The organism is Actinoplanes siamensis, from assembly GCF_016862395.1.
Classification (GTDB): domain Bacteria; phylum Actinomycetota; class Actinomycetes; order Mycobacteriales; family Micromonosporaceae; genus Actinoplanes; species Actinoplanes siamensis.
The window spans coordinates 1-48207 of sequence record NZ_BOMW01000070.1 but is presented as its reverse complement, the minus strand read 5'-3'; the positions used below and the strand labels follow the sequence as shown (position 1 = coordinate 48207).

The 48207-nt window shown below is 71.1% G+C and carries 35 protein-coding genes and 1 pseudogene; 17 read left to right on the top strand and 19 right to left on the bottom strand.

The window, feature by feature from the left end; all coding sequences use genetic code 11:
• From Asi03nite_RS32215 to Asi03nite_RS32200, 4 genes and pseudogenes are all read left to right on the top strand, one after another.
• A pseudogene (locus tag Asi03nite_RS32215) lies at positions 1 to 1369 on the top strand (hypothetical protein); the annotation flags it as partial.
• Positions 1370 to 1518: 149 nt separating this feature from the next.
• The gene (locus Asi03nite_RS32210) at positions 1519 to 2127 is read left to right on the top strand and encodes a hypothetical protein (protein ID WP_203684283.1); all 609 of its coding nucleotides are present in this window, start codon (positions 1519 to 1521) and stop codon (positions 2125 to 2127) included.
• 329 nt (positions 2128 to 2456) lie between these two features.
• Positions 2457 to 3503: a LacI family DNA-binding transcriptional regulator gene (locus tag Asi03nite_RS32205; RefSeq protein WP_203684282.1), complete on the top strand. Its 1047-nt coding sequence runs from the start codon at positions 2457 to 2459 to the stop codon at positions 3501 to 3503.
• 124 nt (positions 3504 to 3627) lie between these two features.
• On the top strand, positions 3628 to 4518 hold the full coding sequence (locus Asi03nite_RS32200; protein WP_203684281.1) for a hypothetical protein: 891 nt from the start codon (positions 3628 to 3630) through the stop codon (positions 4516 to 4518).
• Positions 4519 to 4732: 214 nt separating this feature from the next.
• On the opposite strand, the gene Asi03nite_RS32195 is transcribed toward Asi03nite_RS32200, so the two are convergent.
• Positions 4733 to 5341, bottom strand: coding sequence for an IclR family transcriptional regulator (locus Asi03nite_RS32195; protein ID WP_203684280.1), 609 nt, complete (start codon positions 5339 to 5341; stop codon positions 4733 to 4735).
• 358 nt (positions 5342 to 5699) lie between these two features.
• On the opposite strand from Asi03nite_RS32195, the gene Asi03nite_RS32190 reads away from it, so the two are divergent.
• The 3 genes from Asi03nite_RS32190 (at position 5700) to Asi03nite_RS32180 (ending at position 14376) form a co-directional block, all read left to right on the top strand.
• Entirely contained in the window at positions 5700 to 5888 is a 189-nt protein-coding gene (locus tag Asi03nite_RS32190; RefSeq protein WP_203684279.1) for a tautomerase family protein, read from the top strand.
• A 134-nt stretch (positions 5889 to 6022) separates the two neighbouring features.
• Positions 6023 to 8752, top strand: a complete 2730-nt coding sequence (locus tag Asi03nite_RS32185; RefSeq protein WP_203684278.1) for a transglycosylase domain-containing protein — start codon at positions 6023 to 6025, stop codon at positions 8750 to 8752.
• Between the two features lie 287 nt (positions 8753 to 9039).
• Positions 9040 to 14376, top strand: coding sequence for a GH92 family glycosyl hydrolase (locus tag Asi03nite_RS32180; RefSeq protein ID WP_203684277.1), 5337 nt, complete (start codon positions 9040 to 9042; stop codon positions 14374 to 14376).
• Positions 14377 to 14528: 152 nt separating this feature from the next.
• Here the strand turns inward: Asi03nite_RS32180 and Asi03nite_RS32175 are convergent, their stop codons facing one another.
• Together Asi03nite_RS32175 and Asi03nite_RS32170 are read right to left on the bottom strand one after the other, a co-directional pair.
• Complete coding sequence (locus tag Asi03nite_RS32175) at positions 14529 to 15737, bottom strand: exonuclease domain-containing protein (RefSeq protein ID WP_203684276.1); 1209 nt, start codon at positions 15735 to 15737, stop codon at positions 14529 to 14531.
• 2 nt (positions 15738 to 15739) lie between these two features.
• Positions 15740 to 16420 (bottom strand): DUF6218 family protein, encoded by a 681-nt coding sequence (locus tag Asi03nite_RS32170; protein WP_203684275.1) that lies wholly within the window; start codon positions 16418 to 16420, stop codon positions 15740 to 15742.
• Positions 16421 to 16658: 238 nt separating this feature from the next.
• Here Asi03nite_RS32170 and Asi03nite_RS32165 point away from each other — a divergent pair, with 238 nt between their 5' ends.
• The 3 genes from Asi03nite_RS32165 to Asi03nite_RS32155 all read left to right on the top strand — a co-directional run bounded on the left by Asi03nite_RS32165 (position 16659) and on the right by Asi03nite_RS32155 (position 22188).
• On the top strand, positions 16659 to 18722 hold the full coding sequence (locus Asi03nite_RS32165; protein WP_239103077.1) for a DUF4153 domain-containing protein: 2064 nt from the start codon (positions 16659 to 16661) through the stop codon (positions 18720 to 18722).
• A gap of 151 nt (positions 18723 to 18873) precedes the next feature.
• On the top strand, positions 18874 to 19068 hold the full coding sequence (locus Asi03nite_RS32160) for a hypothetical protein (protein WP_203684274.1): 195 nt from the start codon (positions 18874 to 18876) through the stop codon (positions 19066 to 19068).
• A gap of 105 nt (positions 19069 to 19173) precedes the next feature.
• Positions 19174 to 22188 (top strand): AfsR/SARP family transcriptional regulator, encoded by a 3015-nt coding sequence (locus Asi03nite_RS32155; protein ID WP_203684273.1) that lies wholly within the window; start codon positions 19174 to 19176, stop codon positions 22186 to 22188.
• Positions 22189 to 22452: 264 nt separating this feature from the next.
• Here Asi03nite_RS32155 and Asi03nite_RS32150 read toward each other — a convergent pair whose 3' ends face one another.
• A complete protein-coding gene (locus Asi03nite_RS32150) occupies positions 22453 to 23262 on the bottom strand; it encodes a hypothetical protein (RefSeq protein ID WP_203684272.1) in 810 nt (269 codons plus the stop codon).
• 1096 nt (positions 23263 to 24358) lie between these two features.
• Between Asi03nite_RS32150 and Asi03nite_RS32145 the strand changes: the two genes are divergently transcribed.
• Entirely contained in the window at positions 24359 to 25039 is a 681-nt protein-coding gene (locus tag Asi03nite_RS32145; RefSeq protein WP_239103076.1) for a response regulator transcription factor, read from the top strand.
• Here the strand turns inward: Asi03nite_RS32145 and Asi03nite_RS32140 are convergent.
• The 4 genes from Asi03nite_RS32140 to lanKC form a co-directional block, all read right to left on the bottom strand.
• Positions 24962 to 26737: an ATP-binding cassette domain-containing protein gene (locus Asi03nite_RS32140; RefSeq protein ID WP_203684271.1), complete on the bottom strand. Its 1776-nt coding sequence runs from the start codon at positions 26735 to 26737 to the stop codon at positions 24962 to 24964. The two genes, Asi03nite_RS32145 and Asi03nite_RS32140, sit on opposite strands and share 78 nt — an antisense overlap.
• Entirely contained in the window at positions 26734 to 28383 is a 1650-nt protein-coding gene (locus tag Asi03nite_RS32135) for an ABC transporter ATP-binding protein (protein WP_203684270.1), read from the bottom strand. The genes Asi03nite_RS32140 and Asi03nite_RS32135 overlap by 4 nt, the downstream gene beginning before the upstream one ends.
• Before the next feature lie 114 nt (positions 28384 to 28497).
• The gene (locus tag Asi03nite_RS32130; protein WP_203684269.1) at positions 28498 to 28647 is read right to left on the bottom strand and encodes a SapB/AmfS family lanthipeptide; all 150 of its coding nucleotides are present in this window, start codon (positions 28645 to 28647) and stop codon (positions 28498 to 28500) included.
• Between the two features lie 11 nt (positions 28648 to 28658).
• Positions 28659 to 31268, bottom strand: coding sequence for a class III lanthionine synthetase LanKC (lanKC, locus tag Asi03nite_RS32125; protein WP_203684268.1), 2610 nt, complete (start codon positions 31266 to 31268; stop codon positions 28659 to 28661).
• Between the two features lie 267 nt (positions 31269 to 31535).
• Between lanKC and Asi03nite_RS32120 the strand changes: the two genes are divergently transcribed.
• Complete coding sequence (locus Asi03nite_RS32120) at positions 31536 to 32096, top strand: pyridoxamine 5'-phosphate oxidase family protein (protein WP_203684267.1); 561 nt, start codon at positions 31536 to 31538, stop codon at positions 32094 to 32096.
• A gap of 207 nt (positions 32097 to 32303) precedes the next feature.
• Here Asi03nite_RS32120 and Asi03nite_RS32115 read toward each other — a convergent pair whose 3' ends face one another.
• Positions 32304 to 34436: a 2Fe-2S iron-sulfur cluster-binding protein gene (locus tag Asi03nite_RS32115; protein ID WP_239103075.1), complete on the bottom strand. Its 2133-nt coding sequence runs from the start codon at positions 34434 to 34436 to the stop codon at positions 32304 to 32306.
• A 67-nt stretch (positions 34437 to 34503) separates the two neighbouring features.
• On the opposite strand from Asi03nite_RS32115, the gene Asi03nite_RS32110 reads away from it, so the two are divergent.
• Complete coding sequence (locus tag Asi03nite_RS32110) at positions 34504 to 35124, top strand: TetR/AcrR family transcriptional regulator (protein ID WP_203684266.1); 621 nt, start codon at positions 34504 to 34506, stop codon at positions 35122 to 35124.
• 174 nt (positions 35125 to 35298) lie between these two features.
• On the opposite strand, the gene Asi03nite_RS32105 is transcribed toward Asi03nite_RS32110, so the two are convergent.
• Positions 35299 to 35859 carry a hypothetical protein gene (locus tag Asi03nite_RS32105; protein WP_203684265.1) on the bottom strand — a complete coding sequence of 187 codons (561 nt, stop codon included), beginning with the start codon at positions 35857 to 35859 and terminating at the stop codon, positions 35299 to 35301.
• Complete coding sequence (locus Asi03nite_RS32100; protein WP_203684264.1) at positions 35856 to 36098, bottom strand: hypothetical protein; 243 nt, start codon at positions 36096 to 36098, stop codon at positions 35856 to 35858. The genes Asi03nite_RS32105 and Asi03nite_RS32100 overlap by 4 nt, the downstream gene beginning before the upstream one ends.
• A gap of 304 nt (positions 36099 to 36402) precedes the next feature.
• Between Asi03nite_RS32100 and Asi03nite_RS32095 the strand changes: the two genes are divergently transcribed.
• A complete protein-coding gene (locus Asi03nite_RS32095; RefSeq protein ID WP_203684263.1) occupies positions 36403 to 36690 on the top strand; it encodes a radical SAM protein in 288 nt (95 codons plus the stop codon).
• A 255-nt stretch (positions 36691 to 36945) separates the two neighbouring features.
• On the opposite strand, the gene Asi03nite_RS32090 is transcribed toward Asi03nite_RS32095, so the two are convergent.
• Positions 36946 to 37137, bottom strand: a complete 192-nt coding sequence (locus tag Asi03nite_RS32090; RefSeq protein WP_203684262.1) for a hypothetical protein — start codon at positions 37135 to 37137, stop codon at positions 36946 to 36948.
• A gap of 122 nt (positions 37138 to 37259) precedes the next feature.
• Between Asi03nite_RS32090 and Asi03nite_RS32085 the strand changes: the two genes are divergently transcribed.
• Complete coding sequence (locus tag Asi03nite_RS32085) at positions 37260 to 38000, top strand: GntR family transcriptional regulator (protein WP_203684261.1); 741 nt, start codon at positions 37260 to 37262, stop codon at positions 37998 to 38000.
• 200 nt (positions 38001 to 38200) lie between these two features.
• On the opposite strand, the gene Asi03nite_RS32080 is transcribed toward Asi03nite_RS32085, so the two are convergent.
• From Asi03nite_RS32080 to Asi03nite_RS32055, 6 genes are all read right to left on the bottom strand, one after another.
• The gene (locus tag Asi03nite_RS32080; protein WP_239103078.1) at positions 38201 to 39343 is read right to left on the bottom strand and encodes a restriction system modified-DNA reader domain-containing protein; all 1143 of its coding nucleotides are present in this window, start codon (positions 39341 to 39343) and stop codon (positions 38201 to 38203) included.
• Between the two features lie 2 nt (positions 39344 to 39345).
• Positions 39346 to 40194 carry a nuclease-related domain-containing protein gene (locus tag Asi03nite_RS32075; RefSeq protein WP_203684259.1) on the bottom strand — a complete coding sequence of 283 codons (849 nt, stop codon included), beginning with the start codon at positions 40192 to 40194 and terminating at the stop codon, positions 39346 to 39348.
• Between the two features lie 114 nt (positions 40195 to 40308).
• Positions 40309 to 42348 carry a hypothetical protein gene (locus Asi03nite_RS32070; RefSeq protein ID WP_203684258.1) on the bottom strand — a complete coding sequence of 680 codons (2040 nt, stop codon included), beginning with the start codon at positions 42346 to 42348 and terminating at the stop codon, positions 40309 to 40311.
• Positions 42345 to 42716 carry a hypothetical protein gene (locus Asi03nite_RS32065; RefSeq protein ID WP_203684257.1) on the bottom strand — a complete coding sequence of 124 codons (372 nt, stop codon included), beginning with the start codon at positions 42714 to 42716 and terminating at the stop codon, positions 42345 to 42347. The genes Asi03nite_RS32070 and Asi03nite_RS32065 overlap by 4 nt, the downstream gene beginning before the upstream one ends.
• Positions 42713 to 45115 (bottom strand): AAA family ATPase, encoded by a 2403-nt coding sequence (locus Asi03nite_RS32060; protein ID WP_203684256.1) that lies wholly within the window; start codon positions 45113 to 45115, stop codon positions 42713 to 42715. The genes Asi03nite_RS32065 and Asi03nite_RS32060 overlap by 4 nt, the downstream gene beginning before the upstream one ends.
• Positions 45108 to 45536 (bottom strand): hypothetical protein, encoded by a 429-nt coding sequence (locus tag Asi03nite_RS32055; RefSeq protein WP_203684255.1) that lies wholly within the window; start codon positions 45534 to 45536, stop codon positions 45108 to 45110. Before Asi03nite_RS32055 ends, Asi03nite_RS32060 begins: the two co-directional genes overlap by 8 nt.
• Before the next feature lie 24 nt (positions 45537 to 45560).
• Here Asi03nite_RS32055 and Asi03nite_RS38190 point away from each other — a divergent pair, with 24 nt between their 5' ends.
• Positions 45561 to 46250, top strand: coding sequence for a type II toxin-antitoxin system prevent-host-death family antitoxin (locus Asi03nite_RS38190; RefSeq protein ID WP_239103074.1), 690 nt, complete (start codon positions 45561 to 45563; stop codon positions 46248 to 46250).
• The gene (locus tag Asi03nite_RS32040; RefSeq protein ID WP_203684254.1) at positions 46247 to 46516 is read left to right on the top strand and encodes a Txe/YoeB family addiction module toxin; all 270 of its coding nucleotides are present in this window, start codon (positions 46247 to 46249) and stop codon (positions 46514 to 46516) included. Before Asi03nite_RS38190 ends, Asi03nite_RS32040 begins: the two co-directional genes overlap by 4 nt.
• A gap of 297 nt (positions 46517 to 46813) precedes the next feature.
• Here the strand turns inward: Asi03nite_RS32040 and Asi03nite_RS32035 are convergent.
• A partial coding sequence (locus Asi03nite_RS32035) for a non-reducing end alpha-L-arabinofuranosidase family hydrolase (RefSeq protein ID WP_203684253.1) occupies positions 46814 to 48207 on the bottom strand: 1394 nt, incomplete at its 5' end.

Genomic DNA, 48207 nt, shown 5'->3' with positions numbered 1-48207 from the left:
CGTGCTCGACGGAGCGACGCCGAGTCAGGTGGTGAGGCTGTTCCGAAAGATCGTCGAGGCGGCCGAGGAGATCATCGGTCGAGACCGGCGCGATCCGGTGCCGGCCATCGCGGCGATGTCGGTGAGCGCGTTCATGAACTGGGACAGTGAACTGGCGGCTTGGTTCAGGAAGTACACCGATCCGCGTACCCGTTTGTTCCTGATCGCCCTGGCCTTTCTGGAGGGTGAACCGGCTGCGGATGTCCTGGACCGCTCCGAACGCCTCGGGGCGACGCTCGGCGAGGCTCGTGACTTCCGGGGCGGGATCGGGACCCCGGGTATTCGCCAGCTCGCCCAGGATGTCGTGGCCGAGGTGGACGAGCTGTGGCAGATCCGGTTCACCCGGGCCGCCTACGCGGCATCCGTGCTGGCCTTCGTGCACGGCGACCAGTCCCGGGAGTTCCGGCGACGGCTCTGGGAATGGGCCGCGGTGCTGCCGATGCGGAACGGACCGCCCAACCTGCGGATCGCCGGGCGGGTCGCCGCCGCGATGCTGGACATGCACCTCGCAATGCCCAGCCCGAACACACCGGAGCTGCGGTTCCTGGTCCAGTCCTGGTGGCCTCACCCGGCACTGCGCCCGGTGGTCACCAATCTGATCACCGCGCTGGCGCTGAGCCCGGAGGCGGGATCGATCATGCGGCGGCGGCTGCTCCAGTGGGCCGCCGAAGCGGCGGATTCCCGGGTGCTCGGTGCTGTCGCGGCGGTTTCCGCGGGGTCGTTCGCTGATGCCTATCCGCAGGCGGCGTTCACCCGGATGAACTGGCTAGCGGCTCGCGGGATCGTCAACGACGAGGTGATCGGCGCGGTCACAGCCCTGTGGCAACGCCCGGCACACCGCACGGCAGTCCTCCGGCAGGTCGTCAGCTGGACGGGTGAGGACGGTCCGAGGCGGATGGCCGGTCTCCGTGCGCTGGCAGCGATCAGCGAGGAACCGTCCGACGTCCGAGCGGTGTTCGGCGAGCTGGCCGGCGACGACGAGTTGCGCGCCGACCTGGCCCGAATGCTCGCTGATCTCTTCCGCCAGCGCGGAGAGCCGAGCGGAGAGTTCCGGCAGGCGCTCAAAGCCTGGTTGGAGATCGCGGGGGAGCGGCCGGAAGATCGCGATCTGATCGCGCATCTGCTGATCCACGGCCGCCCGGCGGGGCTGGACGACGGCATGAGCACCCACTGTGCGGCCGTGCACTCGTTGCTGTTCGAGTGGCGGCCGGTCCTCGGCCAGGACGAGAACTCACAGGCGCGGAAATTCCGGACCCAGCTTGTCAGGCAACTGACCCAGATCGATCCGTTGACCCGGCACCGAGCCGACCCGCTGGCGGTGGCCGGATGACCGTCCCGGAGAGCCGCTGGTATCAGCGGTGGTTCGCCGGCGGGGACGATTCCGGTGCCGGGAACCAGCCAGCGGTCGTGGTCCCGCCCCGGATTCGGCAGGACAGGTTCACGACAGAGTTGGGCAGCCGGAATCGGAATCTTCCGTTCTTGGCGACGTTCGACCTGCGCTGGCACGGCGCGGAGGCAGTGTTCCAGTCGGCTAAGCGCGACCTCCACAGGCGCGCGGCAGAGCTCTCCTCCCGGGTCTACGTCGCGCACGCCGCGTACCTCGAATCTGAACTGAACCTGCTGCTCGACCGGCAGTGGGTACGCCGGTTCGACGGCGATATGTCGATCGTCGGGGCGGACGTCGAGTTGGAGGTGAGTCCGGACGTCCTGGCCGCGTACAACGAGATGCAGGCGATTCGGCGGCAGGCCGCCGTCGAGAGACTGCGCTGGGAGACCGACCTCGTCGAGCTCGAGTTCCTCCGGGAGCAGGTTTTCTCCCGCCCCGAGGTGGCCCGCAGCTACTGGCTGAAACACCACCTCGACAAGCCGGGTGACTTCGCGGCGGTCCCGTTCGACCAGATCGCCGAGTCCTTCGCCGCGGACCGTGGTCCCGACACGCCCACGCGGATCGCCGAGATCATCGGGGACTTCCTCGGCCGGCTCGACGAGGGGCAGCGTGACTATCTCATCGGGCAACTCGGGAGAGTGTTCTCGTCCTACAGCCGGCCCGACCTCGCCGAGCGGCTCAACGAAGCGCGGCTGGACTGATCGGGAAAGGCATCGCCACGGGGTCCGGCGGGCGGCAACCCGCCGGACCCAGAGCTCAGGCCGGTCGCCTCAGCCAGCTCTAACCGCGGGCGGCTGGAGTCTGAGAGGTCTGTCGGGTGGTGAGGGCCTTCGGGTGCGCCGAGGCGTAGCCGAAGTCGCCGTAGAAGCCGCCGGCGTACTGCTGGATCAGCATGATCAGCGACTGGTCTTCGCCGCCGGTCAGGACATCATCGTGAGTAGCTAAATCGATATAGCCAACAATAGTGGCGCACTTTATTGAGCGGTGTGTTTCGCTGGCTAAACGCTATAGCGGGAGTAGGGTGCCCGCCGTGGGTAACAGGCCGACCATCGCGGACATCGCCAAACGCGTAGGGGTGTCGCCGGGCGCCGTGTCGTTCGCGCTCAACGGCCGTCCGGGCGTCAGCGAGCAGACCCGCGCGCGCATCCTCGAGGTGGCCCGCGAGATGAACTGGCGGCCGCACCGGGCCGCCCGCGCGCTCGGCGGCGCGCAGGCCGGCGCGGTCGGCCTGGTGCTCGCCCGCGATCCGCGCACGCTGGGCTCCGAGCAGTTCTACACCCAGATTCTGTACGGCATGCAGGACGTGCTCTCCGCGCGCTCGTCCGCGGTGCAGATCCAGCTCGTCCGCGACCTCGCCGCCGAGATCGACCTCTACCGCGACTGGGCCTCCGAGCACCGCGTCGACGGCCTGGTCCTGGTCGACCTGCGGCTCGACGACCCGCGCATCGACGTGGTCCGCGAGCTGGGCCTGCCCGCGGTGGCGCTGGGCCTGCCCGGCGAGCCCGGCCGGCTGCCCAGCGTCTGGGCCGACGACGCCGAGGCGATGACCACCATCGTGGACTATCTGGCCGCCCTCGACCACCGGCGGATCGCGCACATCGCCGGGCCGCCTGTCTACCAGCACACCGCCCGGCGGACTGCGGCGCTGCGCGAGCAGGCCGCGGCCCGCGGGCTGCGCGCCGCCGAGTCGGTGCCCACCGACTTCAGCGACGCCGAGGGGGCCACCGCCACCCGGGCGCTGCTGTCCCGCGCCGACCGGCCCACCGCGATCGTCTACGACAGCGACCTGATGGCCGCCGCGGGGCTCGGGGTCGCGCTGGAGATGGGCATCGAGGTGCCGCGGGCGCTCTCCATCGTCTCGTTCGACGACTCGGTACTGACCCGGATCGTGCACCCGGCGCTGACCTGCCTGTCCCGGGACACCTACGCGCTGGGCGCCCAGGTGGCGACCACGCTGTTGCAGGCGATCGCCGACCCGGGCTCCCGGGAGAGCGTCCGCACCGAGACGCCGCGCCTGGTGGTGCGGGGCAGCACGGCGCGGGCCGCGACGGCGACGGCGGGAACCGTCGCGGACTGAACGAGCGCGAGCGCGGGCTGCCCCCGACCTCGGCGGGCACTCGCCCCGGCCGCCGGAACGCGACGCCGGCAGGTTGATGATCTTTGATACCCTGCGTCCCCCTACCCCAAGGAGGGACCCTGAAGTGAAGAAATCATCAAGCGTCGCGTCCGTGCTCGCGATCTCGGTCGGGATCGCCCTCGCCACGACGGCACCCGCCGACGCCGCCACGGACCGCAGCGGGGCGGAACGGCTGAACATCCCGAACAGCAGCGCGTGCCGGGCCGGTCGCACGGTGCTGGAGGGGATGGTGGCGGGTCCGGGCGGCCAGCTCTACATCATCTTCTCGAAGGGCAGCGCCGGGGAGCCGGTCCTGTCCCGGTGGACGCGTGACGGCTCCACCTGGGACGGCGCGAGCTGGGTCTGCTCCGGGGCGCCGGTCTCCATGCCCGAGCTCGGCCACGGCAACGACCTCGCCTACAACGCGAACTACCTGGGCCAGGGCCCGGCCCTGATCGCCACCCAGGGAAGCCAGTCCGCGTTTCCCAGCGACGATGTGACGATCGTGCACCTGAGCTCCGGTGGAGCCATCGGCGCGACGGAGGTGGTCGATCTGCCGATCGGCAACATCAGCGGCCTCTGCTACAGCGCGACGGCGGCCGGCGGAGCCGGCAAATATGCGGCCCGGCGCCTGGGCAGCCTGTGGACCCACCCCGGCTCGGGTTCGCTGACCAGCGGATGGACGCTCGTGGAGAGCAGCCTGACGAGTCACGACAACCGTTCCGACCAGGGCATCGACTGCTCCGAGAACTACATCTGGAACACCAAGTCGATCAACGACTCGACGCCGGAGACCGGGTGGAACTGGATCTACCAGTACAACTGGTCCGGCGGCGATGTGGAGACCGACATCGGGATCCCGGGGAACAACCTGACCGACGAGATCGAGGACGTCACCCACATCGGCGGCGACTTCTTCGTCGCGATCAACCGCAACGGCGGCAGCCCCGACTCCGTGAAGGTGCTCACCGAGTAACGCTGTTGGTTCAGCGGCGAGGGCGCACCGACACCGGCGCGTGCTGACGGTGCCCGGTGGCGGCTTTCCAGCGGATCTCCGGCTGGAGCCGTCCGTCGCCGTCAGCGCGCGCCGCCCCACAACGCCTCGACGGTCACGCCCAGCACCGCGTCAGTCAAGACTGCTTGACGTCGAGTCCACCTGACATTGCCGAATGCCGCCGGGAACCCCCGCGCTACCGGCGGGCGGTGGACGCCGCGGCGCCGAGCGCCGCCGACACGTCGCGGGCCGCGGCGACGACCTGGGGCGCCCGCGCTTGCAAGCCGGGCAGGTCCAGGTCCATGGCCAGCGCGGAGACCGAGATGCCGCCGAGCACCCGCCCGGTGTGGTCGAAGACCGCGACCCCCAGGCAGCGGATGCCCGGCTCGTTCTCCTCGTCGTCGATCGCGTAGCCCAGGGCCCGGACCCGGGCCAGGTGGGCCAGCAGCTCCTCCTCGCTGGTCAGCGTGCGCGGGGTGCGCGGCGCCAGGCCGGTGCGGCGGCAGATCGCCAGCACCTGCTCGTCGCCGAGCTCCGCCAGGATCGCCTTGCCGATGGCCGTGGTGTGCAGGTTGACGCTCATGCCGATCCGGGACGGCATCTGGTACGGCCGGCGGCCCTCCTGCTTGTCCACGTACACCGCCTCGTCGGCGTTGCGGATCGCGAAGTGGGTGGTGAAGCCGGTGGCCTCGCAGAGCGCGCGCAGCGCCCCGGACGCCTGCCGGGCCGGGTCGAAACGGTGCATGACCCGGCCGGCCAGGGCGAGGATCCGCGGCCCCGGCTCGTAGCTGCCCAGCCCAGCCACCTTTCAAAAGAGGGGTCGGTCCCGATGCCGATCCCGATGGTCAGGGCCCACCAGACGCACATGGCCAGGCCGTAGTTGTAGGCGACGGCCGCGAAGGCCACGAACATGACGGCGTTGTGGACGCGGCTCTCGGCCCAGAGGCCGATGCCGACCATCACCAGGAGGTAGCCGCCGATGACGAACCAGTCGAGCGTGGTCACGTGCGCTCCCTCCGGTGTATGACGTGGAGTACCCGCGTGTTTCGTTACATGAAACGACTTGTCAATGCACGGAACACAGTGAGGGTGATCCATGTCAAGACCTTGACCATGTTCCGTGTGCCGGGGCAATGTTTCTGCCTACGGAAATAGGAGGGGTCATGCCCAACATCACTGTGGAACTGCTGTCCGGTCGCACCCTCGACCAGCGGCGGGAGTTCGCCGAGGCGGTCACCGCCGCGGCTGTCGACATCCTCAAGGCGCCGCGGGCCTCGGTGCGCATCCGCTTCGACGAGATCGAGCGCGAGGACGTCGCCAACGGCGGCACGCTGGAGTCCGACCAGATGTGAGATTGCGACATATCTCATGCAACCTGCCGGTGATCTCGCGAAACCGCAGGCCACCGTACCCGCGTGAGGGAGTGACGGCGCGGTCACGGAAGATCATGGTCCACGTACCGGCGTCCGGTCCCGTCTAGATCAATGTGCAGCGGGAATCCACCGAGAAACGAAGCCGGCGCCGGATCCTGGCCGTCGCCGCCGCAGTCCTGACGTTCTGGACCGGCGCCGGAGTGGGCGCGGCCGAGGCGTACGTCGAGTCCGTGCCGGTCCCCGGCGCCGCGCCGCAACCGCAGGCGTCGGTGCTGTACTACCGGGACGGCCGCTCCATCCTGGCCCGGGTGGGCGCCACCGACCACAACGACGTGCCACTGTCGGCGATCTCGCCGGAGCTGCGCCGGGCCGTGCTGATCGCCGAGGACCGGGACTTCTACGACCACGCCGGGGTGTCGCTGCGAGGCGTGGCGCGGGCGATGGTGGCCGACGCCGGCGGGCAGCGGCAGGGCGCCTCCACCATCACCCAGCAGTACGCTCGCAACGCCTTCCTCAGCCAGGCGGTAACCGTCGACCGGAAGATGCGGGAGCTGGCGCTCGCGGTGAACCTGGAACGCGAGCATTCCAAGGACGAGATCCTGGAGGCCTACCTCAACACGATCTACTACGGCCGCGGCGCGTACGGGATCGCCGCGGCGGCCGGCGCCTACTTCGGAGTCACGCCGGACCGGCTGGACTTCGGGCAGAGCGCCGTGCTGGCCGCGGTCATCAAGGACCCGTGGGGCTTCGACCCGGACCACGACCCCACCGCCGCCCGGCGGCGCTGGAACTGGATCGTGGCGACCGCCCGGGACAGCGGCTGGGTGGACCCGTCCACGTTCACCTACCCGACGACCAAGCCGGCGGTCTCGCCGATCGGCGGCCCCCTCGGCCTGGTCGTCGACCAGGTGGAGCGGGAGCTCGCCGGGCACGGCATCACCTCCCGGCAGCTGCACACCCAGGGCCTGAAGGTGGTCACCACGCTGGACAAGGCGGCCGAGCAGGCCGCGCTGAGCTCGGTGCAGGCCCAGCTGCGCGGCCAGCCGGCCGGACTGCAGGCGGCCCTGGTCGCCCTCGACCCGGCGACCGGCGGCGTGCGGGCGTACTACGGCGGCGAGCGCGGCAGCGGCTACTTCGACAACGCGGCAGCCCCGCACCCGGCCGCCTCGACGTTCAAGCCGATCGTGCTGGCCGCCGCGCTGGGTCGGGGCATCGCCTACCAGTCCCGCTGGGACGGCAGCTCACCGCGGCTGTTCCCGGACCGCGGCGTGCCGCTGCGCAACCACGACAACCTGCAGTGCCCCGAGTGCACGCTGCAGCACGCGATGGTGGACTCGCTGAACACCCCCTTCTACGCGGTGACCGCGCAGATCGGTCCGGACCGGGTGCGTGACACGGCGGTGCGGCTGGGCATCCCGGAGAAGTACGACGGCCGGAAGTCGATGGTGGACGTCAAGGGCGACCCGGCGCCCGGCCGCACCCGCGGTGACATCTCGATGGGCCGCTACCCGGTCGTCCCGGGCGACCTGGCCACCGTCTACGCCACCCTGGCCGGCGGCGGCGTCCGGCACCAGCGCCACTTCGTGCAGTCGGTGACCGGCTCGGACGGCGCCGGGTACACCACGCCGGACAGCGCGGCGACCGTGCTGGACCCGCGGATCGCCGCCGACGTCACCACCGTGCTGCAGAGCGTGGTGCGCGAGCACGACATCACCCCGGGCCGCCCGGCGGCCGGCAAGACCGGCACCCAGCAGTATCTCGACACGCCGGACAACCAGGACGCCTGGATGGCCGGGTACACGCCCGAACTGGCGAGCGTGGTCTGGGTGGGCAAGGCGAAGCCGGGGCCGCTGCGCGACGCGCGCAACAAGCCGATCGAGGGCGACACCATGCCGTCGTACATCTGGCGGGATTTCACGAAGTCGGCCCTGCAGGGGCGGCCGGTGACGCCGTTGCCGGCCCCGGCGCACGTCGGCAGCGCCGCCGCCGGCGACTTCGGAAAAACCGGCCACGACGTCAAGAGCCCGGACACGGTCGCCACCATCCACGCCGCCGCGGCCGGGTACGAGCCGGTGGTGCGCACCGAGCACGCCGGCAAGCGGCTCGCGCTGACCTTCGACGACGGCCCGTCCGACTTCACCCCGCAGATGCTGGACCTGCTGGACCAGTACCAGATCAAGGCGACCTTCTGTGTGGTCGGCGAGAACGCCGGATGGTACCCCCAACTGGTGCGCCGGATCATCGCCGACGGCCACCGGCTGTGCAACCACTCGATGCGCCACGACGATCTGGGCGTCATCCCGGAGGCGGCGAGCCGGGCGGACATCGACGCGGCCGACGCGGCCATCGCCGAGGCCGCCCCGGGCGCGACGGTGGCTTACTACCGCGCCCCGTACGGCGACTTCGGTCCCTCGGCGAAGGCCGGCGCGAAGGCCGGGCACACCCCGCTGGGCTGGGTGGTTGACCCGGACGACTGGCTGCTGCCCGGCGCCGCCACGATCGCCGCGCGGATCGAGCAGCAACTGACCCCGCGCGCGGTGGTCCTGGTGCACGACGGCGGCGGCGAGCGGCGGCAGACCGTGGAGGCGCTGCGCACGCTGATCCCGGACCTGCTCGCCGACGGCTGGACCTTCGACTTCCCGGAGACCACGATCGCCGCGAAACCGCTGCCCGGCCCGCAGGCGCAGCCGAAGCCCGGCGCGAGCGCCACCGCTGCGCCGCCGTCCCCGCCGGCCTCGGCGCCGCCGTCCTTGCCGGCGCCGTCGCAGTCCACCACCGCCGCGCCCGATCCGGCGGCCAGTGAGGCGCCGTCGCAGGTCCCGCCCGCGGCGGACGCGCCCTGAGGCGATCCGCCCGCAAAGTCCGATCCGCCGGTACGGCCCGAGCCCTCTCCCAAGACGTGGGAGAGGGCTCCTGCCGTGTCCCCGGCCGGGCTTTGGTGGAATCGGGCCGTACGCCGCAAAGGCCGCCTCCGGGCAGCCCGGGCGAGATCGGTAAGCAGTATTTCCAGCTTGTTTCTTGACAACGTTGTCAGACGGGGGCGAGGCTGACGATCTCTGACCGAGTCCACCTGATTCCGCTTCCTTTTGGGGTACGCGTGAGAGCTTCGTCCCTCCTTTCTCGACGGTGGATGGCCGTCGCCGGCGCCATGCTGCTGCCGGCCGGCCTGCTCGCCGTCCCGTCGATCGCGAACGCCGCGCCCGCGCCCGGCGACTTCAGCTCCTCGTTCGAGGCCACCGACCAGCAGCCCGCGCCCAGCACCGCCGAGCTCGGCCCGGACGGCAAGCCGCTGCAGGGCAACCTGACCGGCTCGATCCGCACCGGCCTGCCCGGCAGCGTGCTCGGCCAGGTCACGACGGTGACCGCGAGCGCCGAGAACCCGCCGAACGAGGTCGCCGCCAAGCTCAAGGACGGCGACTCGTCCACCAAGTGGCTGGCGTTCAGCCGGACCGGCTGGGCCGCCTACCAGCTCGCCCAGCCGGTGGCCGTGGTGAAGTACTCGCTGACCTCGGCGAACGACGCGCCCGGCCGGGACCCCAAGGACTTCGTCCTGCAGGGGTCGGCCGACGGGTCCACCTGGACCGACCTGGACAAGCGGACCGGCCAGACGTTCGGCGGCCGCTACGCCACCAACACCTACACGTTCAGCAACACCACCGCGTACGCCCGGTACCGGCTGAACATCACCGCCAACTCGGGCGACTCGCTGATCCAGCTGGCCGACTTCGACATCAGCGACGGTTCGGACGTCCGCCCGCCGTCCACCCCGATGGTCGGCGTCGTCGGCGCCGGCCCGGTGCGCGGCTCCAACCAGAAGTCCGGCGCCGGCTTCACCGGCGTGGCCTCGTTGCGGTATGCCGGCAGCGCCGAGGGCGACGGGCGGTCGTACGCGACCGACAAGCTCTTCGACGTCGCCATCCCGGTCGGGCCGAAGACGCGGCTGAGCTACCGGATCTTCCCCGAGCTCACCGGCGAGGACCTGCAGTACCCGTCCACCTTCGCGGCGATCGACCTGCACTTCACCGACGGCACCTACCTGAGCGGGCGGTCCCCGCTCGACCAGCACGGCAACCCGCTCACCGCGGTCGGCCAGGGCACCTCGAAGGTGCTCTTCGCCGACGAGTGGAACGCGGTGCAGTCGGACCTCGGCGCGGTCGCGAACGGCAAGACGATCGACCGCATCCTGCTCGCCTACGACAACCCCGGCGCGAAGGCGGCCACCCGCTTCCAGGGCTGGGTCGACGACGTGACGGTCACCGGCACGCCTGCCGCGATCGACGGCTCGGCGCTCACCGGCTACGTCGACACGCGGCGCGGGACCAACGCGTCCGGCGGGTTCTCCCGCGGCAACAACCTGCCGCTGACGGCGCTGCCGAACGGCTTCAACTTCCTCACGCCGGTCACCAACGCCACCTCCGACTCCTGGGAGTACGTCTACCACCGGGACAACAACGCGGCGAACCTCCCCACGTTGCAGGGCCTCGCGATCTCGCACGAGCCCAGCCCGTGGATGGGGGACCGCAACCGGATGTCGGTCATGCCGGTGCCGGCCGGTGGCAACCTCACCGGGCAGCCCAGCACCAGGGCGCTCGCCTTCAGCCACGACGACGAGATCGCCCGGCCCGACCTCTACCGGGTGAAGCTGCAGAACGGCCTGGTCGCGGAGATGACGCCGACCGACCACGGCGGCGTCGCGCGGTTCACCTTCCCGGCCGGGCCGGCCACCGGCAGCCTGGTCTTCCAGAACGGCACGTTCACCATCGGGACGGGCGGGACCGTGACCGGCTGGGTGGACAACGGCAGCGGGCTGTCCGCGGGCCGGAGCCGGATGTTCTACGCCGGCACGTTCGACCGGGCGCCGGCCGCCTCGGCGGCCGCCTCGGCCACCTTCGACATCGCCGGCGGCACGCCCGTCACCCTGCGGTTCGCGACCTCGTTCATCTCGCTGGACCAGGCCCGCAAGAACCTCGACCTGGAGGTCACCGGCAAGAGCTTCGACCAGGTCCACCAGGCCGCCACCGCGGCGTGGCAGGAGCGCCTGGCCCGGGTCGAGGTCCAGGGCGCGACCGAGACACAGCTGGTCACGCTCTACTCGAACCTGTACCGGCTGAACCTCTACCCGAACTCGCAGTCGGAGAACACCGGCACCGCGGAGAAGCCGCGCTGGCAGTACGCCAGCCCGGTGTCCGCGGCGACCGGCACGTCCACCGCGACCACCACCGGCGCGAAGATCGTCGACGGCCAGATCTACGTCAACAACGGGTTCTGGGACACCTACCGCACGGTGTGGCCGGCCTACTCGCTGCTCTACCCGGATGTCGCCGCCAGGATCGCCGACGGCTTCGTCCAGCAGTACCGTGACGGCGGCTGGGTCGCCCGCTGGTCCTCGCCGGGCTACGCCGACCTGATGACCGGCACCAGCTCGGACGCCGCGCTGGCCGAGGCGTACCTGAACGGGGTCGAGCTCCCCGACCCGCTCGCCGCCTACGACTCGGCGGTCAAGAACGCCACGGTCGCCTCCGGGCGCGGCGCGGTCGGCCGCAAGGGCATCGAGACCTCGCTGTTCCTGGGTTACACGCCGACCTCCACCGGCGAGTCGGTGTCCTGGGCCCTCGAGGGCTACATCAACGACTACGCCATCGGCAACATGGCCGCCGCGCTGGCCAAGGACGAGGCCACCCCGAAGGACCGGCGCGACCAGCTCGTGCAGGAGTCGGCGTACTTCCTCGACCGGGCCCGCAACTACGTCAACCTGTTCGACCCGAGGACGAAGTTCTTCCAGGGGCGCAAGGCCAACGGCGACTTCCTCAACGGCAACCCGCTGGACTGGGGCGGTGTCTACACCGAGACCAACGGCTGGAACTTCGCGTTCACCGCGCAGCAGGACGGCCAGGGCCTGGCCAACCTGTACGGCGGCCGCGAGGAGCTGGCGAAGAAGCTCGACGAGTTCTTCGCCACCCCGGAGAAGGCCGACCACCCGGGCGGGTACGGCGGCATCATCCACGAGATGACCGAGGCGCGCGCGGTACGCCTGGGCCAGCTCGGCATGAGCAACCAGCCCTCGCACCACATCCCGTACATGTACGAGTACGCCGGCGCCCCCGCCAAGACGCAGGCCATCGTGCGGGAGATCCTGCAGCGGCTCTACGTCGGCGGCGAGATCGGCCAGGGTTACCTCGGCGACGAGGACAACGGTGAGATGTCGTCCTGGTACATCCTCAGCTCGCTGGGCCTCTACCCGCTGCAGGTCGGCTCGTCCGGCTGGGTGATCGGCTCCCCGCAGTTCACCAGGATGACGGTGCACCGCGCGGCCGGCGACATCGTGGTCAACGCCCCGAAGAACAACACGAAGAACGTCTACGTGCAGAAGGTGTCGGTCAACGGGGACAAGCACCAGGAGACCTCGATCGACGCGTCCGAGCTGACGCACGGCGCGACCATCGACTTCGAGATGGGGCCGAACCCGTCGACCTGGGGGACCAGCAAGCACGACCTGCCGCCGTCGCTGACCAAGGAACGCGACATGCCGCAGCCGCTGCAGGACCTCACCGGCCCGGGCCTGGGCGCCGCCACCACGACCGGCGGCGTCGACGCGGCCAAGCTGTTCGACGACTCGTCGTCCACGCAGCTGACCCTCACCACCGCGACGCCGCAGATCACCTGGGTGGCCCGCGGCGGCAAGCAGAAGCCGGAGTACTACACGATCACCTCGGGCGCCGCCGCCGGCGACCCCACCGACTGGCAGCTGCAGGGTTCCCTGGACGGGATCAGCTGGACCACCCTCGACTCCCGCAAGGGCGAGGTGTTCCGGTGGCGGAACCAGACGCGTCCGTTCAGGATCGAGAAGCCGGGCCGGTTCACGCGGTTCCGCCTGGACGTCACGAGGATCACCGGGGCGGCGCAGCCGAACCTGGCCGAGATCGAGCTGCTCTCGGCCGACGAGGACGTCGTGATCGGCGGCGGTGACGTCACCGTCACCGCGGCGCCCACCGTGCAGGCCCGCTCCGGCGCCGCGGCGTCGGTCTCGCTGGCCACCGTCACCGGCGGCGACACGAGCAAGTACCAGGCCACCGTCAACTGGGGTGACGGCACGCCGGTCACCGCCGGGACGACGGCCCTGAGCTCGCGCGCCGTGTACGGCGTCACCGGCTCGCACACGTACGCCAAGCCCGGTTTCTACCAGGCGTCGGTCACCGTGAGCGACGGGACGAACCAGAGCTCCGCGACGGTCGGCGTCCAGGTGTCCTACGCGCCGGAGTCCGGGCTCACCTCGGCGTTCGACACCGTCTGTATCGGTGACGACGGCGCGCTCGCGGCCAACTGCGACGCCAAGAACTGGGCGTACTCCCGGACCGCGCTGGCCGCGGCCGGTGTCACCCAGGGCAAGCGGGTGAGCGTGCCCGGCACCGCGCTGGGCTTCACCCTGCCGGCCACCCCGGCCGGCCAGCCGGACAACGCGACGGGCAACGGCCGGACCATCGCGCTGGACCTGCCCTCCGACGCCACCGCCATCTCGTTCATCGGCGCCGGGACCCAGGGGAACCAGAGCACCACCGGCACCGCGCGGTTCAGCGACGGCAGCACCGCGAGCATCCCGATCCAGATGAGCGACTGGACGCTGGGCGGCAACCCGAACGGCACGCCGTCGTACGGCAACGTGGTGGTCGCCAAGTCCGCGTACCGGCTGCTCGGCACGGACCGGGACAGCGCGCAGCCGTTCCTGTTCGCCACCGCGCCGTACCGCATCCCGGAGGGCAAGACCCTGGTCTCGGTGACCCTGCCCACGCAGACCGGCGACCCCGGTTCCGCGGGCCGGATCCACCTGTTCGCGGTCGCCGACGACGGCACTCCCCCCGCGGAGCTGGCGTTCACCGCGGCCGCGAACCAGAAGGCGACCGCCGGGGAGGAGCTCTCCGCCCAGCTCGGCTCGGTGACCGGCGGCACCGGCGGCACCCACGCCAGCGTCCAGTGGGGCGACGGCACGGTTCCGCAGGACGCCCCGATCGGCGAGGCCGGCGCGATCACCGGAACGCACGCCTACGCCCAGCCGGGCACCTACACCGTGCACGTCACGGCGTGGGACTCGCGGTCCACCGGCACCGGCACGTTCACCGTGACGGTCGCCAAGAGCTCCGGCAAGGCGGCGACGGCCAGGACCGTCGACCTGACCGCTGAGGAGGCCGAGCCGGTCTACCAGCCGGAGGCGCACCTGTCGGCCACGTCGGGCCCGCGTGGCACGGCGATCACCGTCGACGGCTCCGGCTTCGCGCCGAACGAGACCGTCCGCGCCGAGTTCGGCGCCGGGCTCGCGGTCACCACACTGCACGCCAACGCGGACGGCGTCGTGTCCGGCGCGACCGTGAGCGTGCCGGACGCCGCCCGGCCGGGCGCGGCGAGCGTCACCCTGACCGGCGCGGACTCGGATTCCGGGATCGTACTGCCGTTCACCGTCACCACGGCCGACTGAGCTGGGGTGATCCGAGGCCCGCCGGTGGGCCGGCCGGAACATGGCCGGCTCACCGGCGGGCCTTTTTCGGGACCGCCGTCCGGCGACGCGGTCCCGGAGCCACCGGCCGGCGATCTCGTCGCGGGCCGGTACGGCTCGTCCCGGGCGCCCCGCTACGCCCGGCCGGCGTCCAGCATGGCCTGGTAGGCCTCCGGACGCACGATCGGAACGCCGTACCGCCGGGCCTTCTCCGCCTTGCCGGACATGGAGTCCGGGTCGGCCGCGACCACCAGGCGCGTGCGCCTGGTGACGTCGCGGTTGACCGTCAGGCCGTGCGCCACCGCGCCGGCCGCCCAGACCTCGCGGGCGGGCGTCATGCTGCCGGTGAAGACGACCTCGTCGCCGGCGTTGAGCCGGAACCGCGGGCGGGCCGTGGCCGGTGCGACGCGGGCGGCCTGCAGCGCGCGGTCCACGTCGGCCCCGGCCAGCCCCAGCAGCTCGGCGACCTCGTCGAGGTCGCGGCGCTCGGCGGGGGTGAGGATGCCGTCCTCCAGCGCCACCGTGACCATGCTGTCCAGGTAGCCGCGGTGCAGCTCCTCCACGTCGACGCGGGCGAGGCCGAACTGCTCGGCGGTCGCCACCAGCTGGTCCGCCTCGCTCGCCGAGATGTGCCGGTCCAGCAGCGCCCGGTCGAGCAGGTCGAGGTAGGCATCGCCCTTCGGGTCGTTGAGCCGGGGCAGGCGGTCCACCAGCCGGGTGAGGAAGTGCGGCTCGCGCTCCTCGGGCCGGCGGCGGGTCACCGGGGCCAGGTCGTTGTCGATCAGAGCCGGCCAGGCGATTCGCCGGGCCTCGTGCACGAGCGGGGCCCACCGCGGCGGGTCACCGGCCCGCCGGAGATAGAACGCGAGCAGCTCGGCCGCCGCGCGGGCGTCGTGCAGGGCGGAGTGCGCCTGGTGCGGCGGCAGCCCGGCCGCCTCCCGGCAGCTGCCCAGGCCGCGCCCGACACCGGGGAGGAACTGCCCGGCCAGCTGCATGGTGCACAGTCCGCGGCCGGCCGCGACCGGCACCTGGTGGCCCAGCCTGGCGAACTCCGCGGTGAGGAAGCCGGCGTCGAACATCAGATTGTGCGCGACCAGCGTGTGCCCGATCAGGCGGGCGACGATCTGCCCGGCGAGATCGGCGAAGCGCGGCGCCCGGCGGGCCTCCGCCGCGGTGATCCGGTGGATGTCCTGCGGCCCGAGATCCCGGTCCGGATTGACCAGGGTGCACCACTCGTCGACGGTCCGGCCGGACTCGTCGAGACGCACCACGGCGATCTCCACGACCCGGTCGTGCCAGCTGGTCTTGCGACCGGTCGTCTCCAGGTCCACGACGGCGTACACGCTCAGCCCTCCCGACCGGACTCGGCGGCCCGCAGATGGGCCAGCCACCGGGGCGGCAGATGCTGCTGCGGGGTCCCGCGCAGATAGTGACGCCGGTACCGGGTCTCCTCGGTCCCCTGCCACAGTTCGACGGCCTGGCCCAGCGCCTTGGCCAGGGTCAGCGCGGCGGCCGCCGCCGGGCTGGCCGCGTGGAACGGCCGCGGGGTGAGCGCGGCGGCCTCCGCGCCCGCCTCCGGCAGCTCGCGCGGCCAGGCCAGCGGCGCGACCTTGGAGGTGGCGGTGGCGCGGTACGCGGCCAGCGCCTCCACGTGGCGGGCCCGGTGTTCCCGGGTCTCGGCGACCAGCTCGGGGATCGCCAGGCTCCCGGCACGCAGCCTTGCGACGAGCTCGGCCGGCAGCACGCCCGGCACCGCGCCGAGGGCCTCGGTCGCCGACTCCCGCGTCCAGCCGACCGGGCACCGCCCGCGCACCATGCCCATGATCTCCAGCAGCCGGGCGCCGTCCAGGTCGGCCAGCGGCAGCACCCAGGCCCCGGTCGGAGTGCCGAACGGGTCGAGGATCCAGACGGCCAGGGACTCGGCGCCGTCCGGGTTCGCGCCGGTGACGATCACGGCGTGGCCGCGCACACCCGGCGGATAATCCAGCGCCGCGCCGGAGACGGCAGGCAGGCTGTCGATCGTCATCGCACACTCCAATGTCCGGTAAGGAGCAAAACGTTAACGGCGCGTGACGTCGCCGGGACCCGTGCTGACCGACAGGACTTCGTGGACGACACGCCGACTCCGCAGAGTTGCGGAACGCTTCCGTCGGGGAACGTTGTCCTGCTCATCGAGCGGTCGCGGCGATACGGAAGCGTCGCAACGTAGACGTATGTGCGCGTACGCCCTACAGTGTGCGCACCCATACGTCTAGGAGGGCGCCGTGGCCGAGTCGACACCAGAGCAGAGAAACCCGACGGACCCGGCGCCGCCCGCGCCGGTGCCGCAACTGTTGGTCATGCCGCCGGTCGACGGAATCCCGTCGATCGCCTGGCCCGGGGCGGACGGGGCGCCGGCCTGGGCGATCCCGGTGCAGGTGCCGCCCGGCACCCGTGGGTACGCGCTGTTCCTCCCGCTGGTGCCGGCGCCGGATGCCGCCGGCCCGGTGGCGACCGCGCCGGCCGCCCCCGCCGGTGCGGTGAGCGCGACCACCCCGGCCGCTCCTGCGGTCGCCCCGCCGGCCGCCACCGTGGCGGCGTCTCCTCCGCCGGCTGCCGCTCCCTCACCGGCTGTCACCGTGGCTGCCGCTCCCGCTCCGGCCGCTGCCGGTCGCAGCGCCGCCCCCGACAGCGCGGCGGGCACAGCGACGTCCGATCTGGATCGTCCCGCCGAGAGCGCCGCGCCACCCGCCACGGCGGTCCACCGCGAGCCGCCCGCCGGGTACGCCCCGCGGCCCCGGCCCGACGGGCCGGTCCCGTTCCGGGTGTACCAGCCGGAGCCGTCCGCCTGGCAGCGGTTCCGGGAGAAGCACTGGCCCGGCCCGGTCGGCGCCCGGGGCCGGGCGGTGCCGGCCGGCGTGCTGGCCGGCGCGCTCGGCGTCGCCTGCTTCGTGCCGCTGGACCGGGTCGGCGTCGGCTGGTTCATCGGCTGGCTGGTGCTGGCCGCGGGCGTCGTCCTCGGGGTACGCCGCTCCGCCGACCTGCCGCACTCCGAACGGTGGATCCGCTCCGGCTGGGCGGTGGCGGCGCTCGCCCTGCTCGCCGTCCCGGCCGTGCGCAACGCCTGGTGGCTGGTGACGTTCAGCGTGCTCGGCGCCCTGGGCTGCACGGCCCTGGCCATCGTGGGCGGGCGCCAGGTCCGGTCCATCCTGTTCAGCCTGGTGGCCACCCCGTACGCCGCGTTCCAGGGCATCCCCTGGGTCCGCCGGCACCTGTCGGCGAGCCGCAGCCCCGGGATGGCCCGGCGGATCGGCTTCTCGGCCGGTCTCACCATCGTGGTCCTGCTGCTCTTCGGCGCGCTCCTGTCCTCGGCCGACGTCGCGTTCTCGACGTTGCTCGACCAGGCCGTGCCCGACCTCGCCATCGGCCCGGTGTTCCGCTGGGTCTTCCTGGCGGCCGTCGGCGGCCTGATCGCGGTGGCCGGCATTTACACGCTGTCGGCGCCGCCCTCGACGTCCAGCCTGGACACCGAGGGGCGGGGCCGGTTCGGGCTGATCGAGTGGGCGCCCGCCTGCGCCGCGCTGGTGGTGCTCTTCGGCGGGTTCGTGGCGGTGCAGTTCGCCGTGCTCTTCGGCGGCAGCCGGCACGTGCTGAAGACGGCCGGCCTCAGCTACGCGGAGTACGCCCGGAGCGGCTTCTGGCAACTGGTCGCCGTCACGCTGCTGACCCTCGCGGTGCTCGCCGGGCTGGCCCGGTGGGCCAAGCGGGACCTGCCGGTCGAGCGGCTCCTGCTGCGGGTCCTGCTCGGGCTGCTCTGCGTGCTGAGCGTCGTCATCGTCGCCTCGGCGCTCTCCCGGATGCTGGCCTACCAGCGGGTCTACAGCTTCACCGGCGAGCGCATCTTCGTGATGTCGTTCGAGCTGCTGCTCGGCACGGTCTTCGTGATGATCGCGCTGGCCGGTGTCCGCTGGAAGGGCCGCTGGATCCCGCGGGCCACCGTCGCCCTCGCCGTGCTCATGCTGCTCGGCCTCGCGGCAGTCGACCCCGAGGGCTACGCGGCCAACCGCAACGCCAAGCGCTACGAGCAGTCCGGCAAGATCGACGCCTGGTACCTGCGGGCGCTGTCCGCGGACGCCACCCCGGCGCTGACCCGCCTGCCCGACCCGGTGCGCCGGTGCACGCTGAGCTGGATCGCCGAGGATCTCAAGGAGCCCGATCCCTGGTACGCCTGGAACCTCGGCCGGTCACGGGCCCGGAAGGCGCTCGCCCGGGTCGGCCCGGCCGCGATCGGTGACCCCGGCGACTGCCGCGACGCCGACCAGTACGACCTGCCGAAGACCCGCCGCTGAGTCCGCCCGGCGCCCGCCCGGCGGGCGCCGGGCGCCACGCATACCAAACATATGGCGTACGGATGCCTTGCGTGACAAAGCCGTGGCGCAGGATCGAGCCACCGCCGCCGCAGCGGCGGCTCGACCGACGCGGGGGCGGCGGACAGCGACGATGAAGCGCAATCACCGGGACGCACTGGCCGTGCTCGCCGCGACCTCGATCGAGCATGGCGGCCGGGTGCGGAGCGCGGACCGCGGGGCGCCGGTGGGGGAGCCGCTGATTCCCGGTGAGCCGGCCGCGCGGGACGTCGCCCGCCGGGAGCGGTCGCCCCCGGCGCGGGCCGGGGCGGGCGGCTCGTCGCGGTGAGGCACGGGGCTTATCCGCGGCCGGGAGGCGCGCCGGTGTGTCCGATGCGATCGGCGATCCAACAGAAGATCGACTTTGGGCGGCCTCGAAGATAGCCTGAACTCGATGCCATCCGAGAGTGTGCGATTCCGCATCCTGGGCAGTCTCGAGGTGTGGCTCGGCGACGTGCCGGTGGCCGTCGCCCGGCCCCGGCACCGGGCCGTCCTGGGTTATCTCCTGCTCAACGCCAACCGGGTGGTCACCGTCGAGGCGCTGGCCGAGGCGATGTGGGGCGGGGCCGAACCGGCCACCGCGCGTTCTCAGCTGCAGGCCGACGTCTCGGCCATCCGCCGGGCCGGCCACGGCCGGCTCCCGCTGCTCAGCCAGAGCGGTGGCTACCTGCTGCGGGCCGGGCCGGACGAGCTCGACCACCTGCGTTTCGGCGCGCTCACCGCGGGCGCGCGTGACCTTGCTCCGGCCGGGCGTGCCATCCGGCTGCGGGAGGCGCTGGCGTTGTGGCGGGGCCCGGCGCTCGCGAACGCCTCCGGGGCGTACGTGGCCGGGATGCGCCGGCGGCTGGACGAGGAGCGGCTGGCCGCCTGGGAGGACCTCTTCGACGCCGAGCTGCAGGCGGGCCGGCACCGCGAGATCGTGCCCGAGCTGGCCGGGATGGCCCGCGACGAGCCGACCCGGGAACGGCTGTGGATCGCGTTCATGCTGGCGCTGCACCGCTGCGGCCGGCAGGCCGACGCGCTGGCCGCCGGCCGCGAGCTGCGCCGGTTCCTCGCCGACGGGCACGGGCTGGAACCGGGCCAGGCGTTCGTGGCCGCGGAACGGGCGATCCTGCGCGCCGACGCGGCCCCCGGCGAGCGTGACGTCCCGCGAGTCGTCCCGGCGTTGCTGCCACCCGACATCGCCGACTTCACCGGCCGCGCGAGCGAGGTGGCCCGGCTGGACGAGGTGCTGGCCCGGGGCGGCCCGCCGGGCCCGGTCGTGACGATCACCGGAATGGGCGGGGTCGGCAAGAGCACGCTGGCGGTGCACGCGGCACACCGGGCCGCGCACGCCTACCCGGACGGCCGGCTCTACGCGCGCCTGCACGGGACCGAGGCGCACCCGGCCGAGCCGGGCGACGTGCTGGCCCGGTTCCTGCGCGCGCTGGGCGTGGACGAGCGGGCCATCCCGATCGACCTGACCGAACGTGCGGACGCGTACCGGTCCAGGACGGCCGGCCGCCGGGTGCTGGTGGTGCTGGACGACGCCGCGGACGAGGCGCAGATCCGGCCGTTGCTGCCCGGCGACGGCGCCTGCGCGGCGCTGGTCACCAGCCGGTCCGGCCTGGACGGTCTGGCGGGCGCCGAGCGCCTGCAGCTGGGCGTCTTCTCCGACGAGGAGGCCGTGACGCTGCTCGGCCGGGTCGCCGCCGCCCACCGGGTGAGCGGCGAGCCCACCGAGAGCGCCGCGATCCTGCGGCTGGTCGGGCGCCTGCCGCTGGCCGTCCGCATCGTCGGCGCCCGCCTGCGGTCCCGGCCGGCCTGGCCGATGTCCCGGCTCACCCGGGCGCTGCGCGACGAGCAGGGCCGCCTCGACCACCTGGTCGCGGGCGATCTGGCGGTACGCACGTCCATCGCGTCCAGCTACCACGCGATCGGCGAGCCGGGCCGCAGCCTCGCCCGCCGGCTCAGCCTGTTCGCGATGCCGGACTTCCCGTCCTGGCTGGCCGCGGCCGTGACCGGCACGCCGGTCGCCGAGGCCGAGGAGCTCCTCGAACGGCTGGTCGACGCGCACCTGCTGCTCGACGCGGGCACCGACGCCACCGGTGGCGGGCGATACCACTTCCACGATCTGGTCCTGCTCTATCTGCGCGAACGCGCACGCGAGGAAGAATCCGGCGGGGGTACGGAGGTGGTGCGGGCCGGACTCGGCGCGTACCTGTGGCTGGCCCGCCGGATGAGCGAGCGGATCCCGGGCCCGTGCTACGCCGCCGTCCGGGGCACCGCTCCGGAGACCGCCGTGGCGGATCTTCCCGGCCCGCCCGAGCCGCTCGCCTGGTTCGCGGCCGAACGTGTCTCGCTGGTGGCCGCGGTCCGGCAGGCCTGCGACACCGGCGCCGTCGAGCTCGCCTTCGACCTGGCCGGCTGCCTGGAGAAGTACTTCGACATCCGGGGCGTCTACATCGACTGGCGGTCCACCAACGACTACGTGCTGGCCGCGTGCCGCGCCGCCGGCCACCGCCTCGGCGAGGCGGTCATGCTCCGCGGCCTGATCGAGCTCGCCACCTGGCACGAGGCGGATCACCCGGGCGCCGCCATGGAGCGGATGCTGCGCGACGCCGACCGGCTCTTCGCGCTGTTCACCGAGGCCGGGCACGGCCCCGGCACCGCCGACGCGGCGGTCGACCAGGCGTGGGCGCTGGCCGCGGCCGGCGATTACCAGCGGGCCGCCGAGCGCGCCGAAACCGCCATCCGGCTCGCCGGCCAGCACGCGCACCTCGGCGGCCAGGCCCGCGCGCACGTGGCCCGCGCGGTCGTGCACGGCGAGTCACTGGAGCCGGCCGGGGCGGAGCACCACCTCACCGTGGCCCTGCGGCTCGCCCGCCAGCTGGGCAACCAGCGGTATGTGGCGACCACGCTGCAGTTCATCGGCATGCTGCACACGCGGGCGGGCCGCCGTGCCGAGGCGATCACCGCGCTCGACGAGTCGCTCCGGATCCTGCGCCGCTACCAGGACCGGTACGCCGAGGTCCTGACGCTGCTCACGCTGGCCCGGGCCCACCTGCCGGACCCGGCGGCGCGCGGTTTCGCCAGCCGGGCGCTGACCATCGCCCGCGAGTACAACCTGCCGCACCACACCGCGGACGCGCTCGGCGTGCTCGGCACGATCGAACTGGCCGACGGCAACCACGCGGGCGCGGTCGGCCACCTCGCGGCGTCGGTGCGGCTGTGGCGCGAGCGGGGCTGGCCGGCGTTCCTCGCCGAGGCGCTGCGCAAGCTCGGCGACGCCCACTCCCAGGCCGACCCGGACGCGGCCCGGCGTGCCTTCCGCGAGGCCCGCGACATCCACGAGCGGCTCGGCCACAGCACGGAGGTGGCGGAGCTGGACGCGCTGATCAGCGATCTCGACCGGATCGCCCGCCGCTGAGCCGGCCGGCGCGGGCGCGCCCCGACCGTCGCCCGGACACCCGGGCGGCTTCGCCCGCACCGACCGGGCTCGTCGCCACCATGAGTGTCGGCTTCGCTCGCCGGGCCGGTGCTCATGGTTGCCACCCAGCGGCTTTGGCCGCCATGAGCCCGGCGCGGCCTTGCGAGCTGGCTCTCATAGCGGTTGTCGCAGGCCCGTCACAACGATGAACCCTCTCCTCCTCGCTGCCGGCGGGAAGGCGCGCCGTGCTCACGCGACGGCCGTTCAGGAAAGTGCGTCCGCGGAGATCTTTCGGGCATCGCTGCTGTTCCAGAGCCGCTCGAAATATAGCCGGGTGACCGACTCGGCAAGTCTTTTGCTCCGCATGCAGATTCCGATCGCCTCGTTTTCCTGGCGATGCGTGAATATCACGGTGTCATCGAAGATCCCGACGTTGAACGCCTTGGCCAGGTGGATGTGGTCGGTAAGTACCTTCACGGCATAGTTCGGCTCCTCCCCGTTGGCGGCGAGTTCGGCTATGAACTTCAACTCCTGCTCGCAGAAATCCCGCAGATCGGCACTGTCGCCACGGATGATGATCCGGCGGAAGCTGCGGGTGCTGCCATCGTCGTTGGACCCGCGCGCCCAGTCCCGGCATGCCTGAAAATGTTGGGCCGCGGGAGCGCCCGGCAACGGGCCCTCGTTCCGGAGATAGGTGACCCAGACGCGATGACGTGCCGTGCGGATCGCGGACAGCGTCTCGGTGTAGACCTCGTTCCGTCCTTCGCGGAAGAAGACTTTGACCTCATCGGCCTCGGCGAGTGCGGACACCTCGCCTCTGAGCAACCCTATCTCGCTGGTTATGCGCTCCAGATTGTCGCGGCTGCGCGCCAGCCCCGCGGAATGGGCGATGGCCGAGACGACGAGAATCAGGAGCGATGAGCCGAGGAACGCCTTCTCGAGCTTCTCCAGGCCCAACTCCCTGTTCAGATAGGCGACGAAGAAGTATATCGGCACCAGCGCGATGGCGATATAGGCGAAGGAGCGGTCTGCTATCGCCGCGAGCTTCTTCGCGAGCCCGGCACCTGTCGACAACGCTTCACTCCCCAGACTCGAGAAAGGCGGTTTTTCCTGTCCGAGGATGTCCGACAGGGCGCAACCCCGCACTGTCCGACATCCGACCACCGGTGTGGAGGAACAAGATGGTCGGTCGATTGACGCGGGCTCCCCTGATACCGGACCGCTGACGGGCGACCCGGCCGCGCTCGCCGGATTGACGTGGATGCCGCCGCGATGACGTGCTCCCGGCCTTGACACGAGCCCACGGCGGACGGCTGGCCGCGAGTCCCGCCGGCGCCTATTCTCCCGGATCGGTTTTATCGGGATTTGCCGATTCAGCATTCTTTGGCCGGGCTTTTTATGGATGCCGATGTCGCGTGGCTGGTCCGGTTCGTCCCTTCCGGCGTGGTCCGGTCGGCGGTATGTCCGGTTCAGTCGGTGAAGAATCCACTTCCAAGATGCGGTGTTCCCGCTGGTCCGTGAGCGCGGTCGCCGAACCGCGGCACTGAGCGCGGCGGGAAATCAATGCGGATGGTAAATGACGGCGGACGCATTGGGCCGCCGAACGGCGCCACGCGGTGGGCGGTCGCATTCATTCGCCGTAGGCGGGACGTTGCCGCCGGTCGTGCGCCGGGTCCGGCCGGCAGGCGGGCCGGGTGCGCGGCGGCCCGACGGGCAGTGCCTGCGGTTCGCCGGTGGCCGGCCGCGGCCGGGGTTCGGCAAGCGTCTCGGTTCGCAGGTCGGCGGGGATGCGATGGTGGCGAGCCGGTACGCGGCGGGCCGGATCGCCCGCCGTGCTGTGGGGTCGGGTCCGTCCACGTGGAGCCGGGGGCGGGGCGCCCGGGGTCGCCGGCCGGGGAGTTCCGGCGGAAAACGCGAAACGCATTTCCGACAATTAGCCACCCGGGCCGGAGTGTTCCTTTATCTGATTATGTTCGCTGTCGCAAGACCGCATGCGGCCCGATGTGCGACTCGCTGAAAAACCGACAGTCGTACACGTGCGGTTATCGATAGATGGCGGTAAGTTGCAGACTTGTAAACACGTGCGGCCTGCCCGCGCCGTCGCATGACGGGCGCCGACTTGGCAACGGTCGACATCGACGGTGAAGCTCGGTTCCGGAGGTGTATGCGGTTGCCCGCGTCGAATGTGACGGTCACCGCCAGAGTTGTTCCCGATCCCGATCTCGGAGAGAGTCCAGTGATCCGCGTCATTGTTGCGCACAGAGGGGTGCTCATCCGCCGCCTCCTCGCTCACGTTCTGGAGGAGGAGAGCGACATACGCGTCGTCGCTGAACTGGGAAGCTGTGACGAGATCACCCCGGCGGCCCTGCGGGAGGATCCGCATGTCGCCATTCTTGATTATGCGATGCAAGAGAAGTCCGAAATATACGACACCTGGGAAAGGCTGAGCGAGGCCGTCCCCGAATGCCGGCTCCTGGTCGTCATGGACCGGGCGACGCCGAGCCTCGCGGGCGCGGCCCTGGCCCGCATGGTGCCCCGCGTCGGACTGCTCACCACCGACGCGTCCCCGGGCCAATTCATCGACAGCGTGCGCCGGCTGTCCCGGGGTCAGAGCGTGCTGGACACCGACATCGCCGTCGCCGCCCTGACCGCGCCCACTCACCCCCTGACCGACCGGGAGCGCGACGTGCTGCTCCTGGCCGCCGACGGTGTGCCGGCCAAGGACATCGCGGCCCGGCTCTTCCTCACCGACGGCACCGTGCGCAACTATCTGTCACGCATCACGGCGAAGACCGGCGGGCGGACGCTGGTCGAGGCGATCCGGCGGGCCGAAGAGGCCGGCTGGGTCTGACCGGCCGGCACGCCACCGCGCGCCCGACGGGGTGAGCAGGTCGCGGTAGAGCGCGGACGCCCGGACCACCTCCTCGTGCGTGCCGAGCACGGCCGACCTGCCGTCGAGAACCAGCACCCGGCGGGCCCGCAGAGCGGAGCTGGTGCGGTGCGCGATCACGACGAGTGTTCCGCCCCGCGCCGCGAACGCCTCCTCGGCCTGCCGCTCCGCGGCCGGGTCCAGGTGGCAGGTCGCCTCGTCGAGGACGGTCACCGGCGCCGCGGCCAGATACGCGCGGGCGAGCGCGAGCAGCTGCCGCTCACCGGCGGACAGCCGATCCGGGCTGACCGGCGCGTCCGGGCCGCCCAGCCGGGCCGTCAGCCGATCGGCGCCCACGGCCCGCAGCGCGGCCGCGACGTCGGCCGGCTCGGCGTCCGGGCGCAGGTAGGTGACGTTCTCCCGGACTGTGCCGGTGAAGATGTACGCCTCCTGCGGGATCAGCACCCGGGCGCGGGACAGGTCCCGGCGGGACGCCCGGCGCACCGGCACGCCACCGAGCGTGATCTCGCCCGAGTCCGGGTCCAGCAGGCCGCAGACGAGACTGGCGAGAGTCGACTTGCCGACCCCGCTGGGCCCGACCACGGCCAGGTGGTCGCCGGGCGGCACCCGCAGGTCGAGGCCGCGCAGGACCGGTTCGGCGTGCGGCCCGTAGGCGAACGTGACGCCGCGCAGGACGATGTCGTGTCCGGCGGGAGGCGGGGAGACGGCCGGCGCGGCGGAAGCCGGCGCGGCGCCGTCCAGGATCCGGCCGAGCGTGATGACCAGTCGCAGACCGCTGCCGCCGACCCCCTGCACCAGGGTGCCCAGCGCCGGTTGGAGTCCGCGCAGCACGTAGGTCAGGCCGCCGACCACGGTCCCCGCGGTGAGACCGTGCGCGACCAGCGTGGGAGCGGCGGCCAGCAGCGCCACGAGCGGCAGCCAGCCCCCGAGCGCGTACGCGACGGTGCGTACCGCGGCCACCCGGGCCAGGGCGCGTTCGGCCGCGGCCTGTTCCCGGACCGGCGTGTCCACCAGGGCGGCGCCGTGCGCCTCGCCGCCGAGCGAGCCGAGGTCGCGGACGCCGGCCAGCACCATGCCGGAGACGGTCGCCAGCCGTTCGTCGGCGGCCAGGTAGGCCCGCTGGCGGGACGCGGCCAGGCCCAGTGTGCCGGCGAAGGCCGCGACGCCGAGCAGGAACAGCGGCAGGATCAGGGCGACGATGACGGGCGCCAGGACGAGCACCCCCATGATCGCCGCCAGCGTGGTGACCAGGAACGTGCGGATCACCACGATCAGCCCGGCGTACGAGTCACGGACGATCTCCACTTGATGGGTGACCCGGGCCACCGCCCCGTCCTCCGTGCCGCCGGCCGTCCGGCGGCTCAGCGCCCCGCGCACGACCAGCCGGACCAGCCGGTCACGGAACGGCTCGACCAGGTCGCCGAGGTGCCGGTACACCTGGCGCGCGCCCACCGCGCCGATCCCGGCGGCCAGCATCAGCGTCGCCAGCCAGGCCAGGCCGGTCCCCGGTCGCCCGGCCAGGAACCCGTCGTCCAGGGCCCGGGCCACGGCCAGCCCGCTGAGCGCGGTCGGCAGGGCCTCCGGCACCGACCAGGCGGCCAGCGCGGCCAGCGGCCGGCGGGACAGGGACGACACGCACAGACGCAGCTCGCGTCTCATCCGAACACCTCCCGGTAGGCCGGGTCGGCCCAGAGCGACAGGTGCGGGCCCACGGCGCGTACCCGGCCGGCGTCGAGCCAGACCACGACGTCGGCCCGGGCCGCCACGGAGCCGCGGTGGGTGACGATCAGGCGGGTACGGCGGCCGTCGTCCCCGTCGAGCGCCTGCTGGATCCGCATCTCGGTGACGGCGTCCAGGCTGGACGTGGCGTCGTCGAGGACCAGCAGCCGCTGTGCGCCCCAGGCGCGGGCCAGGCCCAGCCGCTGCGCCTCGCCACCGGACATGGGCGCCTGTGACAGGGGCGTGGCGTACCCCTCGGGCAGGCGGCTGATGAAGTCGTGCGCCTGGGTCGCCCGGGCGGCCGACTCGGCGTACCGGGGACCGCGGCCCAGTCCGATCGTGTCGCCGAGGGTCGTCCCCACCAGTACCGGGCGCTCGAACGCGCAGCCGATGGCGTCGCGTTTGGCGGCGTGTTCCAGCGCCGGCAGCGGCACCCCGTCCAGCGACACCGTTCCGGCGTCGGGGTCGCGCAGGCGGCAGGCGAGCGCGGCGAGAACCGACTTGCCCGAGCCGGAGCGGCCCACCACCGCGACCGACGTGCCACCGGGGATGCTGAGGTCGACACCGTCCAGCACGGTGCGTTCCGCGTCCGCGACGGTGACCGCCTCGAACCGCAGCGTGCCCGGCCCGGGGGGCAGCTGGCCGGCGCCGTGCTCCAGCGGATCGACGGCGAAGACCTCGGCCAGCCGGCCGACCCCGGCGCGGGCCCGGGCCAACCGGCTCAGCACCCCGGTCAGGGTGCCCAGCCCCGCCCCGAGCATGGCGTACTGGCTGGCCGCGAAGAGCTCGCCCGCGCTGATCCGGCCGGCGTTCAGGGCCAGGCCGCCAGCGGTGAGCACGGCGACCAGCACCAGGGGCCCGACGATGCCCGCCTGTGCGCTGGCCCGGGCAAGGGCGCGCCAGGTGAGCAGGCCTTGGGCGTGCAGCTCGGGCAGCGGGTCGAGGATGCGCCGGCATTCCCGGTCCAGAGTGCCGGCGGCCGCGATGGTGCGGGCGCCGGTCAGTGACTCGGCCAGCCGGGCGGCGATGGTGCCCTGGACGCGTTGGTAGCCGGACAGCAACCGGGAGGTGCGCCGGGTGAAGAGCACCAGCACGACCGCCACCAGCGTCACCCCGCCGACGAAGGCGGCCGCCAGCCAGGGATCGATGACGAACAGCAGGACGAGGCTGCCCACCGGTGGCAGCAGGGCGGTGGCCACCAGCACGGCGCCCGGGCCGGCCTGCGCGGCGTCCGGCGCGTTCCCGGACACGCGGCTGACCAGGTCGCCGACCTCGAACCGGCCGGCGCCCCGCGCGTCCAGCCGGAGCATGTGGCCCACCAGGCGCCTGCGCAGCCACGCCGTGGTGTCCGCGACACAGGCGCCGGCGATGAACGCGTCGGCCACGTCGACGAGCACCCCCACCGCGATCAGCGCGCCCGCCCACAGCAGCCAGCGCTGGTCGTCGTCGCCGCCGATCACCGCGTCGACCGCGCGGCCGAGCACGGTGGGCAGCGCCAGCGTGCTGGCCGAGCCGGCCAGCGCGGTCAGCGCGATCAGCGGGAGCCAGAGCCGGCTCCGCCGGACCACGGCGCCGAACGTCAGCATGTCCGTTCCTTCCCCGGGGACGACGCGTGCACCGCGGAGGCCGGGTGCCCGCGGATACGGCGGGGCGGCCGCGAACGGGAAGGTCCCGTTCGCGGCCGCTGCCTGCCGGGAGCGTCAGTGGCAGGTGACCAGGCTCAGCGAGCTGGCGGCGCAGACGACGAGGCTCGCCGTGCTTTCGACGCCGCAGCCGGTGCTGCTGCTGCTTCCGCCGCCGGTCTCCGGGCCGCCGGTCATCTCCAGGCCCTGCAGGTCGAGAAGTGCCATGTGTTCCTCCTTCAGAGGATCGGGGATACCAACCCGTGCCGTCCGGACACGGGAACTCGGGGCCGCGCCGCCTTGGCGGGCGGGATCAGCGGCAGGTGGACCGGGGTGTCCGAGCGCGCCGCGCCGACGGCGAGCAACACCCCGGCGGTGCCGGTGGCGACGTCCATCGACAGGCGCAGCAGCTGGTCGCCCGGGAAGGCGAGACCACCGGCGTACGGCATCGCGTGCCAGCCCAGGCCGCGCACCTGGGCGGCCACCGCGGGGTCGGTACGCGGGTCCGCGGAACGGCCGGCCAGGTAGAGCACGATGCCCGCGCGCCCGGCGAACAGGCCGGACTGGACGTACATCCGCGCCTGTGCGGCCTGGTGGATGGACTCGCCGGCGGCGGCGAACTCGTCGTCGGACCGGCGGTCCAGGTACTGGTCCAGGGCGATGCCGATGCCGATGCTGCCGGCGGCCAGGTACGGCATGGTGCGCCAGCCCTCGTCGACCTCCATCGCACCGTTGTCGCGGGTGACGCAGCGCCGCAGGTCCTGCCGGAGGGCGACAGCGGCCCGGTCGAGATAGTCCGGCGAGCCGGTGAGGTCGTAGGCCCGCATCAGCAGCAGGGCCGGTCCGGACGAGCCGCGGAACAGCCCGGCGTAGGGGTTGGCCAGCCCGCTGGTGGTGGGAACCGACTCCACGTCACCGAGCCGCTCGCCGACCAGCTGCGCCGCCCGCAGGGCCAGCTCCCGCAGGCCGGCGTCGCCGGTGCGGTCGGCGAAGTGGGCCAGGTTCAGGCCGATGCCGGCGAGGCCGCCCAGCAGGTCCAGGCCGAGGCTCTGCCAGTCGTCGCTGAGGCACATGTCGAGCAGATCCAGGGCCTGCTGGCGGTGGCCGAGGTGGTCGAGGGTGAAGGCGACCCCGTGCAGGCCGTCGTAGAGCCCCAGCATGGTGCCGTGCGGTGGCTTCTTCACCCGGTTCAGCAGCCATTCCTCCAGCTCGGGCTGCCGGGGTGCGCCGGTCACCGACAGGGCGTGCAGCACACCGGCGGCGCCGTAGGCCAGGCCGAGGCCGTTCAGCCGGAACTGCTCGATGTCGCCCGGGAACAGCCGGTCCTCGCGTTCCGGGGAGGCGCTGGCCAGGATGCCGCGCACCATGCGGTCGCGCAGGCTCGGCCAGTCGCCGTCGAGGGTCATCGGCGGCAGCGGTTCCGGCTGCGGCGACGCCGCCGGCGGGGGAGCGATGACCCGCACCGCCTCGGCGAGGAACCCGTCGGGCACCGGGAAGTGCTCGGCGATGATCTCGGCGAAGTGGTGCACCTTGGCCCGGGAGAGCCACAACAGCTGTGTCATCGGCAGGAACAGCGCCAGCCGCAGGCACGCCAGGGCGTACCGGTCGACGTCGGCGCCGGTGGTCCCGGACGGCGCGGCGAATCCCTGGTTCCCCAGGCCCGGCCGGGCGTTGTCGGTGACCAGCGAGGTCACCTCGAAGTCCAGCAGGGTCACCGTGTCGTCATCGTCGATCATGATGTTGAACAGGTGCAGGTCGCCGTAGACGACGCCACGCTCGTGGATGCCGTGCAGGGTTTTCTCGATCTGCCCGTGGACCTTCGTCGCCCACTCGGCGTACGCCGCGAAGTCCTCCGGCACGGCGCCCACGTCGATCAGCGGGTAACGCCGCACCAGGGCGCGGTGCAGGGGCCGGCCCGCCACGTGCTGCATCGCCATGAACCGGTGGTCGCCGACGTCGAACAGGTCGTACACCTCCGGCACACCCGGCACCCCGGCGAGCCGCCGCAGCACCTCGTGCTCCCGGTCGATCCGGGCGACCGCGTCGGCGCCGGTGCTGTCCAGGCCGGCGTGCGGGCGACCCTCCTTGAGCACCACCTGCCGGCCGGTGCGGGTGTCGCGGCCCAGGTACACCCCGCCGCCGTTGGAGAAGTGCAGCACGCTCTCGACGGTGTAGGGCAGGTCGGCGACCGTGACGGCGTTGCGCGCGGCCAGGTGCGGAGCGAGGAAGTCGGGCAGACTCACCCAGGGCGGCACGTAGAAGACCGGATCGCGGCGGTCGGGCACCAGCTCACCCTTGTCGTCGGCGATCGCCAGCACCACCTGGCCGCCGTCGGCGACGCAGTACCGGGAGGCGAAGCCGCCGTACCGCACGTACAGGGGCCCCTCGCCCCAGCGCAGATCACTGAGGATGTACGGGCCGGGCTCGCCCCGCAGCAGTTCGCCCAGCTCGGTCAGGACGCGCTCACAGGCGTCCTCGTCCGGCGGGTAGATGGTGACCAGTTTGCCGCTGTAGCCGCGCGGGGCGTACTTGGAGCTGCGCAACCACAGCGCCGGGCTGGAGCGCAGGAACTTGAACTCCAGGCCGCGCGGCACGCAGTAGTCCCACACCTTGTCCAGCACGCGTTCCGCGTTGTCCAGGCAGGCCGACACGTGGATCTTCCAACCCTGCATCGGCAGGTCCAGGTTCTCCGGAAGGAAGACCAGCCAGTCGTCCTGCTCCTCGCGGCGCCAGCCGTCCGGCAGCGCGCGGTTCGCGGTGGAGAACGACACCCCGGCGTTGGTCGCGGACCGGAGCGCGTCGTAGAACAGCGGGCTGGCCATGCAGAACGCCTCGTAACGGCTATCCATCGCGTTGGCCTCCTCGGTCCGCCGGTTGCTGCCAATGACGATGCGGCAGCGCGGAGATCATCGCTAGACGTCTATCTCACGTCCTGTATCCGGATTCCGCACCGGCCGGGCTGGGATTCGGGTGAGCAAAACGTGCGCTTCGCGCGTTTATCTTGGGTACGGGCAGGTCAGCCCCCCGATTCCGGTGGCCGTCCGGTCACCCGGGGCGGTGAGCGCGAATCTGGGAACACGGTGGATCGTCTTGCCGCGGCGCGACAGGATCGACCCATGAAGGTGCATGAACGAATCGACGGGCGGCTGCGGACATTCATCGAGGCGCAGCCGATGTTCTTCGTGGCCACCGCGCCGGCCGGGCCCGGCGGGCACGTCAACGTCTCGCCCAAGGGGATGGGCGGCACATTCGCGGTCCTCGGCGAGCACCGCGTCGCCTACCTCGATTACCACGGCAGCGGCGCCGAGACGATCGCCCACCTGGACGAAAACGGGCGGATCACCCTGATGTTCTGCGCCTTCCAGGGCGCGCCGAACATCGTCCGGCTGCACGGACGCGGGCGCGCCGTGCCGGTCACCGAACCGGAGTTCGCCGGCCTGCTGCGCCTGTTCCCCGCGCCGCCGGACACCCACGGCGTCCGCTCGGTGATCGACGTCGCCGTCGAGCGGGTCAGCGACTCGTGCGGCTACGCGGTGCCGCTGATGTCCTACGAGGGCGACCGCGATCTGCTCCTGCGCTCCCACTCGCGGCGGACCGGCGCGGACCTCGCGGAGTACCGCCGGGTGAAGAACGCGGCAAGCATCGACGGCCGGCCGATCTTCGCGGAGACCGACTGACCACGCCGGCCACTCGGGTGGGTCGCCGTGATCGTCGGAATGATCAGGCCGCCGACATCCGGATACACCATGAGCCAGAACATCCACCGGTCCTGCTCCACGTCATAGAGAGCCGCAGCTCGGAATGACGGCTGTGCTGAACGGTCTCGAGTCGCGCTGTTCGGTAACCGACGGGGCGACGCTTCCAGGCGAGGTCGGGATCCGCCGTCATTCCGGTCCCGGTTCGGCGATGTCCAGGGTGACCTTCGACAGTGGGCAGCCGATGCACGCCAGCACGTAGCCGGCGGCCCGCTGCTGCGGGGTCAGGCAGTTGGGCTCGTTCTGCGCGACATCGCCGTCGCGCAGCCGCACCATGCATTCTCCGCAACTACCGACGGTGCACGAATGCGGCATCGGCAGGCCGGCCGCCAGGCCCGCGTCGAGCAGGGTCTGCCCGGGATCGACAACCACCGTGCCGAGAGGTCGTCCGCCCTGTTCGACGGTCATCTCCTGTGGCACGGTCGCCGTCTTCCCGCCGTTGCCCGCACTGGTGTATCGCTCACGGTGCACCCGTTCGCCGGTCACGGCGAGTTCGGTCAGCACGGCGTGGACCACGTCCATCAGCGGTTCCGGTCCGCAGAGATAGTAGTGGGCGCCGTCGGTCGGGACGAGGTGGTCGAGCCAGCGGCGTACGCCCTCCGCGCCGAGTCGCCCGTCCCGCTCGGTCAGCACATGGGTCACGGACAGCCGGCCGGGGTTCTCCCGCTCCAGCTGGCTCAACTCGCTCGCGAAGATGATTTCCTCGGCGCGGCGACTGCTGTAGAGCAGGTCGATCCGACCGCCCTCGGCACGGTCGGCGAGCCGCGTGCGGATCATGCTCATCATCGGGGTGACGCCGCTCCCCGCGGCGACCAGCACGAGCGGGTGCGGTCCGGCGTGGAACGATCCGGACGGTCCGCGTACGGCGAGCCGGTCACCGGCTCGCAGACCGTGATGCACGTGGCCGGAGAAGTGTCCGCCGTCCACGTGCTTGACGGTGACCTCGAGGCGAGGTGAGCCGGGAGCCGACGAAGCCGAGTACGCCCTCCGCACCGGCCGGCCATCGATGTCGGCGATGAGTGTGAAGAACTGGCCAGGCCGGAAGTCGAAGGAGCCCGGCGTCGGGCCGACGTCCGCCAGCACGAGAGTGACCGTGCCCGGTGTCTCCCGGCGCACCTCGACCACGCGTACCGGTCGCTCGGAAAGGCCGCCAGCGGCCGGTTCCTCACCGCCCGGCTCGATGTCCGCATAGCCTTCCCTGCCCAGCCCCGACCGGTACGCCCGGTTCATCGCCCGCCGCAGCAGGCGGCTCATCCCGGGAATCGCCTTGATGACCTTGACAAGGCGGCTCGCGGCGGCCGATTCGCCGGCGAGGTGCGCGCCGGCGATCGCCACCAGATCGGGAGCGGTATCCCGGTCCAGGTGTGTGCCGGGCGACCACAGTTGGGCGCGGGCCACGGCGTCGCTGCCGCTCACCTCGGCGTGCTCGACGTCGATCACCAGCGCCAGGTGTGGCGGCATCCCGCGCAGCGCCATCGTCGCCAGCAACGCGGCGTCGTCGGTGATCGCGCCGCGTCCGCGGACGTGCAGCACCCCGCTGCGCCCCGGCACGAGCGCGGCGAACGAGAGCCGGTCGTCGTCCACCAGGTTGTGCAGCGCGTCGGCGCGTTTGTTGCCCCTACGGTCGGCGATGACCAGGGTCCGGCCGTCCAGGATGCGCGTCACCGCGGGTTGGTCGCCGCGCGGGCTGGTATCGCTGCCGCCGACGGAGTCCCAGGTGGACAGGGCGAGGAACGGCGCTGCGGCCAGGAACTGGCCCACCCCTGGCCCGTGCAGGGGACCGTCGTCGCCGGCGAGCGCCACCGGCCCGGGGCCGGGCGCAGGCGGCGGTTGCCACAGCCGCGACCGCATGATGGCTTGCGCGCAGTGCACGTAGGCCTGCTCGACGCCAACGGTGACGCACGTGCCTTTGCGTCCGGTTACCGAGCCGTTGACCCGCAGGACCTCGCCGACGCCCGGCAAGAGAAAGAAGAACGACACCGGACCGTACGGCTCGCCCGGCTCGGTCAGGAAGAACGAGATCCGGGTGGCGGAGAGGACCCGGACGAATCCTGGCGCGCCGCCGATGAACGTGGTGCGGCTCGTGCCGCCGACGTCGCGGTAGCCGAAGGCCGCGGCCGGGCACCGGTCCAGGATCGCCCGGCAGCCCGCGTCGAGGGCGCTGATCTCCTTCCGCGCGATCATCGGTGCCGGCCGTCCCACGACGGCCTCCACCTCGGCCGCCGTCGACAGTCGGTTAAGAGTCTTGTTATCCCAGCTCACAGCAGTATTGTGAGCAATAGTTCAACTCTTTGGCTACTCGCTTTTCGCGTCCCGGAAGGACCACCGCATGCCGCCGGCCGACCGCCGTCTACAGCCACGTCGCAAGCCCCGCCAGGTGCGCGCCGAGCTGACCCGGCAACGCATCCTGACCGCCGCTGCTCACGTTTTCGCCGAGCACGGCTACGCCGCCGGCACCACCAACCGCATCGCCGAACGGGCCCGGATCTCGATCGGCTCGCTGTATCAGTACTTCCCGAACAAGGACGCGATCCTGGCCGCGCTGCTGGTGCGGCACCTCGACCGCGGTGAATGGACCGATGCCGGCGACGTCGATTTGTCCCCCGGCTCGCTGCCCGTGGCGATCCGAGCGCTGGTCCGCGACGCGATCGACAACCACCGCGATGACCCGGCCCTGTTGCGCATGATGATCGAGGAGGCCCGGGTCTCGCCCGAACTTGTCGAGGCGATGGAACGCCACGGCCGCAGCCGAGTCGCCCAGGTACGCGACCTGCTGGCGCGCCACCCCGACGTCTCGGTGACCGACCTGGACACCGCGGCCGAGCTGATCGTGACCACGGTGGAGCTGAACACACATAAGCTGATGGCCGCGCCGCGGACCATCCCGGAGGAGGTCTTCGCCGCCGAACTGGTCGACATGGTGACCCGCTACCTGCACGGTGACCGATGAGCTACGCGGATGGGCAAGGCCCGGCGGCGACCGCTCGACGACCTCCCCGGTCTCGCGCTCAAGTGGGACGGGTTCAACGCCCTGGAGGTCACCCGCGGCTGCGTCTACGCATGCCCGTAGCAATGTGAACGACTACATGTCCGTCCTGATGGCGACGTGACCTTGCGGCGCTGGCTACAGGGGCTCGATGACGTGGCCGAACTGCGCGATCGATCCGGCTCGGTCGATCTCGTCGAGAACTTCGGGAGTGAAGGCGAGCATCGGAGGCGCGTCTGCTCGCTTGCGCCAACCCGACGTCGGGACGGAGAGCCACTCGAGGTTGACCTCGCCGTGCTCGGTGTGGAAGCCTCCGCCGCGTTCGAACAACAGAACTATGGGTTCGAAGGGATCCTCCAGTTCTGGAGGAAGGGCGATGTCTGGCGTGGCGCGCAGAGCAGCCCAATGCAGGATGAAGGGTGCCATCTGCTTGGCGTTCCAGCCCCCGCGCCCGGCCACGATCTTCTCCAGCAAATGGTCTATCTCATTCTGATCGGCTCGAATGCTGGAATTGACGCATGCGGCGATGTCGAAGAACGGCACGCGGGTGTCGCAGCCGTACGCGATCGCCCAACGCGCCGCCCGACGGAAGTACTCTTTGAGAAGGGCTGCCTTCGACCAGGCTTTGTCGCCTCGGCGCTCCCAGTCGACGAGACTCAGGCGGACGGCCATCGCGTGTACGGCTTCGTCGGGTGTCATCGTCCCAATCCTCGCAGAACGGCACCGACAATCTCATCCAGGTTCGAAAGGTCGTCGGCGATGTGGACCCCGGATCTGTCCAGGCCGAACAGGCGCCAATGGTCGAGTGGTGCGTCGGCCCGCCAGGCGTTGGGCGCCAACTCGTGTGCTCCCGGGTGGTCACGGTTGATGATGCGGTCACCGTCCGCGTTGAAGGCGTCGGGATGCGAGGCCGGGCGGGTGCTGGCAGAGTCGGGCATGGCCGGTCTGGAGCTCGTTCTGGTGCTGCGTCACCGCAAGGCGGTGACCTACGGCTTTCCATGCGCTCCTCGACGCCCTCGGCCATCACGACACCGAGACCGGCTACGAGGTCCGCTTTGGCGAGTCCGTCGAGGAGACCGCTCGACACATCCGCGAGGCCGGCAATGTCCGTACCCTCGTGCTCTGGTCTTTCTATTCTCCTGACGCGGCCGCGCTGGCCGAGGAGTTGAAGCAGATCAGGGGCTTGGCGGACGGGCCCAATGTCGCGCAACTGGCCGGGGCGCGCACGCCACCGCCGAGCCGGTGCAGACGCTCAACGCCGGCTGGGACACGGCGGCGACCGGTGAGGGTCAGTCCACGCTGATCAGACCGGTGGACGCGAAGGGCGACCCGGCAGGGATCGCCGGCCTGGCCTACCGGGATGCGACCGGCGCGGTGAAGAGGACCGGCGAGGCCAAGCAGCGGCCCCTCGACGACTTCCCGGGGTTCGCGCTGAAGTTTGGCAAGATCAACGCCCTGGAGATCATCCGCGGCTCCATCTACGCGTGCCGGTACAAGCGCCAACTACCACCTGTCCAGGCGTGTCTTTGAAAGCGCTGACCACCCCCTTCCCTGCCGAGGTCACCCGGTCCAGTGGAGGAAGCGTTCGAACAAGTCCTTTGCTGGGGTGCGCGGCATGTCTCGGGCGGCCTCCTCCAGTAGGTCCCACATCAGGATGCGCAGTGCCGTCGGGTCCTCCAGCGGCCGACAGTTCAGCCCTGGCCGTTTCGCAGGGCCGCGGAGCGCCGCAGGCCCGGCAGTTCCAGCTCGGGTGCCCCTCGGTGTGCTCGCTGCTCACCGGCTGCCTTATCCCCGGCACTCGCGTTCCCTCAGGGCGTAGATCGCCGAGGTGCCCTTACCGTCGTCCATGTCGGCCACCGCGAGGTCACGAGCGGGGACCGAGATCTCGTACCCGCTCCTGCTGCCCGTGTCCAGCCACACCCGGACCTCGCCCTCGCTCGGCAGCTCACGCGGACCCACCACCAGAATCGCCTTCACGGCCCCTGCCCTCCGTCCGGCCCAGGTGCAGTAGCTTCGAGCCCGCACCTTCGATCTATCTGAGCTGGAAGGGCTGTGAACACTAAAGGACTGTTCACTCTGAACACGGGTAGTGTGAACACATGGGTGAACCGGCTTACCGAGACGTGGCGAACGCGATCCGTGCCGACATCGAAGAGCGGCGGCTGGTCGAGGGCGACCGCCTGCCGACCGTTCGGGACCTCGCCCAGCGCTTCGGGGTCCCCACCGGCACCGTCGCCAAAGCTGTTGACCTCCTCCGTGCTGACGGTGTGATCGTCTCCCGGCACGGCAAGGGCCTCTACGTCCGCACCTTTGGGCGCGTCCTCCGCTCGTCCCCGAAGCGGCTCGCGAAGTCCTGGTGGGCTGAGGGAAAGTCGATTCAGGACCACGACACCAACGGGCGGCTCCGCGTTGTCAACGTGATCGTGGAGGAGGCCCCGGCCTCCGAGGGGATCGCGGAGGCGCTCGGCGTGCCGCCTGGGGCGGCTGTGCTGACTCGTGCCCGCCGCTTCGCCATCGAAGACCGCATCGTCCAGACCGCAACGAGCTATATCCCGCTGGACGTGGTGGCCGTTGCTCCCGCCGTGGGCTACACCGGCCCTGGACCGGGCGGCATGTACGCGCGGATGGCGGAGGCCGGGCTGGGGCCGGAGACGTTCCGGGAGACACTGCTGTGTCGGATGCCGACGGACGGCGAGGCGGAGGCGCTGAGCCTGCCCCGAGGCACCCCGGTCATCGCGGTGACCCGGCACGCCTACACCAGCACCCGGCGGTGCGTGGAGGTCAACGAGATGGTGCTGGACGCCAGCGCCTACACGCTGGAGTACGTCTTCAACGCCTGACCGGCAAGCCTCAGGGAGCCACGTCCGTGAAACTCAGGCTAACCACGACATCGATTCAGGTCGAGGCTTAATGTGCTCAGTTCAACGCTCTCCGTAAGCGGGGCGCCTCCACCCAATGATGTTCTGCCCACCGTTGCCCGGACCGCGATGGCCACACGGCGAACAGGCGCCATGGGAAGCGCCTTGTGCGGGCGTCGGGTTCACATGCCGCCCGGATCACGGCTGCTGTCGAGGTCTCGGGCGGTTCGGCGTCGGATCTCCTTGATGCGGACCACGTCGCCGCTGATCGAGTCGGTGGTGTGCCAGAAGTCGAGCCCATCGGTTGAGATCTTCGACTCGGGTGCGTCAAATCCAAGAGTCTCCAGCTTGGCCGCGCGACCCGCTGCGGACAGCGTCGAGTAGATCTGTCCGTTGTAGCGGACTCGGCCGTCGGCGAGTAGTTCACCGTGATGGGTGATACCGCGATAGTCACCGTGGAGGGCGGCTCCTGGCCGGAGGCGCCCGGTGGCGATCATGTCGGTCACCTTGATCAGTCGTTCCTGCGAGGTCACCGCCTGCCGGGCTCGGCGGCCGACGGCGGGCCTGTCGTTACTCGGCAGGGCGGACGGTGTGGTGATCGTGGGGTGCGGCGGCGGGTTCTCCGCGGTGCCGGAAAGTAGGACGGGCTGGCCGACCGGTGTCGGGAAATCGAAGGTGGCGCGGGCCCGCATGAGACTCGTGCGGATCTCGTCGGTGGTCAGCCGGGGCAAGCGCCGGTCGAGAAAGGCGACAAGCTCGGGCGCCGGCTCGGTCCCGCTGAACATGCTGGTCAGCTCGGCGTGAACCTGACGGTCGACGAAAAAGCCGTTCCACAGCTCGCCGATCCGGTTGTCTCGCATGTTGTCCTTGCTCAGCAGGCTGAGCAGTTCGATGGCCCGCTCGGGGTCGTCGATGCGGACGGCCTTGAATAGTTTCTGCTCGATGGGTACGGGGGCGTGCGCATTGTAGATCCGCCACTGCATGCCGTCGGTGAGCGCGACCCACTCGACTCCGGCGGCTGTCGCGTACGCGATCGTCTGGTTGGCCCAGCGCGGTACGTCCAAGTTCTCGCCGAGGCCTTTCGCCTCAATGAACAGCTTTGGTGTGCGCAGGAGCAGGAGGGCGTAGTCGACCGGGTTGTCGGTGCCTCTGCGCCGGTATTCGTGGGAGACCTCGTCGGGATCTCGCAGATCCCAGCCGAGCGCTTCGATGATCGGGCTGATCAGGCTCGCCTTGGTGTTCTGCTCCCCGAGCCGGTGCGGATTCCGCTGGAAACGCTCCAGCCGTTCAGCGCATTGCTTGACGACATCTCGCAGGTCGAGCATTTTCACCCCCGTCTGTCACCTCGGCCGCCGGATCCGTCGCGCCGTCGCTCGTGAAACTGGTGGTCGCGGCGGATCAGCGCGACGATTCTCTCGCATGACTGCGAGTCGAGGGCGACGGCATGCCGGTCGATCGCTGCGAGTAGATGTGCGGGATGGGTGCCGATGGCGTGCACCGTCGGGTTCCCGAATCGGCCGAGGGTCGCCTGCTCGTGCATGATCATGACGGCGGTGCGGATCGGCACGGGCAGGTCGTTGCGGGCCAGCCAGGCGCGGAGGTCGGCCGCGACGTCGTTGACCTGCCGTGCCCAACTGCGCCCGCCACCGTCTACGGCCAAGCCTTTGTCGACGAGGTTGCCATAGGAGTCGAACTTCTCGTACCACCACTGCTCACCCGCGGCGTGCAATCGGATCCGGCGCCGTTTGACCTCGACGACCCACACCCCACCAGGGCCGACCAGCACATGATCGGTCTCACCCCGACGGTTGCGATAGCCGCGAATCATCACCCATGAATCGTCCAGAACGGACAACCCGCGTTGGAGGGCTTCCTCGCCCGACACACCGGCCGCCTGCTGCCGCGCCCGCCCATCGAGACGCTGCCGGCCCGCATCGGCCGCGGCCACGCCCTGCCACGCCTGCCGGATCCGGGCCGACGCCGGCCGCTCCTCGGCCGTGGATACCTCCAGCAGCCGCCGCCACCACGACTTGCGGCGGCGGCTCGCGTCGAGATCCTGGCGGGCCCGCGAGTACGAGTCGTGCCAGGCGGCCACGGTTGTCTCGGCGTCGCGCAACTGGGCAATGGTCTGACCCGACTGCTTACCACCATGGTCGGAGAGAACCAGAATCCGCATCGACAGCCTCCCCAGTGAGGAACTTCGCCACGAATATCACGAGAAGTAACTGAATGGCTACCTTTGGCTTCCGTTCGGTTGGGTTCGGCCACATGAATCGCGTCAGCTTCCGGGTCAGCGGAAGCTTGCGGTGGGAAGGTGGTCACCGACGTAGCCGATATGGATGCGTCCAGTCCGGCCTCCGGTGTCGTCGTGGAAGTGGATCCGCGGACACGGCGTACCGCCCTGCTGGATCTTGATGTGGGCCTGCATATAGGCCCGACCCGACGCCTCCACGTGGACCGGCACCGCGAAGGTGCGCGCTTCCCGCAACCTCGGCGTGGTCGTGGTCGTCTCGGATTCGTTCAGCGCAACCCACGTCGCCGGGACCGCGGCGCCGCCCGACGGAGGCGCTTTGCACCAGGCCAGGAACGAATTGGTCCAGGTGCCGGTCGCCCGCCCCTCGGCGTAGGCATTCAGCGCCGCGAGCGCCTGCCAGATCTTGATTGCCCACCGCTCCGCCTGGGGATGCACGTCCAGTCCGGCCGCCGCGTCCGAGGTGGCCCCGATGGACAGGAACGGCAACCGGGCCGCCAGTTCGAGCGTCTCGACCACGTTGCCGGGCAGAATCATCTGACCGGGAGTCTCCTGGCCGGCGACGTGCACGTGATGGGCGGTCAGCTCGGATTCGAGCCAGCGGATCCGGGCACGCAGCCGCTCGTTGTCCCGTTCCAGGTCGGTCAGCTCGATCTCGCCGAGCTCCGAGCCCAGCCGCAGGTCCTCGACCTCCCCGCGCACCTTCTGCTCCTCGGTGAGCTGAACGGTCAGGTCGTCGATCTCGGCGTACAGCATCGTGATTTCCGCACCGGCCTCCGCGAGTTTCTCGCCGGCCTCGGCGTTCGCCGCCATCGATCGCAGCAGCAGGTCCTGCAGGGCGAGACGCTCCGCGGTCAGGGCCTCGACGTCGGTTGGCTCGCCGACCAGCGCGATCGCGCTCGGATCAACGCCGGCCAGCGTGAGCGTGGCCCGCAGCAGCCGGTTCCCCTCGGCGGTCTCGGCTGGCGCCGGCGTCTCGGGAAAGTTGACACTCCTGGTGATGCCGGGGAGTACGGTCGGTTCGCCGGGGGTCGGGAACAACGCCGGATGCGCGGCTGGCGGCCGCCGATCCGGCATGGTCCGCGCTGCGGACCCGCGCGACAGAGCGCGGCGGACCAGCACGTAGGACGCGGGCGGCGGGCGGCGGGTGGACAGGGTCAGAACCTGGTCCCGTACGGCGTTGGCCGACCGCTGCCCGAGCGCACGCATGCTGGTGGCGGACAGGATGCGGTGCCGCCTTGGAAACGGCTCGTTCGGCGTCAGCCCCGGCAGATATGTCCGCATCGCGCCGCCGTACACCTGCAGATGCGTACCGGCCCGGCGGTTGAAGACCGCCGCCGCGGCGACATTGTGCAACCGAACCACCACGGCCACCCCGGTGACATCCCGGGCGAGACGTCTGGCGAAGCGCGCCTGGTCCTCCGGTTGTTGCTGATCAGGACTGAAGACGATCACCGGAACCCGGCGGCGGGGGTCGAACAGCCAGCCGCGGAGCTCATCGACGTGGCTCTCGGTGATGTCGAGAACCTCCGATGTCAACGGCAGCGATGCGTCCGTGCCCTCGACCTCGGCGAGCAGGTCACGGATCAGCCGCGGACTGCCCGGCCGCACCGGTGCGGTCTCCGGAGCCCGGTGGTGCTCCAGGTCCAGCCACACCCAGGACCGTTGCGGCCACGGCGGTTCGGCGCCGAACAACGTCGCCGGCGCGTCCGTCTCCGGGAAAAGAGCGGCCTGCTCGGCCTGATGGGGCACTGCGAGGCGCAGCGAGGTGGTCCACCGGTTTCCATCGGCCAGCCGCTCCTCGAGTCGGAACACCGCCGCCTGCAGCCGTCGGCCGGTCGACCGGTCGGTGTACGCCCCGACGCTGCCCCGTACGAAACGGTGCGTGTCGTCCGCCTCCGCTTCCGCAGCACCGCCGGTCAGCAGTTCTGCCGCGCTGACCGGCACGTTCTTGCCCGTAGCCCAGGCGGCGAAGAGTTCCGCCGCCCGCGACCGTAGATCGGGCTCGGCCGAGCTGAACAGGCTCCGGTAAACCAGCTCGGCCGGCACCTCCCGGCTCTGCTGCCAGCTGCCGCTCATCGCGGCCCGGCCACGGCGGCGTCCTGCAGGCGCTCGGCCACCACGACCAGTTCGGCGCGCAACCGCAGCAGTTCGCCGATCGTCAGTCCCAGCTCGTACCGGTGATGGTGCCCGGCCCGGGACAGCGCCCACCACAGATAACCCGCCCGTCGGGCGATCTCCTCACCCGCGTACGCCGGCAGCATCAGCAACTTGGGCCGCTGTGCGCGGACCGCGCCGATCTCCGGCCGAACCCGTGCCCAGAACCGGTCGAGCGCCGCCTCCAGTTCCAGCCGCAGCAGCCAGGCACAGGCCCGCGGCCACGTCCCCCGGGCACCCGGCACGGTGGAGGTCAACAGCCGGTCCGCAGTCGCCAGGTATGTGCTCATCGGAGCCTCTCCACCAGGTCGGAAGTGCTCTTGACCAACGTCGTCATACTGGCGCGCCGGGTGCCGTGCGCACCCTCGGCCACCGCGCGCAAGGTGTCGGCGGCCCAACTACCGTATGTCTGGTCGAGGTATGGATAAAGTTCATCGCCTCGTTTGAGATCGCCGAGCAGCGTCAGGGTGAGCCGCTGATGCGCGGTGTTAGCCGCGGCCAGCTTCCGCTCCACCTGCCGATGCGTGGCGCCCTCCCGGTAACGCCGTGCCCGGTAGGCGTCCATGGATGCAGCCTCCAGCGCCGACCGGCAGAAACCAGCCACCACCGGATACCGTGCGTCGTCCGGCAGCGACTGCGCCGCGGCCAAGGCGAACGCGTCGGCCAGGTACCGGTCGGCCGGGTCGTCGGCCATCCGCAGGTCGACCACCGACCGGGCCCGCCGGCTCACCTCCCAGACTGTCGCCTCCAGCCCGAGCCGCCGGATCGCCTCCGGCAGCCGATCGTCGTGGGTGAAAACCACGACTTGCCGGCTCTTCGCGATCTCGCCGAGGACCTCGGCCAGCCCGTCCACCTTTGCCGGGTCCATGCTTTGGACCGGGTCGTCCACGATTACGAACCGGTACGGGCTGGCCTCGGCCGCCGCCCGCGGCAGGAACACCGACAGGCCGAGGGCGTGCAGCTCGCCCTGGCTCATCACGGCCAGCGCATTCGCCTCGGAGCCGTCGACGGCCACCGGGAACCGCACCCGCCGTTGTGTGTTGGCCCCCTCCATCCGCATCTCTCGGAGTTCGACGTTGCTCTCTTGGCGCAGCCGCCGCCAGATGTGCTCCGACTGCCCGACGAACGCCGCCAGTCGCTCACCGCGGATCCCGCCGAGCGCGGCGCCGAGCGCGGCTCGTGCCGCCACCAGCCGACTCAGTTCTCCTGCCTCGGTCTGGACCACCTCGGCGGCGGCCAACCACCGGCGCAGCGCCGCGGCCGGTTCCTGCCAGACATTCTGCCGCCGGACCAGCCAGCGGGTCGCGGCCTCGACTAGTTCCGCGTAGGCCGTCACGACACGTTCCCAGGCCACCCGTACGGCCGCCACCCCTGCGGCCGTTCCGGGCAGCTCCGACAGCACTTCGCGCAGCCGGTCGGCCGGCTCCGGCAACACGCCGGCCAGCGCGTTCCCGGCCCGGCTGAGCTCCCGGCGTACCAGCGCGAGGTTTTCCTCAACCGCCCGCCGGGCGGTCTCGACCCGGCCGGTCGCCGACCGCGACTCCGCGGCGGCGGCCTCCAGCCGTACCGCCGCCGCCTGCGCCTCGGCCCGCCACACCGCATCGAGATGCCCGGTACGGCACACCGGGCACCGTTGATCCCCTTCCGCCGCGTGGTGCTCGAGCGCCCTGCGCAACAGATCCGCGGTACGCCCGGCCGTCGCCGACCGGCTGCCGCCGAGCCGATCCGCGTCCTCCTGCGCCACCGCCAGTGAGTCCAGTGTGGACGCGAGATCCGGCAGATCGTCGTCGAGCAACCGGCGTGCGGCGGCCGCAACCGCCGCGTCGGTGCCTTCCCCGTCACCGGCCGCCAACCGTGTCAACGCGGTCAGATCAGCCCTGCCGGCCCGGCTGCCGAGCGCCTTGAGCGCCTGCCCTGCACGGTCGTCACCGACCTCGGCGAGTTGGACCTTCAGCTGGCTGAAACCGGCTTTGACCGCCTTCACGCGGTCCTCGCGCTCCTTGCGCCGTGCCTGCAGCCGGGTGTCGGCGGCGGCCAACGGGCCGAGACCGAGGATCGGAGCGAGCGAGTCGTAGAGTTCGGCCGGCTTCGCGGTGATCACCCGCTCCAGGTCCCGGGCCGAGAGGAACGGCCGGTAGAGGCCGACTTTTCCGAGCCAGGCCGGCGCCACCGCGGGCTGCCGGGTGGCATCCTCCGGGTTCTTCGCCGAGGCGTCCCAGTGCCGGCGGATGGTCACCGGCGGGTGTTCACCGCCGAGGCGTAGCCGGACCGTGATCTCGGTGTCGCCGTCGTGATGCAGGTTGCGCCAGCCTTCCCGGAACACCACCGGCCGACCGGCCCAGCGCATCGAGTCGTCGGTCAGCGCCAGCTCGGCCGCCTCGGCGAAACTCGACTTGCCGGAACCGTTGCGTCCGATCACCAGGGTGAGTCCCGGCCGTGGCCGCAACGGCAAGGTGGCTGCCCGGCCGACTCCACGGAAGCCGGCGACCTCGATCGACTCCAGGAAGACGTCCGGCGATTCCGTCGCACCGGGTTCGGCGTCGCCGTCCTTCGTCAGCGGTTGCGGGGCCGTACCGGTGGCCAGTGTCGCGTCCAGTTCCTCGTCGCCGTGGAAGGCTGCCAGGACCAAGCCGGCCACCACCGGATCGGTGCCCGCCAACCGTGTTCTCAGTTCGGTCTCGTCATCCATCACTTCCCCGATCCGTGGTCAGCGGCCCCGGCCGCCGGGCCACCTGCAGGCAGGCTTGCATGGTCTCCACCGGTACGCGCATCGCCTCGGCGAGCACCGAGAGCACGCCGACCCGACCACCGCTACGTTCGGTCACGTCGTTATACAGGCCGAGTAGCGATCGATGAAAGGCGTCGCCGCTGTCGGGCATCTCGGCCAGGCGATCCTCCACGTATCGGCGGACCATCGTCCGGTAGCCGCCGACCATCGGCATCTCGTGGAACTCGGCCGTCATGTCACTGACGTGCCGACCGACCCGCCGTAGCGTCTCCGCGGTCACCTCGTCCGCTTCAGCCGTGCTTGAAGCCCAAGGCGATGCCGTCGGCGGCGACGTGAAGGCCTGCGCGACGGCGTTGAACAGCGCCGAAGCGATCTTCGACAAGGCTGACCGGACCAGTGAACCGCAGTGGATCGGCACGCCACCGCGGAGCCGGTGCAGACCCTCGATGCGGGCTGGGATATGGCGGCGATCGGAGAGGGTCAGTCAACGCTGCTCAGCCTGGTCGACGCGAAGGGGGACCCGGCTGGGATCACCGGGCTGGCCTACCGGGACGCCGCCGGCAACGTGAAGCGGACCGGGAAGGCGAAGCAGCGGGATCTCGACGACTTCCCCGGCTTCGCGCTCACGTGGGACAGGTTCAACGCCCTGGAGATCACCCGCGGCTGCGTCTACGCGTGCCGGTTCAAGCGGCAACTACTACCTGTGTGCCCGATCGACGAGGCACGATCGGGTGCCTGTCGAGTCGATGATCAGGTTTCTGCGGCTTCCTGCGTGGCCAAGCCGGAGGCAAGGTTGTACGGTATAGCGTACAACCTAGGGGGGGTCATGAAGGTCATAACCGCGTCCGACCTGCGCGCCAACCTTGCCAACGTGTTCGACGCCATCGAGGACGACGCCGAAGATCTTGTCGTTACCCGAAGCGGGCACGAGCCGCTGGTGGTCATGCGTAAGAGTGAGTACGACGCCTGGCGGGAAACCGAGTACCTGTCTCGGGGCGCCAACGGCCGCGAGTTGCGGCGCCGGATGGCGGAGATGGAAGCGGGCGAAGGTGTTGTGCGCGAGTTGATCGGGGATGACGCGGAGCCTCGTAGGTGAAACTCGTATGGCACCCGAGCGCGTGGGACGAGTACGTCAGCTGGCAGACGGCTGACCGAAAGGTCCTCAAGCGGACCAACACGTTGATCAAGGATATTCAGCGCGGCGAGGATGGCGGTATCGGCAAGCCCGAACTCCTCAAAGGCGACCTCTCGGGATGGGCATCCCGGCGGATCAACGAAGAACATCGGCTGGTGTACCGAATCGCAGGAGCTTCGGACCAGTTGGAGATCCTGTCCTGCCGGTACCACTACGTGGAAAAATAGCGGCGGGTGTCCGGCTTCAACCGCGGGGTGCCGCTGGAGGACGAGGGGGGTGTATCTACGCCTGCCAGTAGAAGCTTGAACTACTACGTGTCTGACGATCGAGCGGCTGGTCATATCGGTGCTCGAAGCTTTCACCACGATCGGGTCGGCGCCCAGCCGTGAGGCGAGCCTCGTTCTGTCCTTTGTCGGATCGACGTTCGGACGTCTACCGCCCGGCCGGGCAAACGGGCGGCGTGCCCGGCGCCATGGCAGCGCCGGACACGCCCGAGCGGTCAGCAGGTGGACTTGTTCCGGTCGCTACCGCTGCAGTGTCAACACACCCGGCCGCCACGGCAGCAGGTTGTAGTCGCCTCCCGCGCTGGGGTTCTTGCCCTGGTACAGGAACTGGAGGTTGCACGGATCGATTGTTTTGGTCTGGTCGGGGTTGGTGCGGACCAGGTCACCGTGGCTGATGTCGTTGGTCCAGGTGGCACCGCTGTTGGCCTTGCCGGCGAAGGGGTTGCTCTCGCTGGCGGCCTGCGGGGTCCACGAGCCGCTGAGGCTGTTGGAGGTGAAGGAGCGGAAGTAGCGCCCCTGGCTCCCGATCGCCTCGACGATCATCAGGTACTGGTTCTGGCCCTGGACCTTGTAGACCTCGACCGCCTCGAACAGGTTGTTGGTCGAGTCGCTCATGATCGTCGTGTAGTTCGAGCCGAAGCTGCCCGGGAAGTTACCGAGCGGCATGCTGGACCGGTAGATCTTGCCGTTGTCCCCGGCGAAGAAGAGGTACATGTTCTGGTCGTCGCCGATGAGGGTCTGGTCGATCACGCCGTACGGGGCGTCGGGGAGGCTGGCGGTGGAGAGCGTCTGTGCCGAGGACCAACCGTTGGCGTTGGTCGGATCGCTCGACGTCTTGTAGCTGAACGAGGTCGGTCCCCACTGGTATGCCAGCACCCAGATGTTCTTCGGGGCGAAGTACAGCAGCGTGGGCGCCACGGTGCCCTGGCTCATCCCGGTCTGGCTGGCCGAGGCCATGTCGGACCAGTTCGTGAACAGGCTGAAGTTCATCGAGCCGTACGAGCCGCTGCTGTTGACGTTGGACGCGTAGACCAGGTGCTTGCCGTTGTAGACCACGTTGGTGAAGTCCTTGAGCGAGACCCAGCCGTTCTGCGGGTTCGCCAGGGCACCGGTCGACGACCAGCGGTAGGTCGACGGGAGCGAGCACGACCCACCCGGGGATTGCGACGGCGAGGCCGAGGGCGATGAGGTGGGACCGCTGCCGAAGTTCGTCCGCCACTGCTGGTTGGACTGGCCGTGGCAGTCGTACAGCTGGATCTGCTGCCCGTTGGCCGTGCCCCACACGTCCAGGCACCGGCCGGACTGCACGCCGCTGATGGTGCCGTTGGAGTTGACGTTCCACTGCTGGTTCGTCTGGCCGTTGCAGTCCCAGATGATCACCGCGGTGCCGTTGGCCGTGGCCTGCCCGTTCGCGTCGAGGCACTTGTTCCCGTACACCTGCAGTTGCTTGCCGCCGGTGTAGGTCCACTGCTGGTTGGTCTGGCCGTTGCAGTCGTAGAGCTGTACTCGGGTGCCGTTGGTCTGCGACGAGTTCGGCACGTCGATGCACCGGCCGGACTGTGCCCCGACGATCGTGCCCGAGCCACCGGGCGTGCCCGGGTCCGACGGTCCCGGCGACGACGGGGTCGGGCCGG

Excerpts from the sequence above, each read along its gene's own strand:
- Asi03nite_RS32190 (WP_203684279.1), top strand. The coding sequence starts at position 5,700 with ATGCCCAACATCACTGTGGAACTGCTGTCCGGTCGCACCCTCGACCAG.
- Asi03nite_RS32180 (WP_203684277.1), top strand. The coding sequence starts at position 9,040 with ATGGCCGTCGCCGGCGCCATGCTGCTGCCGGCCGGCCTGCTCGCCGTC.
- Asi03nite_RS32170 (WP_203684275.1), bottom strand. The coding sequence starts at position 16,420 with ATGACGATCGACAGCCTGCCTGCCGTCTCCGGCGCGGCGCTGGATTAT.
- Asi03nite_RS32160 (WP_203684274.1), top strand. The coding sequence starts at position 18,874 with ATGAAGCGCAATCACCGGGACGCACTGGCCGTGCTCGCCGCGACCTCG.
- Asi03nite_RS32155 (WP_203684273.1), top strand. The coding sequence starts at position 19,174 with ATGCCATCCGAGAGTGTGCGATTCCGCATCCTGGGCAGTCTCGAGGTG.
- Asi03nite_RS32140 (WP_203684271.1), bottom strand. The coding sequence starts at position 26,737 with ATGAGACGCGAGCTGCGTCTGTGCGTGTCGTCCCTGTCCCGCCGGCCG.
- Asi03nite_RS32135 (WP_203684270.1), bottom strand. The coding sequence starts at position 28,383 with ATGCTGACGTTCGGCGCCGTGGTCCGGCGGAGCCGGCTCTGGCTCCCG.
- Asi03nite_RS32130 (WP_203684269.1), bottom strand. The coding sequence starts at position 28,647 with ATGGCACTTCTCGACCTGCAGGGCCTGGAGATGACCGGCGGCCCGGAG.
- lanKC (WP_203684268.1), bottom strand. The coding sequence starts at position 31,268 with ATGGATAGCCGTTACGAGGCGTTCTGCATGGCCAGCCCGCTGTTCTAC.
- Asi03nite_RS32120 (WP_203684267.1), top strand. The coding sequence starts at position 31,536 with ATGAAGGTGCATGAACGAATCGACGGGCGGCTGCGGACATTCATCGAG.
- Asi03nite_RS32110 (WP_203684266.1), top strand. The coding sequence starts at position 34,504 with ATGCCGCCGGCCGACCGCCGTCTACAGCCACGTCGCAAGCCCCGCCAG.
- Asi03nite_RS32105 (WP_203684265.1), bottom strand. The coding sequence starts at position 35,859 with ATGACACCCGACGAAGCCGTACACGCGATGGCCGTCCGCCTGAGTCTC.
- Asi03nite_RS32100 (WP_203684264.1), bottom strand. The coding sequence starts at position 36,098 with ATGCCCGACTCTGCCAGCACCCGCCCGGCCTCGCATCCCGACGCCTTC.
- Asi03nite_RS32085 (WP_203684261.1), top strand. The coding sequence starts at position 37,260 with ATGGGTGAACCGGCTTACCGAGACGTGGCGAACGCGATCCGTGCCGAC.
- Asi03nite_RS32080 (WP_239103078.1), bottom strand. The coding sequence starts at position 39,343 with ATGCTCGACCTGCGAGATGTCGTCAAGCAATGCGCTGAACGGCTGGAG.
- Asi03nite_RS32075 (WP_203684259.1), bottom strand. The coding sequence starts at position 40,194 with ATGCGGATTCTGGTTCTCTCCGACCATGGTGGTAAGCAGTCGGGTCAG.
- Asi03nite_RS32070 (WP_203684258.1), bottom strand. The coding sequence starts at position 42,348 with ATGAGCGGCAGCTGGCAGCAGAGCCGGGAGGTGCCGGCCGAGCTGGTT.
- Asi03nite_RS32065 (WP_203684257.1), bottom strand. The coding sequence starts at position 42,716 with ATGAGCACATACCTGGCGACTGCGGACCGGCTGTTGACCTCCACCGTG.
- Asi03nite_RS32060 (WP_203684256.1), bottom strand. The coding sequence starts at position 45,115 with ATGGATGACGAGACCGAACTGAGAACACGGTTGGCGGGCACCGATCCG.